This is a genomic window from Sulfitobacter sp. G21635-S1 (assembly GCF_027213915.1).
Lineage (GTDB): Bacteria > Pseudomonadota > Alphaproteobacteria > Rhodobacterales > Rhodobacteraceae > Sulfitobacter.
The window spans coordinates 1-53,174 of the sequence record NZ_JAPWGV010000034.1 but is presented as its reverse complement, the minus strand read 5'-3'; the positions used below and the strand labels follow the sequence as shown (position 1 = coordinate 53,174).

Here is a 53,174-nt window from a genome sequence, read left to right as displayed (position 1 = left end):
GCGAACATCCGGGAGGGCAGAGGCAAAATCCGCCGCGCCCCGCAGGGGTTTCGCCAAAATTGCCCATTTCTGCGTTAAGAGAGCTTGAAATAGCTGGCTATTCCTGCGCTCTCTTGCCTGGAACTGAGCAATTTTGGACTGAAACGGGTGGGCGACAATGAATGTCAACACGACCTAGGACCGAAGTGTGTCCGTGACGATCCCTTTGGGCCGCCCAAATCGTTTGACCAGTGACTTCAGAGCACGCGTTGCGGCTTGGCTATCGCGCGTGGACTGCAGAATTTTCTCCGGTACGATCCCGTCCTGATCAACCGCGCGCCAGAGCCGGAACATCCTTGAGCCCATCGCAGAAACACAAAATTAAGCAACACAAATTTTCTGGACTTACAACAACGAGCGACCCAACATGGGCATCGGCGGTTTAACACCCGCAGTGAGAACCGGAAACCTCTGCATGAATGCCATGGCTGAACCCCACTAAATACAGAGGGATTACCTCGTGGCTGAGCCAGACAGAGAAGCGATAACCGTTTTCCAGCAGGGAGTATTTTAGATGACCAAACTTACATTCAACGCGGCTGGGCTGAGCCTTGCCCTATGCCTGGGTGCCAGCACTGTGTTCGCGCAGGCGATTAACGGATCCGACCTGACCCTGTCGGGCGATATCACCCAGAATGGTTTCGGCCCGAACTTTTTTGGTGCCGGTAACAACACTTTTGACGGGCGCGCCTGCATCGGGCCTGCATGTGACGGCTCCGAACCCTTTGAACAGGGTCCGCTGCGGCTGAAATGGTCCGAGCCCGATATCCTGTTTGAAGACAGCTCCTCAACCTCTGGCATTTCCAGCAACGATTGGCGGTTGGTGATCAACGATTCCTCGACGACCAAATTCGCGGTGCAGGATATCGACGGGGGCACTTTCCCCTTCACCATCGAGGGCGGCGTGCCAAGCAATACGCTGGTGCTCGAAACCTCCGGAAAAATCGGCATGGGTACGGTCAACCCCCTGACCCAACTGCATATTGTCGATGGCGACAGCCCCACCCTGCGGCTCCAGCAGGATGGCAGCGAGGCCCTGCCTCAGCAAACCTGGGACGTTGGCGGCAACGAGACGACCTTCTATGTTCGCGACGTCAACAACAGCAACCAGATGCCGTTCAAAATCCTGCCCGGTGCCAACACCAATTCGTTCGTGATTGCGGACAACGGCAAAATCGGCCTTGGCACCACGCTCCCCGAAGAGCTTCTGCACATCCGCTCCAACGCCATCAACACCGACGCTTTTGCGCTCTTCGATGCCAATGGCGCAGGCTCTGACGCGGCTTTCCGTCTGCGCCAGAATGGCGTGACCCCAACCACCTGGGAGTTCCGCAACCAGCAGGACTCCGGCCGCCTGAATGTCGGCATCGCGGGCGGCAACACGCCGCTGAAAATCGACAATGCCGCCAACAACAACCTGATGCGACTGGGGCGGAACGGCAAGCCGGGTGAGGTGAACATCACCGGCACGCTGGTGGTGAACAACACGCAACTGAACGTGCCGGATTACGTCTTTGCAGACGATTACGCGCTGCGTCCGCTTTCCGAGGTACAGTCGTTCATCGACGCGAATTCTCATCTGCCGGATGTCCCATCGGCGGCGGACATTGCCGCGAAAGGTGTCGACATGACCGAAATGCAGATGATCCTGCTGAAAAAGGTCGAGGAGCTGACGCTTTATACGCTTGAGCAGGATGCGGTGATCGCGACCCTGAAGGAAAAAGCGGCGCAATCTGACGCGCAGGCAGCGGTCATCGCAGCGCTGGCAGAACGTCTGGCAGAGCTTGAGTCTACACGCTAAGCGCTAACAATTGAGGTGCTCCCCGGTGGATTCACAAACGAAGTGCAAATTCTCGATCAAGACAGTGAGTTGCATGGAGTATGAAGAATGGAAAGCCACTACAGTCACTTGAAGCTGGATGAACGACGCAAGCTTGCAAAGTGGCTTGAAGCCAAAATGCCGATTTCAGAGATCGCGGATCGTCTGGGCCGGTCTGACCCGCAACGAACCATATACGCCGCACACGGCCTAAAGGAGCAAGCAAAACGAGTTAGCAAGACCCGTAAGATGATGGTGCATAAGTCTGCCGCCAAAACCAAGACACCCCGCCAAAGGTCCCGGGCGACATAGCTCGCCAAGCTGTAAGGGACTTGCTTTGCGGAACCCATCCACTGCTCGGCAGGGTATTGCGAAGCAATGTCCCGAGAGGGAGGGCCAGCGGTCAAAACCGCGCAAACAGGCCGGACACAGGACATTCGCCAAGATGCAAGACTACATCCGGAAATCCATTGATGTGATCGTTCAACTCGGGCGGGCCGAGGGGAAGCGGCGGGTCACGGAGTTCTATCTGCCGGACTGACAGCGGAGCCCGGCAGAATGGCGAAAGCGCCGAAACCTTCATCCGAGTGGCGCATAAATCACCAGAAGCGTACGAACTGGCGATACAAAGCTCTGGGATAGCTGACAGAGATTAAGCTTTTCTGTATTAGATATGAATTTATTCGCGCTTTTGTTAAGAAGCAATCAATGTCATGTTTGGCAAACCGGTTGGGAGGCCGGTTTCGGCCATGGCTGGGATTGTACCGGCAGCCGAATTGTTTCGCCGCCGTCATTAGCCGGAACTCAGTCACACTCGGGAGGACATCATGACATTCACACGCCGTTCTGGCTTGGCCCTGTTGGCCAGTCTCACACTCATGCCTTTTGCAGCCCTGGCGCAATCGGACTATCCGAACCGTCCGATCACGCTTGTCGTGCCTTATGGGGCAGGCGGCACCACCGATATATCCGCGCGCCAGTTGGCGGCGATGGCCGAAAAAGTCCTTGGCCAGCCGATCGTGGTCGAAAACCAGCCCGGTGCCAGTGGCACGAACGCGATGCGCGCCGTCGCAGCTGCCGATCCCGATGGCTATACGGTGATCGCAACGACCTCGTCGCCATCCTTTGTCACCCCGGCCCTGCGCGACGTGGGCTATGACACGCTGACCGACTTCATCCCGATCCTGAACTATTCCGGCCCGTTCCACGGCGTCGTCGTCCCGGCGGACAGCCCCTATGCGACTCTGGATGCGCTGATCGATGGCGCCAAGTCCGGCGTTGTGACCTATGGCACGGCTGGCGCAATGGGCGGGGCACATCTGGCCTTCGCCTCGGTCGCAAAGGACACCGGCGCCAAGCTACAGCACGTGCCCTTCGATGGCGCGTCCAAGGCGACGGCAGCGGTTCTGGGCAGCCATGTGGACGCGGCGCTGGTCCCGGCCTATCGCGATCTGGTCCTGGACGGTCAGCTGCGCCTGCTGGGCGTGCTCGACGGCACGAATGATCCGGATTTCCCCGATGCACCGACACTGAAAGAGGCCGGACTCGCGGCGGAGTTTCCGTCCGTCGTGGGCATCATGGCACCCGACGGCACCGACCCTGCGATTATCGCCAAGCTAGAAGCGGTCTTCAGCCAAGTCGCCTCGACCGACGAATTCAAGACTTTCATGACCGATCTCAGCCAGCCGGTGCGGATCATGTCGGGCGCGGAGCTTGGCAAGACGATTGAAGAGAACCTGAATGCCTATCGCGAAATTGCCAAGGATCTGAGCAATTGAGCACGAATGGCCACGGCGGCGGGCTTGCCCGCCCCGGCTTCCGGTCGCTGACCGCGGGCCTTCTGCTCGCGGCGACGGCCTGCGGCCTGTACACCCTGAATAGCCAGATCGAGGTCTTCGGCTTCGGTGCGTCAGGCCCCGATGCCCGCAGTTTCCCCCGTGTGGCGCTGTGGATGCTGGCCGCCGTTGTCGCGCTGCGCCTGATCCTGAGTCTGCGCCAGGAAGACGACACGCTGAGCGCCTCACGCCTGCGCCGCGTAATCATCGTCGCGGCAAGCGCGGCCTTGGCACTCTGGGCGATGCCGCGGATCGGCTTCTTCGCAGGCGCGGCCGGTATGGGCATTGTCGTGGCGCTTATTCTAGGTGAACGAAAGCCGCTGTTGCTGGGCCTGCCGATTGTCGTGGCGGCCATTGTTGCCTATGGCGGGCATCAAGGGCTGAACATCCCCCTGCCCTAGCATTCCCCGACTGCAAAGGAGCGCACGTCGTGCTCGTCGACGCCTTTCTCGAACTTCTGAACCTCTGGGTACTGGTCGCAGCCCTGGTCGGGATCATTTCAGGGATCATCATCGGGGCGATTCCGGGACTGGGCCCGACCATGGCCATTGCGCTTTTGATTCCGGTCACATTCTCGATGGAGCCGATCCCGGCGATCATCCTGCTTTTGGGCGTCTATCAGGGTGCGATCTTTGGCGGATCTATCTCGGCCGTACTGCTGAACGTGCCGGGAACGCCATCGTCGGCGGCCACGGCCATCGACGGCTTTGCCATGGCGCGACGCGGCGAAGGCGGCCGGGCGTTGCGATTTGCCCTCTATGCAAGCATCTTTGGCAACATCTTCAGTTGTCTTGTCCTGATGGCGCTGGCGGAACCGCTGGCCCGCTTTGCACTGGATTTTGGCCCGGCGGAGATGGCGATGTTGATGCTGTTCGCGCTGCTGGTGATCGTGCTGTTCGGCGGCGGATCGAAGCTCGACGCGCTGATCATGGTGCTTGTCGGTGCTTGTGCCGGCATCGTAGGCCTGGACCCGATCAGCGGCACGCCGCGCTTTACCTTTGGGTCCTTTGCCTTTGAAAACGGTTTTCAGCTGATCCCGGTGCTGATCGGCCTGTTCGCCATGTCCGAGGTTCTGCTTCAGGCATTCGACCGCGAACCGCTGGTCGGTGATACCAAAGTGCCGCCGCTGCAATCGTCCGTCGTTCGGTTTGCCGAGCTGTGGCGGATGCGGGCGACGCTGTTGTTGTCGTCGGTCATCGGCACCTTTGTCGGCATCCTGCCGGGGATCGGTTCGACCGTGCCTGCCTTCATGAGTTACAACCTCGCCCGCGCGCGCTCTGACGCGGCGGAGCAGTTCGGCAATGGCGCGCCCGAGGGCATCGCGGCACCCGAAGCCGCGAACAATGCAGTCACCGGCGGCGCGCTGGTGCCGACGCTGGCCCTGGGCATCCCCGGCGATGCGGTCACGGCGGTGATCCTGGGGGCCTTCATGCTGCACGGGTTGGCGCCCGGGCCGTTCCTGTTCCGCGATCACGGGGTGGAGGTCTACGCCATTTTCGAAGCGCTGTTGCTGTCGTCGATCCCGACGGTGATCCTTGGATTGCTGTTCTTTCGCGTCGCGATCCACGTCACCCGCATCCAGCCACGCCACCTGTTGCCCGCAATCACGATCCTTGCCATCTTTGGCGCGTTTTCGGTGAACAACAGCCTGTTCGACGTTTGGGTGATGCTGGGCGCGGGTGTGCTGGGCTTCTTGTTTCAGCGTTCGGGTTTCCCCTTGCCACCGCTATTGATCGGACTGATCCTTGGCGCGCCGTTCGAGCAGAGCCTGCGGCAGGGGCTGCTGACCTCGGGCGGCGGCTATGGTATCTTTTTCGGGTCGCCGATCACCGTCGGGCTGGTCGTGCTGATCGGACTGTCGCTGGCCATCAGCCTGGCCCTGAGTCTGCGAAAGCCGCGCCCATGATCACCGATTGCCACATGCATTCCTTTGACAGGACCCCCGGCCCGCAGACCGGCGCCTATGTGCCGCCTGCCCGCGACATTCGCGACTATATGGCAGAGGCCGCACCAGTGGGTGTCGGGCGCGCTGTGGTCGTGCAAGCCTCGGTTGATGGTACGGACAACAGCCGCCTGGTGCAGGTGCTGGGCGCTGAGGGTCCGGTCGCCCTGCGTGGTGTTGCGATGATCGACGGCGATGCCGACCTGCCGGCACTGCATGCCGCCGGCATCCGCGCGACCCGCGTGCAGGACCGTGCGCGACTGGGCGACAGCGCGCTTGAGGCGCTGCCCCAGCTTGCCGAACGGGTGGCCGAGGTCGGCTGGCATATCGAACTGAACACTGAGCCGCGAAGTTTCGAGCACATCGCCGCCATGGTGCCCTTGCTCCCGGAGGGCGTGCGGCTGGTTCTTGATCACATCGGTCATGTCGATCCGGCAGAACCGCAGGCCCTGCTGCGGCTTCTGGGCACCGGGCGCGTCTGGGCAAAGCTCTCGCCGACGCGGGTCAGTACCGATATCGGGCGCTATGGCGACATTGCCGCGCTGATCGAACAGATCGGTTCGGCGTTTCCCGACCAGATCATCTGGGGCAGCGACTGGCCGCATGTTATGACCTGCGAACCGCTGCCCGAACTTCCGCCGATGCTGGCGCTGTGCCGCGAGGCACTGAGCACCGACACCTTTGCACGCTGCATGTGGGACAACCCCGAACGGCTTTATGGATTCTAAGCCGTTGCCAATTCAGGTGGCACCGGAAAACATCGGCGCACCCGCAATGTTCAGGATGTCGGGGAAATCAGCCTTCAGAATGCTGCCGCTATCGCTTTCGGTGATGTAGAGGGTCCGCCCCTGCGGTCCGCCAAAGGCACAATTGGTCGTTCCCAGCTCGCGCGGCGAGCGTACCACGGCGATGGGCCGGCCCAACACGTCATGTACCCAAACCAGCCCCATGCCGGTCTGGCACACCACGACGCCGCCATTTGAGGTGAGCGCCAGTCCGTCCGGCCCGGCGCGCCCGCCCGAGAACTGGATGAACAGCCCCGCCTTGTTCACCCGCCCCGAGGGCGACATCGGCAGCCGCCAGACCGCATTGGCCCGCGTCACGGCAAGGAACAGGACATGTTCGGCCAGATCCAGCACCAGCCCGTTCGGGCTGGGCACCCTGTCGATCAGGCAGGTCAGCACACCGGTCTCGGGCACCCATTTCCAGACGCGCCCCGAAGGGTCCTGCAACCCGGTCTGTCCCTGATCGGTGAAATAGAGCGCCCCGTCACTCGCGAAATGCAGGTCGTTGCAGCCCTTGAAACTTTCTGTATCCGCATCGCCAAGTGCCTTGGAGACCGCGCCCGTCTCCGGGTCCAGCAGCATGATGCCGTTCTGGTAATCCGCCAGAAAGATCCGCCCGTCGCGATGAATCTTCAGCCCGTTCGGCTGGCCGTCATATTCCGCGATCTGGGTGATTTCGCCCGCCGGGTCGGCGCGAAAGACACGGCCAAAGGGGATATCGACGAAGTACAGGTTGCCCGCGCGGTCGAACGACGGCCCCTCAAGGAAACTGTCCGCAGGCGCGCCGCGCCGGTTCTTCTCCGCCCAATAGGACGGCTGGCCGGTGCGCCGTAACGTCGCGGGCAATTCGGTGAAAACCTCGGCATCAATGACGATCGGTTCTGGGAAGGGATAGGTATGTGTCATCCGAACGTGAACTCCGGCAGGAACAGGGCGATGTCTGGCACGCCGATAAGAAGCAGCATGAAGGCGACGATGATGATGAAGAAGGGCAGGGTGCCCATGATCACGTCCTCGACCTTTACCTCTTTTGAAGACGAGGCCACGACAAACAGGATCACGCCAAGCGGCGGGGTCAGTTGGCCCAGTTCCACCAGGATCACCACGAAGACACCGAACCAGATCGGATCGACGTCCATTGCCAACAGCGCCGGAAAGATCACCGGCACGATGATCGCGATCATGCCAAGGCCCTCCATGAAGCAGCCGAGGATGGCAAAGACCGCCATGATGATCAGCAGGAAGGTCAGGCGCGAGACATTGGCCTCTTCCAGCATGCCGACGAGGTCCTCACCGATGCCGGACAGCGCGGTCGCATAGGCGAAGATCATCGAGGTGAAGACGATGAACAGGATGTTGCCGCTCATCGAGGCGGTGCGGGACAGTGCGTTCCTGAGCAGTCTCAGGCTGAGCTTGCGATAGAGCGCGGCGATCAGGATGGCGCCGACGGTGCCCACCGCCCCGGCTTCGGTCGGCGTGGCATAGCCGCCATAGATGCTGCCCAGAACGATGACGATCAGCATCAGGAAGGGCACGATGTCCAGAAGCGCGCGGCCGAGATCGCCGGCACTGGCCTTTGTCTCGGTCTTCGGCGCCAGTTTGGGGTTGATCAACACCCGCGCCATGATGAAACCCATGTAGCACAGCGCCAGGACGATCCCCGGAACCAGACCGGCGGCGAACAGCCGCGCAATCGAGGTTTCGGTAAAGGTGGCGTAGATGATCATGGTGATCGAGGGCGGAATGAGGATGCCCAGCGTGCCGCCGGCGGCCAGCGACCCGGCAACGAGGCGCTTGTTATAGCCGCGCGACGAGAGTTCCGGCAGGGCAACGGTGGACATGGCGGCGGCGGTGGGGGCTGACCCGCCCGAGATCGCCGCAAAGATGCCACTGCCCGCGATATTGGTGTGCAACAGACCGCCTGGCAGCCGGCGCATGAAGGGCGCGACCCCGTTGTAAAGACGTGTCGACAGGCCCGAGCCGAGCAGGATCTCGGCCATGAGGACAAACAGCGGAATTGCGGCGAGGGTAAAGCTGTTCGCGGCGCCCCAGCTGACAAGGCCAAGCGCCTTCCAGCCGCCAAAGCCCTTGAGCAGCCAGATGTAGGTCAGACCGGCGCCCGCTACGGCGAATTGCACCCACATACCACCCAGGATCAGGCCGATCAAAAGGCCGAAGGCAAGGATCGCTTCCATTTATTCTGTCCCGGATTTGCGAAAGGTCAGCAGCATTTGCTCGACCAGGAAAAACGCCAGCAGGGAAAATCCGAGTGGCAGCATGATTTGCGGTATCCACAAAGGTGTGCGCAGGACCGTCGGAGCGAATTTGCCACGCGAAAACGAGGACAGCGTCAGATCCTTGGTCTTCCACGCCAGGATCACGCAGATCACCAGCGCGATCAGCACGAAGGCACGGACCAGCCAACGGCGCGTGCCACCGGGCCAGCGTTGCAGCAGGAAATGCACCTGAAACATCGCATGACCACGCAAAGCCAGCGCCGCACCGAAAAAGGTTATGAAGACCACGCCATAGCCGGTCAGTTCCTCGGCAAAGCCAAGCGAATAGTTGAAGCCCCCGCGCAGAAGCGCCTCCAGGCAGACCAGAGAGACCAGCGCCACCAGAACCGTGGCGGTCAAAAGGCCGGTAAGGCGCGCCACCCCGTCAAAGAGGGGACCGGCCGAAACCGGCCCCGTTTTGCTGTCGAGCTGCATCTTATTTGCCGATTGCTTCGCGCACGGTGGCGAGGGCGTCGACGTACTCGGGTCCGTTTTCCGCGGCCCAGGCTTCCCAGAAGGGTGTCAGCTTTTCGCCCGCCATGGCCGCATCGCCCTCGGCCGCATCAACCAGCGTCATGCCGGCTTTTGACTGCGCCGCCTTCTGGACCTCTTCATCTTCGAGGAAGGCGGCCGTGGTCTTGGGGCCTTCCTCGGCCACGATTTCGCGCAGCTTGGCCTGCGTGTCCTCGGACAGCGCGTCAAAGGCGTCGGCATTGGCGATGATCATCGAGTTGCCGTAGTTGACCGCAAAGCGGTAGTTGTAGGGCAGGAATTCGTGCCAGTTCTTGGCCCCGCCCGCCGAAGCGGTCAGCACGCCCTCGATCACGCCGCGTTCCAGCGAGGTCGGCACTTCGGAGCCCGACAGGGTGATCGGTGCGCCGCCGAATTCCTCGATGAATTTGCCCTGTTCTGGCGAGGTCACGCGGATCTTGTGGCCTTGGAGGTCGGCAAGGCTGCCTATCTCGAACGTGGTAAAGATGGTTTGCTCAGGATAGCGATAGCTGCCCAGCAGCACGACGCCCTGCTCTGCAAAGGCCTCGACCAGTTTCGGTTCGATCGCGGCATAGGCCTTGGCCCATTCCTCGTCGTTCTCGATCAGCATCGGCAGGTTCAGCACCCGCGCCAGCGGAACCGAGCCCGAGAAAAAGAAGTCCGCCGCCATGTCGATGATGCCATCGCCCACGGCCTGGGTGATGTCAGCCGAGGCGATTTGCAGGGTTTTGCCCAGATGCAGGGTGATGGTCAGGTCGGTATCGGCAGCGACACGGTCCACGATGCGGTTCATCCCCTTGACCGCAGAGGTCGTCGAGACAGAAGAATAGGTGTAGGCCGTCCACTCGTCGGCATGGGCCAGTGTCGTGGACGCGGCGATCAGCGCCGCGGCGCCAAGGGTTTTGATGGTCATGATTTTCCTCCAGTGTTGATTGATATTGCCGGGTTTGTCCGCCCGGTATTTCGTTTACTTCCAAGGGGTTTCAGCCCAGATCTGCGCGGCGACGCCGTCCTGCTTTGCTGCCGTTTCGGCGAAATCGTCGCCGACCATGAAGGCGATCGGATTGCCTTGTTCGGCCATCATCGCCTGAAAGGCGGGGTTCGCGTTCACGGCCGTCAGAGCATCGCGCAACTGCTTGGTCGTGGCGTCGTCCATGCCCGCCGGGGCGACGATGCCGCGCAGCGATGACATCTGAACGTCAAAGCCCAGTTCCTTGGCCGTCGGCACGTCCGGGCGGAACGGCGAACGCTCGTTGGCCAGCACCGCAAGCACACGCAACTCGTCTGGGAAGTTCGATGTCTGGCCAAGTGCCATGGTTCCGGCGGCCACATGTCCCCCCATGATCGCGGTGCGGGCGTTGGACGCACCCTTGAACGGCACCAGCGTGAATTCCGCGCCCGAGGCGGCCGCCATCATGTTGGCGCCGAAATGGTCGTTGCCACCCAGGCTGGACAGCCCCAGGGTGATCGCACCCGGATCGGCCTTGGCGGCGTCCAGCAATTCGCCCAGCGTCTGGAACGGCGACGAGGCCGCGACCGTGATCGTATTCGGGTCCTCTACGAAATTCGCAAGATAGGTGAAACTGTCCGCATCGTAGTCGGCGGTGCGGTCCTTGGTCAGTGCCAGCGCGGCGGGCAGGTTGAAGGTGCCCAGCGTGTAACCATCCGGCGCAGCCCGCGCGACTTCGGTAAAGCCGATCTGGCCACCGGCGCCGGGCATGTTCTTGACCACGACCGATGCGCCGTCCCCCAGTTCCTGCTCCAGAAACTGTGCCACGGTACGGGCCATCACGTCGGTGCCACCGCCGGCGGAATAGCCGACGATCACCTCGATGGGTTTTTCCGGGTATTCGGCTAGCGCGACAGTGGCCGACAAGGCCAACACAAGTGCGGTTAGGGTTTTCTTCATGACGGTATCCTCCCAAGGTCATGTGAAAAAATCTGTTCGTCGATGTTGTAGGACCGCGCGGCGCTGCGCCAGAAAAGGGCATGCTGTTCTTCGGCGGTCAGCGGTGCGGCAATGCGTTTGAAGGTGTTCCACAGCGCGCCATATCCGACCTGTCCCTTGTCCACGGGAAAGTTGCTCTCGAACATCGCGCGGGCGGGGCCGAAGAGGTCGATGCAGGTCAGGATCCAGGGGCGCCAGTCTTTGGCCAGTCGTTCAGAGAGCGGCGGCAGGTCGTCGTCAGCATAGCGCCAGCCAAAGACGCCAAGACCAAAGCCGCCGATCTTGACCCGCGTATTGGGCAGGGCAGCAACCGGGGCCAGCGCGTCGCGCCAGGCATTGAAATTGTCGGGGTCAAAGCGGTCATGCGGTCCGACACCCAGCGGCCCGCCACAATGATCGACGATGACGGTCAGCTCCGGCACGGCCTCGGCCAGCGCGCGAACCTCGTCCAGCTGCGTCTGGTAGGCCCAGACATCAAGGCTCAGGCCCTCTGCGGCCACCGCTTGCGCCCCGGCGCGGAACGCATCGCTCCGCAAAAGGCCGTCAGGCGGCGGGTTGGGATTGGAACGCACTGCCGCATCGGCGTGCCAGGCGGTGGTGTTGCGGATGCCCTTGACCCGGCCCTGCCCCGCCTCGGCCAGCGCCTCCAGCACCGGGCGCACGGCGTCGCCCAGTTGCAGGTCGGCCATGGCGATGATGCCGACCGGGAAACGGTCGTGGTCACGGGTCCAGTCCAGCACGGTCTCGACCTCGCCCACCGGGCGCAGCGCCTCGGGGCCATGCGTGCGATAGCCTGTCCGGCATTGCACATAAAGGCTGGCCCGCACATCATGGCCCGCCCCAACGTCTGCCATCAGCTCCTCTGCCCGATACCGTCCCTCTGCCCGGTCCCATAGGTGATGATGGCAATCGAAGATGGGTTGCCCCGGCGCAAGAACATCTTCCTGCGTCAGGGCGAGCCAATCCTCGCGGATGCTATGGTGCGGGCTGGCGGTCATGATTTACTGCTGTCGATAAAACGCTTTTTCAGCGTCGGACCAATGATCACCGCGACGGTGAGCGCGACGAGGATCAGGCTCGTGGTGTTCTGAAACAGGATCATCGGGTCGCCGCGGCCGATCCGCAGGGCAAGGCGCAGGTTTTCCTCGGCAAAACCACCCAGGATCAGGCCCAGCACCACCGGCGGCAGCGGGAACTTGAGCCGGTCCATCACCCAGCCGATCGCGCCGAAGCCCAGCATCAGGTAGACGTCGAACATCCGGCCATGGATCGAATAGACCCCGATCAGCATCAGCACGATGATCACCGACCCCAGCAGCGGGCGCGGCAGGTTCAGCAGGCGCGCAAAGGAGTTGGTCGCCAGCGAGCCGCCGAGCAGCACCAGCAGGATCGCGCCAAAGAGGAACTGCCACATGAAGCCGAAGACGATGTCGGGGTTGTCGCGGAACAGCATCGGCCCGGGTTGCAGACCATGCACCAAGAGGCCCCCCAGCATCACCGCCGCCACGGCGGTGCCCGGGATGCCCAACGTCAGCGCCGGGATCAGCGCCGAGGCGGTGTCGGCATTGTTGGCCACCTCGGCGGCAGCGACGCCCTCGGGTTCGCCCTCGCCCCAGGTTTCCGGGTGCTTGGAGGTGCGGCGCGCTTCGTTGTAAGACATGAAGGCCGCCATCGAGCCGCCCGCGCCGGGCAGGATGCCGATCCAGATGCCGATGAAGGAGCCGCGGATCCAGGTCTTCCAGTAGTTCATGCGCGGCAGCGCCTTCCAGATCGACTCGGTGCCGAGCTTGGAACTGTTGATGCCATCGGTCTTGAGCGGCGTTTCCAGCAGGTCGATCACCGGTGGCAGCGCGTAAAGGCCAACCAGCAGGATCACGATGTTGATGCCGTCCAGCATTTCCAACTGGCCAAAGGTAAACCGATCGTTGCCATAGATCGGGTCCGAGCCGATGACCGAAACGAAGACCCCGAAACAGGCCGAGATCAGACCCTTGATCGGGTTGCCGCCCAGCAGGAAGATGATCGAGGCAAGGCCGAAGACCGCGACCCAGAACACCTCGGACGGGCCGAACAGCAATGTTACCTTGGACAACGGCGGCGCCAGAAGCATCAGCGCAAAGGCCGAGGCGATGCCGCCGATGGCGGAGGAGACCACCGCGACCTGCAGCGCGAAGCCACCCTCGCCCTTCTGCGCCATCGGGTAGCCGTCAAAGGTGGTGGCGACGGCGGCGGGGGTGCCGGGAATGCGCAGCAGCACAGCGGGGATCGCGCCACCGTACATTGCGCCGTTGTAGATGCCCGCCATCAGGCCAAGCGCGACCAGCGGCTCCAGTCCGAAGGTAAAGGGCACGAGGACGGAGATCGCCATGGTGGCCGAGAGGCCCGGCATGGCACCTACGACGATGCCTGCGATGACGCCGATTACGACAGCGGCAAAGTTCGTCCAGGCAAAGACATCCGGAAGGGCGTGAAGAAGATCAGCATACATGGTTCAGCGCCCCCAAAAACGGCCGGTGGGGAAGTCCTGAGACATCCCGAAATCGAAGATTGCCCAGATCGTGCCAACAACGATCACTGTCGCGATCAGCAGGCCGACGGGGCTGCGGTAGCCGAAAACCCACGCAACCAGCGGGATGGTAACGGCGGTGCTGACGTAGAAACCGATGAAATCGCAGGCCAGCGCATAGGCGACGATCAGCAGGAAAGCCCCGATGACCCGTTTGGGCGATTTGGTCATTTGCTGAGCCTCGTCGCCCATACTGGCCTTGCGCTGGTCAGAAACCAGAAGGGCCACCGACAGGACGATCAGCCCCACCAGCATGGCGGCGGGCAGCAGCGCGGAAATGGCGCGCAGGTCATAGGTCGGAACGAGGAACCCGACGGCAACCACGATGATGCCAAGCGCGGTCAAGGTCTCGGGCCGGGTCAGGCGGGAATTGCGACTCTCGGGCATGGTTTTGCTCTCGATGTAAGGGATGATGGGCGTGAGGGGGGTGTCCCCTCACGCATGTGGCCTCAGTTCCAGGGGGTTGTTTCCCACACGCTGTTGGCGAGGTCGTAGAGGTCCGAGGTCAGCTGTTTGAAATCTTCGCCGGTCACGACTTCGACCGGGTTGGCGGTTGCGGCCATCGCGTCCATGAACTCCTGATCGCTGGACATCTGGGTAAAGGCATCAATCAGTTTGGCCTGCACATCCTCGGGCAGTCCTGCCGGCGCGATAAAGCCGCGCATGGCACCGTTTACCAGATCGAGGCCCTGTTCCTGGAAGGTTGGCAGATCCGGCGCAAAGGGCGAACGCTCCCTGGTCGCAACGCCCAGCACGTTCAGCTGGTCCTGGAATTCGGCCACTTCGGAAATGTTCAGGATGCCCATGGCCACATGCCCGCCCAGCAATGCTGTCCGTGCAGGGGCGGACCCCTTGAACGGCACGATCGTGAACTCGGTTTCCGTGGTATTTTGCAGCTTGATCAGCGCGAAATGGTCGTCACCGCCCAGGCTCGACATGCCGACCGTAATCGCGCCGGGATTGGCCCTGGCCTCTTCCAGCAGCTTGTCGAGCGTATCGAGGCCGCTGCCCTTTGACGTCACGATGACGTTGGGGTCGTTCACCACATTGGCGAGGTAGGTGAAGCTGTCGCGGTCGTACTCCGCCTCGCGGTCGATGGTGCGGGCCATCATGCCCGGCAGGTTGAAGGTGCCCAGCGTGTAGCCGTCAGGCGCGGCATGGGCCGCTTCGGTCACGCCGATCTGGCCCGAGGCGCCGGGCATGTTCTTGACCACGAGGCTCGCACCTTCGCCCAGATATTTTTCGATAAAGGGGGCCGCCGTGCGCGCCATGACGTCGGTGCCGCCGCCTGCGGAATAGCCCACGATCACCTCGATGGGCTTTTCCGGGTATTCGGCCAGTGCAGCGCCTGCCGCGAGGCACATCGCGCTCGCTATGGCGGTTTTCTTGAAGATGTCGAGCATGTTACTCCTCCGTTTCATGCATGTGTTTCAGTCTGTTGGCAGTGCGCAGCCGCGATCCTTCAGGGCGCGGTCGACCCAGCTGCGGTCATTCGTGCCGGCCTCGATTGCGGCCATCTGCTTGATTTCGGCGTCGGATTTCGCCTGTGTCGCCTTCAGGATCGTCTCGGCCTGGTCGATGGGTACGCAGAGCACACCGTCGCTGTCGCCGATGATGATGTCGCCGGGATGGATCACCATGCCGTCAATGGCGATGGGCACGTTCAACTCGCCGGGGCCGTCCTTGTAAGGGCCGCGATGGGTGACACCCGCCGCCCATGTGGGCAGATTGGTTTCGCGGAAGTTGTCCAGATCGCGGATTGCGCCGTCGATGACGAACCCGACGACCCCCTTCTTGATCGCATAGGCCAACATCAGCTCGCCCATCAACGCGTTGTCCAGCGCGCCGCCTGCGTCCACGACAATGACGTCGCCGGGTACGGCGCGGTCGATGGCCGCGTGCAGCATCAGGTTGTCACCTGGGCGGGCCTTTACCGTCAACGCCACGCCTGCCATGCCACCCGAGCTGTGCATCGGGCGCAACCGCGATCCGGCGGCGGTCATGCGTGACATGCTGTCGGACACATTGGCCACCGGCAGCTTGGCAAATTCGGCGACGAGGTCCGCCGGTGCGGTGCGGTCGCGATTGAGAATACGGAATCCCGTGGTCATTGCTGCTTCTCCATATTGGCCGGCTCGGCCTGCGTGGCGGCCAGCAATTTTCGGTTGATGATACGTTCTGGGGCGACGGGTTGGCCGTCGAGGACCTGGAAAATGCCGCGCACAGCATCGACGCCTACGCGCGCACCTGCTTCGCGGGTGACGCCGCCGATGTGCGGAGTCAGCACGATTTCGGGCAGTGCAAAGAAGGGATGGTCCGCCGCGGGTGGTTCGACCGCGAATGTATCAAGGCCGGCCCCGGCCAGATGTCCGGACCGGATCGCTGCCACCAGCGCGGCTTCGTCGATCAGCCCGCCGCGTGCCGTGTTGATGACGTAGCCGTTGGCGGGCATACGCGCGAACGCGTCAGAGTTCAGGATACCGCGTGTCTGGTCCGTCAGCGGGCAATGCAGGGAAAGGATATTGGTCTGTGCCAACATGTCCTCGAAGCTGGCATAGCGGGTCACGCCCAGTTCGTCGAAAATGCTGTCCGGTGCATAGGGGTCAAAACCCGCAAGCGTCAGCCCCAGCCCCTTGGCGATGCGGCCTGTCGCCTGTGCAATCGCTCCCATGCCCATCAGACCAAGTGTCGACCCTGCAATCTCGCGCCCCGAGAACCCCGGCTTTTCCCAACGACCGGCCCGCAGCCCCGCATCCAGAGGCAGGACCCGCTTGACCGTCGCCAGCAGCAAGGCAATGGCGTGCTCGGCCACCGAGACTGCGTTTGCACCGGTGGCGACCAGAACCGGGATGCCACGGTCGGCCGCAGCCTGGATGTCGATGTTGTCGACACCGACTCCATGTTTCGAGATCACCTTGATCTGTGGTGCCGCGTCCATCACGGCGGCGTCCAGGCGGCCCATGCGAGACACGATGCCCTCGGCGCCGGTCTGCTGTAGATATTTTGAAATCACCGCACTGTCGGCATAGGCCGGTGTGTGCACCGTCCTATACCCGCGATCGGTCACCAGTCTGGCAGCGGCCGGATCGAGTTCGGGCCCCGTTACGAGGATTGTTTTGCTCATCGCGCGCGTCTCCATTGCGCTCCGAAGCGTCGGAGCACGTCTTTTCGTCTCGTTTCTGTCGATTGGCCCACAGCGGTCTCCCAACCGGACGGGGGCATCCTCCTTGGGTGGTGACACTATTACGAAGAATGTCTTCACAAAAGCGCGTAATTCTGGTTATTAGATTTAGCAAAACTGGATTTGATTATGGACACCCGTCAGCTTAAGACCCTTTTGGCCATTCATTCGCATGGCACTTTTGCGCAGGCTGCGGACGTTGTCGGCCTGACGCCTTCGGCGGTCAGCCAACAGGTTCATGCCCTGGAGGATGAACTTCAGGTGACCATCTTTGACCGCAGCACCCGTCCGCCACGCATCACGCCCGAGGGTCTTCAGGTTGTTGAAATGGCAAGGGATATCTTGCGCCGTGAAGATGATACAAAGGCCAGCCTGCGCGGCGATCAGATCGCTGGAACGTTGATGCTGGGGTCAGTCCGGTCAAGTGCGCTGAACCTGCTTCCGCGGGCGCTGGTGCAAATGCGTCTGCGGTATCCGGATCTCAAACCGAACCTGCGGGTATCGCTCTCGTCCACACTAATTGCGGATGTGGCGGCGGGGAGGCTCGACGCGGCCATCGTCGCCGAACATGTCGGATTTCCGAACGCCCTGCGCTGGAGCCCCTTCCTGCGCGAACCGCTCTGGCTGATCGCACCTCCGGGGACGAAGTCCCACGATCCAATCCAGTTGCTGAACACCCGCCCCTATATCCGCTTTCGAAGCGCTGTGCCGCTGGCCAATCTGATCGACACTGAACTGTCCCGCCTGGGCGTCGTGACGCACGATGTCGCCGAGATCGACACTATTGGGTCCATCGTCACCGGGGTGCGGCAAGGTCTGGGAATCTCGGTGGTGCCGCATGTGGCGCTTCAGGAACCCGAGGATCTGGGCCTGACCCGCCTGCCCTTCGGCAACCCGCAGGTGGTCCGCCAGATCGGCATTGTCGAGCGCACCGCAACGCCGCGCGCAGAAATCATCGCGCTGCTGCATGCCGTCCTGGCGGACCTCTGCGGAGACTACGGTGTGGACCGTCGGCCCCGATCCTGACCGCGCAATATCCGCCTGATGCAACACTGGCCGGATGAGGCAGTAATCAAACACGGTTCGCATGGTCGATACGTGACAAGAATAAATCAAACGCCCAATAACTCCTCGATGAAATCCTCCTGCCGGTCGAGCGCAGCTACCCATTTCTTCGGCACGGCGGCTTCCCGTTCGAGCGTCTCCGGCTCTGGTTGCCCGTGCAGGGTGATATAGCGCTTGAGCCCTGCCCCGTTCTCTGCACTTTTGCGGCCCTCCGGTCCGTAAATTCCGATCAAGCGAAGCCAGCGACTGCGCGATCATCGCAACGCGGCCGCCATGCGTCGCCAGGCGAGGCAGATTTCACCGGGCGGTCCGGGTCAATGCCGGGCCGCAATAGATGCACCGCATCGCGCAACCCCGCTTCCCGCTCCGGCCTTCCGGTCCAGAGAACCCGACACGAGCCACCGCAGCGCGCCGCGCGCGCCTATTCCGCAACACGGCGTGGGGGAGGTCAACTCGGCTTAACACAAGATGCAAGTGGTTCAGCACCGCGCTCGACAAAAACACAACATCTTCAGGGGTTGCAGCACGCACGGAGGTGACCCGGGCTGGCATCCGAGGTAAAGTGTCGAGGTCGTTGGTGTGATCCGATCGGGTAGATGTCTCGCCTAACGCCACACTCACGCGGCGCTTTCTGCCAGACTACGGCCATATAACCGCCCTGCCCTGTTGTTCTGCGCTGAGTCCAATAAGTTTGCCTTAATGGTCTTTTATATCGGGTCTGTCGTAGAACTATTAAATCATGGAGGTCATCGCCAGATGTCGACAGATCCCAAGAAACCTGCGTCTTCCGATAGCGCCGCGACCCCCTCGCCTGAGAGAATCGGGAATGGACGCCGGTGTCGCTGTAGCTGATATCCATTACCTACATCGGCCCCGCCGGTGCCTAATGAAATTGGCCAGTAGCCGCTGTCACGCCAAGTGACAACACCAATCAAGACGACCTTCCTCAGGCCTTCAGCTGTTTGCCGAAGCCCGGACAAACGCGCGCCGGTCGTTATGGATGTTCGGCGAAATACCACAAAACGTTTCTCGGTGCAGCGATCGCTGCGCGGCCTGGTATCAGCTCGGACACAACGCGCATGGAAGGCAGGAAACCTCGTTTGGGGGACGGTCAACGTTGTTGCAATCTCGTCGGCAGACCACGACGGCGCGACCCGAGCCAGGCCGCCGGAACGCAAGTGGTCCCGAGAGTGGTTATTGCGACGGAGTGGCGATAGCGTTCGGCCCCTAGGCTCGCTTGATCAGCTTCTGTTTGGGCGGGTCGGGCCTACGACGGGCGGCTGCAAGATTGCCGAACAAAGGTGGCGTCAGAGCTGTGATAAACGGTCGCAAGTCGTCTGATATCAATTGCGCCAGCAAGGTTCTGGCAAGCGCGATCACACGGCGCTGTTGGTCGCCGGCGCGGGGGTAAAGCTAGATATGAACCTGCACAACGCACCCGAGGTGGCGCGCCCCTCCTTCGCTTCCGATCTCACAGTGGAACTTCTTCCTCGGGGCATCCGGGTCAACGTTGTGAGCCCCTGGCCTTTCGCAAAGCTACGACCGCACTGTCCCGCGAAATTGCCAATTGGCAATAATCCGTTTTCTTCAATAGATGCAGGTGGTTACCAATCTAGATCGGATTGGCTTCGGCAAACTTGCGAAAGAACGCCAGGAACGCTCTGTCGGGGTCCGCCGCCGGCTCCTTATCCTGCGCCCAGCTGCGCCACTCTCCTTCGACGTGATAGATGTCATAACCCGGATGCCGCAGCTTGGCGGTTTCATAGGTCTGCGTCTTGAGCGCTGCGCCCTGTCGGTCAAGCCATGCGGGCCGGGGTTTTGGCGCGGCGGCCGGGGCCGGTTCGACCTCTTCGGTCCGCCCCTCGGCACGGGCGCGGCGGCCCGGCGAGGCAAATTGCAACGCTCGCTCGACCTTGCCCGTGGCCTCGCCATCCTTGCGCCACCAGCGCAGCTCCACATGGGTGACACTGCGCCCCGTCTTGATCGGCGCAACCTCGACCATATAGTCGGACAGCGCCGATACCTCCTCCACCGCCGGATCAATCGCGCGCATCCGCAGGTTCGACCAGGAGGTCAACTTGCCCTTCGGCACCCCCAACACCCCGCGCAACGCGTCCAGGCTGAATTTCTCCGAGGAGCGCCAGCGCAGGTTCCCGCGTTTTTGCACCATTTCATAAAGCGTCAGCGCGTATTTGGAGCTGAGCGCAAACATGACCTCGCGCTGAAGCCGGGCAAAAATCGTCGAGTTAGAGATGATCTTGCGCAGGCGTGGCGGAATCTCATATTCCAGCAATCCGTCCGAGCGCGCCATCTCAAGGTTGCCGCCCAACAGCTGCACCCGCTCGATGGCGGGCTTGCCCTCCCAGACCGCCTCCACCTTCACGATGGCGGCCATCAGGCGTTCGATGCTTTCGCCGACCCGGTCGTTGGAATTATGCGACCCACGCAGCTCCGACTTTGCGATTACATGCAACACCGGCTTGTCGATCGCCTCCCAGGCGTTCTCAAGAAGCTGGTTATAGATGCGCCGATCCGTCAGGGTCAGCGGCGTCACCTCGATCAGGTCGACAAGCTCGCCTGGTTTGACCAGCGATTCCCGGCTTGGCCGGGCGTCGACGGTGCGGTAAGGTTTGGTTGGCTTGGCCATGCTGCGCGATTCCGTACCTCTTTTTCTTACATTTGTATCGGCAGGAATGTAATTTGACAAGAAGCGGGATCCAGGGACACCACCCGAAATGTAAGCCAATCGGCAGGTCGGCAAGACACAGCCGAATCACATGTGCCTGCAAATCAAGGGTTTTAGAGGCCCCCGATTCGCCGCCGAAGGCGACACCCGAAACGTAAGATTTAGCCCACCAATATGTAACGTGAACCCACCCGATCCGTAAGGCCAGCAATCCCGGAATGTAATCCAAACCATCCCGATATGTAGTCTGTTAAAGGGGAATCCGCATGATTTTCAGGGTGATCATGGCCCCGAACATAAGAATCCTAGAATCAAGAATAGGGTTGGTTTCTTCAATTTGGTGATTCTGGTTTGGCGCATTTGGCGGCGTCTACCTTCCAAATCTTACCTTTGGGGCGCGCTGAAGGGTTTCAGCGACCTGATCTCCGAACTTGCGGGTTTGCCTCATACACTTCCGGTGCTGGCGGCACATTAGGCCAAGGTTCGGTTTATTCGGCACAGAAGCGAAATATTCGCACTTGAGCAGAAGCGCCTGAAGGTGCATGTTCCTTGCAAAGAATAACAAAGAGCATCGCATATACCATGCAGGATTTTCCGGTCTCCCTCGAAGAAATAGACAACCTTGCCCGCCGCGCCGACACGGTGATCCGGCGCTTGCGTGAACGGGTCTTTGCCCCTGGCGCGCAAAAGGCCCTTTCGGTGCGGTTCAATGTCCGCACCGCGGCGGAGATGGCCGGGCGCACGGAAAAGGCGGTGCGTGACGCAGAAGGTGATGGCAGGCTGCCGACGCCGGAAAAAGACCCTAACACAGGCCGCAGAACCGGTTACAGCCTGGAGGAAGTGAACCGGATGCGGGAGGTGTTCGGCACCCTGCCCCGCCGCGCGGCGGAAGATCCGGCAACCGTCCTTGCCGTGCAGAACTTCAAGGGCGGCGTGGGCAAGTCAACCGTTGTGGTGCATCTGGCGCAATACCTCGCGCTGCGCGGTTACCGCGTCTGCGTGATTGATTGTGACAGTCAGGGGTCCACCACCTCGATCTTCGGGCTGAACCCGGATGTGGATGTGGATGAGGATGAAGACACGCTTTATCCCTTCTTCCGCCACGGCGGGCCAACCAGCCTGCATTACGCACTGCGTGCCACCTATTGGCCGGGCATCGCGATGATCCCCGCGAACCTTGGCCTTTATGATGCGGAATATGAATTTGCGGCCCGCATGGTGCGCGAGCAAAGCTTTGTCCTGGACCGGCTTCGCCACGGGATAGAGACGATTTCGGATCAGTTCGATGTGATCCTGCTGGACCCGCCGCCAGCGCTTGGGATGATCTCGCTTTCCGTGCTGCGGGCGGCCAATGCGCTGCTGATTCCGGCGCCACCCAACAACATTGATTTCGGCTCTACCGCGCATTTCCTCAAGATGATGGGCGCCACCCTGAATGAGCTGGCAGAACACGGCGGTGCGCGTGGCTATCATTTTGTTAAGATTCTTGCGACCAAGATGAACGATCAGAAAAGCGCACATCAGGCGATCAAGCGGGTGATGGAGGCGGTGTTCCCCCATGACCTGATGCAATCGGTGCTGAAAGACAGCGCCGAGATCGACAATGCCACCGCCAATCTGATGACCGTCTACGAGATGACCGGTGCTGCGACCCGGACAGACACGCACAAGCGGTGCAGGGTCTATCTGGACGCGGTGGGCCGGGAGGTTGAAACCCTGATCCGCAAGACATGGCCCAGCCATCACGCGGCATTGAGGAAGGAAGGCATATTGTGAGCAAGCGGCATGATGCAGTTTTTGACGACGTATTGAAGGACCTGGGCGATGACACGCCGGCCCGCGACCGATCCGGTGCGCGGTTTCTCAAACGGTCGAACACGATGGCAGAGCAGGCCGGCGGCCAGCGCCAGGAAAAGGTGCTGCGCCTGGTGGACCCGGCCAGATGCGTGATGTGGGAAGGTCATAACCGGGCCTATGACCTGCTGACCGAGGACAATTGCCGCGATCTGATCGACGGTATTCTCAGCCAGGGACAGCAGGAATTCCCGGCAATTGTGCGCCGCCGTGCGGAAGGGCAGGGGGCAGAATACGAAGTGATCTGCGGCGCGCGTCGGCACTTCGCGGTGTGCTGGCTGCGGGCCAACAATTATCCCAAGTTCGAGTATCTGATCGAGGAACGGGATCTGACGGATGAGGAGGCCTTTCGTCTTGCCGATATCGAGAACCGGGACCGGGAGGATATTTCGGATCTGGAGCGCGCGCGCGATTATGCAAAGGCGGTAGAGGCCTATTATGGCGGCCGGCAGAATGTGATGGCGGAACGGTTGCAGGTGTCTGCGGGCTGGTTGTCGCGTTACCTGCAACTGGCCAAGCTGGACGACCGGATTGTCAGGGCCTTCCCCAGCATCCGCGAGGTCAAGGAATTGCATGCCCGTCAGCTGAAACCGCTGATGGCCACGGCAGAGCAAAGCGACGCGGTGCTGAGGGAAGCCGATGCGATTGCGGCTGAAGAGGCCAATGTGCCAACAGCAAAGGTGATGGCGCGTTTGCGGGCAGCCGCGCTTCCCAGGAAGGAACGCCAGGCCGCCGACGAGATCTATCGGAAGCATCCGGAAGGGCAGGGGGTGCAGGTGCGCCGCAAGGGTCGGCGTATCCAGCTTGAGTTCGACAAGGATCTGAAGGGAGACAACCTGCGCGTGGCTTTGATGGCCTTCATGAAGGCGCATGAAGCCGGAAAATCCTGATTGCCAATTGGCAATATCCGCGTAAACGGTTTGTTTTCAGTAGCTTAATCTCACTCCAGCCCCTCAGCATGTCAGGCGGTTCGGGCAATTGCCGAAGACGATCCGGCAGCGGCTTATCGGACACAACTGGGGGCCGAAAGGTGGGGCGGTTGTGAGCCATATTTTGATGAAAAGCGCCGCCGTCAAATGGACTTGTCGCATGAAACGCCGACCCGCTGATTTGCGAGGCGACCTGGGTATTCTACCGCAACTGCCCGCCCGGGTCACTTGGGGCGGTTCGGAAAGCCCTGAAACTGTGGCGTATTTATCCGGGGCTGCGTTGGGCCATCTGGATATTGAGCCGTGAAGCGAGGAGACGCCCCATGGGGTTGTCGGGCGCGGGGCAAGGGGTGGCGTCTACGACACGCGTCGCTGCCACAGGGCCGTCATCGAGCGCGACGCGGGTCCAATCATCCCGATCCGCAAGAACGGGCGGCTATGGAAGGATGACTGCCCCGCGGCACGCGCCCGGAACGACACCTTGATGGCAATATTCTTTCCGGCTTCCATGTCATGGAACTCCTTCCTGATGTGCGGGCTACTTGTAAAATCCGTCCCGCAGCCTGATGCCATGCTCCAGCCAGGCTTTCATGGCGCAAAGCATCCCCGTCCATCCTTCGCAATTGCCGAAGCAGGAAGTCAGGCCGGCCTCGGTCTCGGGCCAGCCGAATTCGCTGATCCGCACCAGCGTGCGTCCATCTTCCAGCGGGCTGAACTCCATGGTGACCGTTGTCCAGGTGGCAGTTGCCTTGGCCGTCTCCCATTGCAGCACGATCTTTTTGTTGGTGACGACCTCCTGCACCAGGACGGGGAAGGCGCCGGGAAAATCGTGGAAGTCCCAGGTCACCTCGGCGCCGGTTTCCAACCGGCCCCGCGCCCCGCCCGTGGTGAAGTAATTCGACAGGCGCTCAGGGGCGACCACCGCCTCGAACACGTCCTCGACCGGTTTGGCGATGCGCCCGGCCACGGTGAACTTCAACTCCATGGTGCGAATCCTCTTTGCTTTCCGCCATTAATGTTATAAAAATATAACATGTCAATGGAAGATAAATTTGACGCCTTGTTCAAGGCGCTTGGCCATCGGGTGCGACGTCAGATACTCGACCTGATCAAGGATGGTCCGAAGACCACCGGTGCCCTTTGCGAGACGCTGACAGATATCGACCGCTGCACGGTGATGCAGCACCTCTCCGTGTTGGAGAAAGCCGGGCTGGTGGTTGTCGAACGGCGCGGCCGGGAACGCTGGAACCACCTCGACGCCCTTCCGATCCACGACGTTCAGAAACGCTGGATCGGCCCATACGCTGCGCATGCGGTCGGGATGCTTGAGGAGCTGGAGGCGCTGGCAAAAATCGACGCATCACCGCAGGAGACTGCCGAAAAGAGCAATGCCTGAAACAGGGTGGCAGCTCCGATCTGCCCCCCCCCTTGCATGCGCCATTCCTCGTCCTCGTTTTTCCAGGGCGCTTGCCGACCCGACCCGCCGGGCAATCATTGCGCGTCTGGCGAAAGGCGAGACTTCGGTCAGGGAAATTGCCCGGCCCTTTGCCATGAGCCAGCCGGCTGTTTCGCACCACCTTTGGGTTCTTGAAGAATCCGGCCTCATCACGCGGCGCATAGACGGCACCCGTCGCCCATGCCGCCTTGCAGATGGCGCTCTTGAAGAAATCGAGGGATGGCTGTCGATGCTGCGTCGCGGACCGGAAGCCAACTTTGACCGCCTGGATGCGGTGCCGTAAAGCCCTGTCCGCGGCTTTCTACTTTCAATCCAGAGCTGACCCACATTGGTTCTGGGGCGACATCACATATGAACTGAAAGCTGTTTGAGATCCGGTGTCCGTATTTCCACTGCCAAGATCGCCAATAACTTGACGATGCCATCATGTTTCACAGCAAACGTTCAACCAGGTCGAAATCAGCTGCGAAATGGTCTTTGATGATATCGACCGTCCTTTGGTCATCCAATGCCAATTTGCGCAACGCCGTGGAGGCGGGTGATTGGTTGAGTTTAGGCAAGTTCAACCCTTCGGGTTGGAAGTCGTATTCATCGCAAAGTGCTTTGAAGTCTTCATCAAGGTGCGTGAAGCGGATGACGTGATCGGGCATCTGAACCTTGCCATCAACTGAAATGTAGTCAGTCAGCGTAAAGCACTTTCTCATGAACGCCTCGAACTCGCCAATGTCCCATCGCGGAGGTGTTTTTTCCCAAATGCCGTCTTTTTCCACCATCCAGCGACGGGGAGAAAAGTAAAGTGAAATTGCTCTCTCTATCGGGTCGCGTACTGGCACAGCGACTTTGTAGTCATTGAATGTGGAGCCAAGCGCAGTCTTGTAGTCAGACAAAAGTGCATGCTTACGCTTTGTAAATTCACCTGAAAGGCCAAACCTGTGGACAGAATCCTGGTACTTGTGCGCCGTCATCCGGTCGTCAGAGAAAGGCAGCAACGCAGTGGTCACGGAATTTCCGCCGGTCTTCTGGACATGGATGTAGATCAGTTTCCTAGAGACAAATATCAATGCAAAACTCCTTTGAGTGTTCGTCGGGCCTGGGATCAGCGCCTGGTGGGGTCGCCTACAATTGCCTGATGTCCCGAACCTTTCGCGCCGCTGCCATTATTGTTTGTTTCTAGGCCCAAGCGTTATTTCCCCGTAGCTTCCAGCGATAGTTCGCAGTCCGTTTTATATGCTTCATATTTTTCTGACTGCCAAACCTGCGCCAAGGTCATGCCTGGGCTTAAGGTTGTTGGAATGTCGAGCAGAGGGTCATCCGTTTGGCGCGCCAACGCTGCCAATAACTTTTCGTTGGATGGTTGATAGTCACTCTTGGTTTTCGCCAGCTGCACGTCTGAAAGAAGCCGAAGCTTAACTGCCTCTTCTGGCGGCGTATTGCGTGCGATGATCCTGCGGGCGTGGTAGGCGTCCCCGGAATAACGCCTCCCCGCTTCAAGAATATAAGCGATCTGATGCCCGCTCAGCCTGACTTGTTGGGGGTCAATCTGGGGCAAGTCGGGCAAATCGGGCAGCTGTGCCGCGGTCAGGAAGCTGCCTAGCAAGTCGTCACGCGCTTCATCGAAAAAAACGATCTGGCAGGACCCGAAATGTTGCATCCAGACTTCATAGTCCCTGAACCAGTCTGGCGCGCGGTATCGGAGCGTCGTCGGGTCTTCTAACGTAGCCAGAAAGTCGGACATGCTGCCGCAAAAACTTCCGGTTTTGATCCATTGGCTATAAAGTGAAGTAATCCAGTGATCTTGCCTTCGAATGAACAAGACGACGGTCACTTCAACGTCTTGAGGCAGCATTTCCTTTAGGGTTTTCGCGTGAAAATGGCGAAAGTCTTCGGCGGATAGCACGACCGTTTCATTGTCGGGCTGCCAATTCGCCAACAACCGGTCCACTAGATTTTGCGGGTCAAGAACTGTCGGGTCAATCCTTGGAAAAGCACGTTTGAAATCATAGGTCCGTTCCTTGGACAGGCAGGCCGCAAGCAATTTGGCATTCCCCGCAATGCGTTTCACTTCGTCCAGAACAGGCACAAATATGCCTCGTGACCGGACGTAGTCTGCATCAAGTCGCAGGCGTTTTTGGATATATGTGGAACCTGTTTTGGCCGATCCAATATGAAGGACAATGCGCTTCATTCAGCCGTCAACTTTTTTGCCTACGGCATTGCGTACAAATTGCATTTTGTGCAGGTCCTCTTGAGCCATCGTCAGGTCCGCCATGGTGGGAAACGACACCCCGACCAAAATAGAATTGATCGAGGCAACTTTGTCAATCAACGCCCTGATCGCTGCAAGGTCATTAAGGTTTTGCATCACGGGGCGGATCGAAACGCCTGCGTGGGTGTGCACAACAAAGCAGGCTCCACTGAGGTAACCGCCAAAACACAGACGAAAATTGTAGTTGTTGGGGAGCGTAAAAATATCTGGCTGATGCTTCATCAACGCTTGCTGGAACGAAGGCTGATCCATCACTTTTCCGGGGTGGTCAGCGGATGTTAGGCGGTCTTTGTAGTCGGCAAGCCAACTGTCCATGACATCGCGCTGGCTGCCGTTCAGGAACACCACACCAGAATTGAGTTTCCAGCGCCTGCTCCATTCTTCCTTGACCGCGGCGTCCATACTGCAAACGCTCTGGCGGTACGGCGGCTGGCACGCGGCTATGTCAAAGGGCCCAAAATCAAATACTCTTGCCAGATCACCCAAGATAAAAGTGTCTGTGTCCAGAAACACTGTCTTCTCAAAAGGTGACGCTGCGATGGCCTCCAACTTTTGAAGTTTGGGATGGTCGCGCGGCACATCGGTCACAATCACTTCAGAGAATGGTGACCAGGAAGGCTCCGCCAATCTGTCCGCCAACACGCGTGAATTCGAGTGTAAGACAATTGGTTCTTTGCTGTGTTGCCTCAAACTGAATGCGGATATCATCGCCTCAGCGTGGTACAGTGGTGTCTCTATGTCTTCATCAAATGCACTGTAAATAAACACTCTTTTGCCTTGCTGACCGATATGATTTTGCACATGCTATGTTATAAGACCATGCGGGAAAGGACCACCAGAATCGGCACCTGAGCATTCACCATGAAGTGCCCAAATTTCCTGGACGGCATCGTCAAGTTGCAACGCATCTCACCTGGCGGTAGGTGTCCTTGTAACCAAGTCCAAGCAATCTGGCGCTGTTCAGGCGGGCCGAGCGTCACCTTATCCGCGCCGAGAGAGACCATGCCACTTTGAAAAGGCTGCACGGCTATCGGCAAGGCCTCTGATCCCTGCGATCTGCAAATGCGACATTACAAAGGTTGGAGGTGATCAGCACAATCAACCAGGTGTCCTGGGTGAGATCGCCTTTGTTCACGGTTTTACCCGGCTGGCTGCGTGATATTATGGACGCATTGCGATGCCTGTGGCCCACATGGGCTAATGAACTTTCCCAATCACAGGTTTTCGAGAATGAGCACTTCGATACGTATGCGTTCCTGCGACGCGAGGGTGGCGCGGTTTTCGCATTTTGCCCGCAGGATCCTGATTGCGCTGCGCACCAGATGTCCGGGGTCCTGATGGATCACGGCGTCCAGTTCGCCATTTTTCAGGGCCAGCTCCGTTGAGGGTGTGCGTTCGTGGGCTATCGTCACACGATCCCGGATGACACCGGCGCGGCGCCCTTTTTCCAGCGGGATGCGGGCCTCCACTCCCATGAAGTAGATGCCCAGGATGTCGCTGTGGGTTCGGATTGCGTTGTGCAGGATGTTTTCCGTCCGGTCCGGATCCCCGTAGGTTTCAAGGGTCGGAAGCACCTTCAGGTTCGGATATTCCGCATTGATGATCCCATCGAAGCCAAGCCTGCGTTCGAGGCTGTCGCGCGCCTGGGTGGTTTCGGTCAGGACAAGAACGGACCCTTCCTTGTTCCCGATGAAACGGGCCATCAAGCGGCCTGCGGTCGCCCCTGCTGCCCTGTTGTCAATGCCGACAAAGCCATGTTCCCCATCGTCCTGCTGGTCGGCGACGAGCGGTATCGTCTGGATGCCACGTTCTCTCATCCTCAGCAGGGCGTCGCGGATCTGCGGGGTTTCGGGTGCCATGATGGCGACGCCGTCGACATCCTCTGCGGACAGGTTCGAGAGGTTGCGCGCAGCCTCATGCGGATCCTGATCGTCAATTCGAATGACATCCGCCTCGATCATCTCAGCACGGCTGGCGCTGTCGAATTCCGCTATTCGGTCTATGATCTCCATCAGGAATTCATCGCCTGATCGGGGCAGGGCGAATACGAACCTGTATCCTCTCTGCCGCGCCAGGGTCGCGGCGACCTGGTTGCGTTGAAACCCGATTCTTTCAATGGCGTCATTGACAGTTTTGACCGTCTTTTCCCGTACGCCGGACCGGCCATTGAGCACCCTGTCCACGGTCGCCAGACTCACGCCTGCAGCGTTGGCCAGGTCCTTTATCGTTGGTCTCATTCTGTCAAAGCTCTGATTTCATAGGATAACCACCCCATCTTTGACAATTTTGGAGGAAATCACAAGCTAAATGAGGTGCGCACCTCAAATAGTTCTTGCCTTGAGGTGCGCACCTCATTTACGCTCGGGCGAGTTAAGTCGCGGCAGGAGGGCCGTGGCGATGAAACTGGGAGGATTTCGACATGAAGACGAAACACCTGACGACAGCTGTCCTGTCGTCACTTATCGCAAGCTCTGCCGCGACTTCGGCCCTGGCCGAGGATCTGACGCTGTGTTGGGCTGCCTGGGACCCGGCCAATGCCCTGGTCGAGTTGTCCAAGAATTTCGAGGCGGAATCAGGTCACACCATGAATTTTGAATTCGTGCCCTGGACCTCATTTGCGGACCGGATGCTCAACGAGCTGAATTCAGGGGGGCAATTGTGCGACCTGATGATCGGCGACAGCCAGTGGATCGGCGGCGGTGCCGAGAACGGTCATTACGTTAAGTTGAATGATTTCTTCGAGGCCAATGGCATCGACATGGCCGATTTCATTCCGGCAACTGTCACCGGCTATGCGGAATGGCCCAAGAACACGCCGAATTATTATGCCTTGCCGGCCTTTGGGGACGTCGTCGGCTGGACCTATCGCAAGGATTGGTTCGAACGCCCGGAACTGCAGGAGGCGTTCAAGGCCAAATATGGCCGCGCGCTTGGCGTGCCGACGTCACTGGAAGAGCTGAAGGAGATTGCGCAGTTCTTTCAGGGCCGGGACATTGACGGCACCACGGTTTACGGTGCCGCGATCTATACCGAGCGTGGCTCGGAAGGGATCACCATGGGGGTGACCAACGCGCTTTATAACTACGGGTTCATGTACGAGAATCCGGACAAGCCCTATGACCTGGAGGGCTATGTGAATTCCGATGGCGCTGTTGCAGCGCTGGAATTCTACAAGGATCTTTATGACACCGCGACGCCGCCGGGCTCGTCCAACTGGTACATGGGCGAGAATATCGATGCCTATAAATCAGGCCAGGTGGCGCTTCAGATGAATTTTGCCTTCATCTGGCCAGGTGTTGAAGCCGATCCGAACGTGGGCGGCGGAAAGTCGGGCTATTTCCCCAATCCGGCAGGGCCTGCGGGCCAGTTTGCGCAACTGGGCGGGCAGGGTATTTCTGTCGTGGCCTATTCGGACAAACAGGATGCGGCGCTGGAATATATCCAGTGGTTCGCGCAGCCTGAAATCCAGGCAAAGTGGTGGGAACTGGGCGGTTACTCGGCGCTGCGCGCTGTGGTCGAAGATCCGGGGTTCGCCGAAAGCCAGCCCTACGCGCAGACCTTTCTCGACAGCATGGCAATCGTGAAAGATTTCTGGGCGGAACCGGCCTATGCGGATCTGCTGCTGGCGATGCAGGAACGTGTCCACAATTACGTGGTGGCTGGTGACGGCACTGCGAAGGAAGCGCTTGACGGTCTGGTGCGTGACTGGACCGAAGTGTTCGAGGACGAAGGCAAAATATAGGGCTCCTCCCCGTCGGTTCCCTTTGGGGGGCTGACCGCACCTGGCGGCCCGGCGGGCCGTCAGGATGCCTATGCCGAGGATATCTGGACGCCCGACTTATCCGCGCGTCAAAGGACAGGATCAATGACAGACACTTCCATCGACAAGCTCGCCCGAGCCACGCCCAAGACCGTGGCCCGCCGCATAAAGGGTCTGTCCGATCGCAGCATCGCATGGCTTTTCGTGGCTCCGACGATCTTTCTGCTGCTGGCCGTAAATATCTTTCCGTTGATCTGGACGATCAGGCTCAGCTTTACCGATTTCCGCGTGAACCGCCCGAACCGCGATGTCGAATGGGTCGGTCTGCGCAATTATGAACGGATCCTGACCGATCCGGACATCTGGGCCACGATGCAGGCAACGGCGCATTTTCTGTTCTGGACCATCGTGTTCCAGGTTCTGATCGGCTTTTTCCTGGCATTCCTGATCAACAAGAAATTCAAGGGCAACGACCTCTGGACCACGATCATCGTCTTTCCGATGATGCTGTCGCCCGCGGTGGTCGGCAACTTCTGGACCTTCCTTTACCAACCGCAAATCGGATTGTTCAACTACGTGGTCGCGTTCTTCACCGGAGTCGACCCGGCGAGCTTTTCGATGATCGGCAGCGTGAATCTTGCGCCCTGGGCCATCGTTATCGCGGATACCTGGATGTGGTCCCCCTTTGTGATGCTGATCTGTCTGGCCGGACTGCGGTCCATTCCTGACAGCATTTATGAGGCAGCGGAATGCGACCGGGCCAGCAAGTGGCGGCAGTTCTGGACAATCACGGTGCCGATGGTGCTGCCCTTCCTGATGCTGGCCGTGCTGTTCCGCGGGATCGAGAATTTCAAGATGTTCGACCTGGTGGTGCAGCTGACCGGAGGCGGCCCGGGGAATACCACGACGCTCACGTCGATCGACCTGAAGCGGGAAGCCTTCGAAAGATGGCGCACGGGCTATTCCTCGGCCTATGCGGTGATCCTGTTCGTCACCGTCTTCGGCCTCGCCTCCATCTACGTCAAGGCATTGAACAAGGTGAAAGAACGATGAGCTATTCGATCACGGAACCTGGCAAGGGCATCAAGTGGATCGCCGGTGTATTGGTCGTCTGCTATGCGCTGATTACCATCGCGCCGCTGCTGTGGATCATCGCGACGGGTTTCAAATCGGGGCCGGATTCCATCGCATATCCGCCCAAGGTGGTATTCGAGCCGACGCTCGAAGGCTATGTGAACCTGTTCACGGACCGCACCCGCGCGACCAGCGACATGCTGGAAGCCGCAGGCCCGCCCGAAACCTGGTACGAGCAGATCGCGCGGGATCAGGGCACGGTCATCACCGGTGCGTCGCGCTACGGCGAGCGGTTCCTGAACTCCATCATCATCGGTTTCGGGTCGACGGCGCTTTGCATGATCCTTGGCACAGCCGCCGCCTATGCGTTCAGCCGCTTCCGGGTGCCGCTCAAGGATGACCTTCTGTTCTTCATCTTGTCCACGCGGATGATGCCGCCAATTGCCGTGGCGATCCCGATCTTTCTGATGTTTCGGAACCTCGGCCTGAACGATACGCACCTCGGAATGATCCTGCTCTATACAGCCGTGAACCTGTCTCTGTCGGTCTGGCTTCTCAAGGGTTTCATCGACGAGATCCCCGTGGAATACGAGGAAGCGGCGCTGATCGACGGCTACACGCGGTTCCAGGCATTCTACAAGGTGGTGCTGCCGCAGGCGGCAACGGGCATCGCATCGACCGCGATATTCTGCCTGATCTTTGCGTGGAATGAATATGCCTTTGCGGTGCTGCTGACATCGGGCACGGCGCAGACGGCACCACCGTTCATCCCGACCATCATCGGCACCTCCGGCAAGGACTGGCCCGCTGTTGCAGCGGGGGCGACGATATTCCTCGTCCCGGTCATGATTTTCACGATCCTGCTGCGCAAGCACCTGCTGCGCGGGATCACATTCGGAGCCGTTCGCAAATGAGCAATTCACCTTTCGACCCCGACGAGAGCCTGACCGAAGCCCAGATGGAGCGTGAGCGCAAAGGCACCCCGAAGCCGGAAGTGACCGATACGCGCGGGCAACCGGACGAAGGGTATCGCGCGCATCCCGCCGCGCGGATATTCCTCCGCGGCCCCTGGGAAATGCTGGCGACGATCCTGATCGCGGCAGGGGTGGTGATGCTGATGCAGCCATTCTTCCTGGGGCTCTACACCTATTCGTTCATCGTCACGCTGACAGGCACGGTGATGTTCATCATCGTCAGCCATTTTCCGGAGTAGTCGCATGGCACAGATACGGATTGAGAACCTGCGCAAGGATTTCGGCAGCTTCAATGCGGTGAAGTCCTCGACCTTCACGATCGAGGACGGCGAGTTCTTCATGCTTCTCGGGCCTTCGGGTTGCGGCAAGACCACGACCCTTCGCATGATGGCAGGGTTGGAATTGCCCACTTCGGGGCGCATTTTCATCGACGGCGAAGAGGTTGGCCAGAAACCGGCGAGCCAGCGGGACATTGCCTTTGTTTTCCAGATGTTCGCGCTCTACCCGCATATGAACGTGCGGGGCAACATCAGCTATCCGCTGAAAAGCCAGGGGATGCCGAGAGCAAGGATCAAGGCCAAGGTCGAGGAGGTTGCCGAAATCCTTGGCGTTACCGATATTCTGGACCGGCCCGTGGGCGGCCTGTCGGGCGGGGACCGTCAGCGGGTGGCCCTGGGGCGGGCCATCGTGCGCGACCCCAAGGCGTTTCTCATGGATGAGCCGCTTGGCGCACTGGATGCCGAATTTCGCGAACGCATGTCGGAGGAATTGCGCGCCTTGCACGACAGGATGAAGGCGACAACTGTCTATGTGACCCATGATCAGCTTGAGGCGATGCAAATGGGCGACAAGATCGTGGTCATGAACCATGGGGTGGTTGAGCAGTTCGGGGTGCCGCAGGACATCTACGACTGGCCCGCGACCAGGTTCGTGGCACAGTTCATCGGTTCGCCGCCGATGAATTTTCTCGATTTCGAAGGCGTGATCGGTGCCGGTGGCGATGAGGTCCGATTGAACGATGTCGAGGTGAAGGTTCCCCCGAGCATTGAGGGGGCCAAGGGGAAACTGACGCTGGGCGTTCGGCCCGAACATGTGACCCTGGATGATGACGCGCCGTACCGGGGACGGGTGATGGCGACGGAATATCTCGGGACCACCCAGATCGTGACGCTGGACACGGCCAACGGGCCCCTCAAGGCCCGCGTCGCCAGCGCGGCGCGGGTGGACGTGGGGACGACGACAGGCCTGCGGTTCGACGCGCGGACCATCACGCTGTTCGACCAGCAGGAAGGTCGCGCGCTGCGGTCGCAAGCCAATGCAGGAGTGCTGGACCATGGCTGAGGTCACCTTGACGGGAATTACCAAACGATATGGGAATGATGTCGCGCTGAGTGATGTCACGATGACGGTGCCCGATGGCTCATTCGTGGTGCTGCTTGGTCCCACGGGCGCGGGAAAGACGACGACACTGCGGATGGTTTCCGGGCTTGATACGCCTGATCTCGGGACGGTCATGATCGGCGGGCGCGACATGGCCGGGCTGATGCCGGCCCAGCGTGACGTGGCGATGGTGTTTCAGCAATACTCGCTCTACCCGCATCTGACGGTCCGGCAGAATCTGGAATTCCCCCTGAAATCCCCGATCTTGAAGACATCGCAGAAAGAGATCGACCGCAAGGTCGGTGAGGTGGGCGAGATGCTGCAAATCTCCCACAAGCTGGACAACAAGGCGACCGCGCTTTCGGGCGGGGAAATGCAGCGGGTTTCCATCGGGCGTGCATTGGTGCGCGATCCTGCGGTGTTCCTCATGGATGAACCGCTCAGCTCGCTGGATGCCAAGCTGCGCGCCGATCTGAGGGTCGAATTGAAGTCCATTCAGGCCGATTCCGGCGCCACGCTGCTTTATGTGACCCATGACCAGATCGAGGCGATGACGATGGCCACACATGTGGGTGTGCTGGACAAGGGGCGCCTGGTGCAGTTCGGCCCGCCGCGCGAAATCTACGAACAGCCGGTCAGCATCTACGCGGCAAGCAGGCTGGGCCAGCCGCGGATCAACGTGCTGCCCGCAGAGGTATTCGGCGGGGCGCCGGAAGGGGCAAAGACGATCGGGCTGAGACCGGAACAGATCCGCCAGGGCGATGGCGAGGAAAGCCGCGTCGAGCGGGTCGAGCGACTGGGCGACCAGACACGACTGCACCTGCGTTTCAAATCGCACGATATCGTCACCGTGACCGATGCGCACACAGAGCTGAAACCGGGAGATCGGGTCAAGATTCGGCCCGAGAAACCTTTTTACTTTGACGCGTCCGGCGCTCGTCTGGCCTGAGGGAGGATACCATGGCTCAATTCATCAACGAAAAGGAAGCAACCGTCACCGAGGCGATCGACGGGCTTCTGCAGGCTTCTGGTGGCGAACTGGCCCGTCTCGACGGTTATCCGCACATCCGCGTGGTGGTGCGGGCGGATTGGGACAAATCAAAAGTGGCGCTGGTGTCCGGGGGCGGGTCGGGCCATGAGCCTGCCCATGCCGGGTTCGTTGGCAAGGGGATGCTGACGGCTGCGGTATGCGGGGATGTTTTTGCATCCCCCTCCGTGGATGCCGTGCTGGCGGGCATACTGGCGGTGACCGGCCCGGCCGGATGCCTGCTGATCGTCAAGAACTACACCGGCGACCGGCTGAACTTTGGCCTCGCGGCGGAACGGGCGCGGGCTTTCGGGCTCAAGGTCAACATGGTGATCGTCGATGACGACATTGCGCTGCCCGATCTTCCGCAGCCGCGGGGCGTCGCCGGCACGCTTTTCGTGCACAAGATTGCGGGCGCCCTGGCCGAAAGCGGTGAACCGCTGGACAAGATCACCTCGGCAGCCGAGCGGGTCATTGCCGGAACCAGCACCATCGGCATGTCCCTGGACACATGTACCGTGCCGGGTTCACCCAAGGAAAACCGCATCGGCGCGGGAAAGGCAGAGTTGGGACTGGGAATTCACGGGGAGGCCGGGGTTCAGCAGATCGCGTATCAGAACGCGCGGCAGGCGGTTGCTGCCGTCACCGAAAAGCTGGCAAAGGTCATGAAATCCAAGCCCCATGTCGTCTTGTTGAACAACCTTGGCGGTGCCTCGGTGCTTGAAATGTCGATCCTGGCCAATGACCTGACGCAATCGGATATTGGCAAGAACCTCAAGCTGATCGTGGGGCCTGCATCGCTGATGACCTCGCTCGACATGCGGGGCTTTTCAGTCTCTGTTTATGCATATTCGGCAGAAGACCAGGCATTGCTTGCCGCGCCTTGCAGCCCGTCGGCGTGGCCCGGCTGCAAGGCGATCAAACCCGTTTCCGTGGTGGAATTGCCCGACGGTCTGCGCCCGATCCAGCCGATCCCGTCACAGCACAAGGACACGGCCGCCTTCCTGACCAAATGCTGTAAGGTTCTGATCTCGGCGGAGGCAGACCTGAACGCGCTCGACGCGAAATCCGGGGACGGCGATACCGGTTCGACACTGGCAGGCGCGGCGCGGGCACTGATCGACGCGCTGGACCGGATGCCGTTGGCGGACCATACGCAGCTTTTCCGGGCCATCGGTCAGGAACTGAGCCAGACGATGGGCGGGTCCTCCGGCGTATTGCTGGCAATCTTCTTTACCGCTGCGGGGGACGCAGCTTCGAGCGGGCTTGGCATGATCGCGTCACTCAAGGAGGGTCTGGCCCGCATGCAGAAGATCGGGGGCGCACAGATCGGCGACCGCACCATGGTCGATGCGCTGAAGCCCGCGCTGGACGAGTTGGAAGCCAAGGGCCTTGCCGATGCGGCCCTCGCCGCGCGGAGCGGTGCGGCTCATACCGCGACAATCACGAAGGCAAAGGCGGGGCGGGCCTCCTATATCAGTGCCGAACAATTGGACGGTCACGTGGATCCGGGGGCAGAGGCGGTTGCGCGGCTTTTTGAACAGCTCGCGACCTGACATCGTGCTTTCCTTGCCTGGTTCCGATCAGGACGTGACGGAGATTGAAGCCGAAGGCGGTCTGGGCGATTGACGCGGCCCTGTATTGGGCCAAGTCTGGGCGAAACCGATTGCAGGAGCTTTCAATGACCACGGACAGCACAACCCTTCCACTGCCGGATGGCGCTTTGGAGCGGATCACCAAAGCCGTCGATGCGGGGTTCGAGGCCCAGGTCGGGTTTCTGGCGGATTTCGTCGCAATCCCGAGCCTGAGGTTCGAGGAAGGTGCCGCCCAGGATTTCATGGCGCAGGCGCTGCGGCAACGGGGCTACAAGGTGGATGACTGGACGATCCGGCTGGAAGACCTTGAGCACCTGCCGGGGTTCGGGCCGATCCACGGTGATTTTTCACGCGCGCGCAGTGTGGTCGGCAGCCATCACAGTGCCCGGACAAAAGGGCGTTCGCTGATCCTGCAGGGGCATCTGGACGTGGTGCCGACCGGGCCGGTCGAGATGTGGAAGTATCACCCCTTCGACCCGGTGATCGAGAACGGCTGGATGAACGGCCGAGGGGCAGGAGACATGAAGGCCGGCACGGTCGCCGCCCTTTACGCGCTGGATGCGGTCAAGGCCGCCGGGTTCGAGCCTGCGGCGACCGTGCATTTCCAGTCGGTAATCGAGGAGGAAAGCACGGGACTTGGCGCGCTTTCGACCCTGCAGCGGGGCTACCGCGCCGATGTCGCGGTTCTGCCGGAGCCATCGAGCCTGACGATCAACCGCGCTCAGGTGGGGGCACTTTGGTTTCGGCTACGGGTGCGGGGCAAGCCGGTGCATGTGTCGGTCGCGGGCGAAGGGTCGAACGCGATCATGGCGGGCTATGATATTCTTGCCGCCTTGAAAGAAATGGAGGCGGAGTGGAACGCGCGCGCGGCGCAGGACCCGGTCTATCATGACGTGCCGCATCCGCTGAACTTCAATGCGGGCAAGATCGAGGGCGGGGACTGGGCATCAAGCGTGCCGGCCTGGTGCGACATCGACTGCCGGATGGGCGTGCTGCCGGGGCAGGATCTGGAGGCTGCCAAGGCCGAGATCGAGGCCCGCGTGTCGGGAGCGGCGCGCGACCATCCTTTCCTGTCCAACAACCCGCCCGAGGTGATCTGGAACGGTTTCCAGGCCGAAGGATACGTGCTGGGGTCCGACGCCGACCCGGCGCTGGCGGTGATGCGCGCGGCCCACGCGCAGGTCATGGGTGCGGGCGCGCAGATCGCCGAGCACAAGATGACGGCGCTGACGGACACGCGGTTTTATGGTCTCTACTATGACATTCCGGCCTTTTGCATCGGGCCTACAGCACAGAACATTCACGGCTTCGATGAACGGGTCGAACTGGAATCGATCCGCAAGCTGACGGTGGTTCTGGCGCTGTTCATCGCGCAATGGTGCGGTTTGAACCCTTTAAGGGACTAGGTTGATCCGGGATCTGGTCGCGGAATCCACGGCTTCCGCCGAATAGAGCATCGGCACGTAATCCCCCGCAGCCCAGAGTGGCGCCAGATCGGCGTAGTGGGGGCTGTCCGGCAGGGCGGACTGGCCGGGCGTGTTGATCCAGACGCTGTTGTCCCATGCGCCCACGTCCACAACCATGCGGACCGAGGCGCCGATGGTCACCCGGTAGTCCGCCGCTTCGTAGTGGCCCAGCATCACGGTGCCACCCGCCCCGCCGGTCGGCAGGGGGCCGATATCCTGCTTGCCGCCGATCGGGGTCAGCGCGTGAATGAAATAGCCCTGGTGCAGGTCGCCCCATTGCCATCTGGTGGTGTCCTTGCCGTAGGTTTCGCAGGCTTCATCCCAGGCGGTCTGCAGCGTGCCGGCCAGAAGCGCATCGCGGTCCGGTGCTGCCCGGGCAGCAAGGCCTGGAAGATCGCCGCGCAGCAGGCGCAGGACGGTAGGCACGCTGCCCGGAACAAGAACGGCGCGCAGGGCGGGATCCTCCGCCACCCGATCCAGCAGGGCGGGGCGCAGGTGCCGGGACAACCAGATCTCATAAAGAAGCGCGGCGGCGGAAGAAGCCCGCGCATAGCCGTCCCAGGCCTGCAGCAATCCTCGGGCCGGGGAGAGGGCGCTGGCGGGCAGCATCGCGCAAAGCTCTTCGGCCAGGGCCGAATAGGTATCGGTTTGCAATGCGCAATTGTCGGCCACGTTTCGGGCACCACCCCTGGCGATCACATCGGCGATGCGGTCGGCGCGGCCGTCCTCGAACCATTCAAAGCCGACGGGCCGGGCATCGTGATCCCAGGTGTCCGGCAGGTTCATCTCGTTCGCGGAATGGACAAAGCCGCGCTTGGGGTTGGTAATGGCGGGCAGGTCCTCGGCGGTCATGTATCCCTGCCATTCAAAGCGGCCATCGCCCGGCACCGGGGTCAGGCCGCGCCAGCCGGAGCGGCGCGGGACATAGGCCGCCGCCTGCCAGCAGATATCGCCGGTGGTATCGGCATAGACCATGTTGACCGAGGGCGCGCCCCATGTGGCAAGTGCCTTGCGGAAGTTTGGCGCGCTGGTGCTGCGCATGGATTTGAGAGACCCCATATAGGGCGACGTGCCCGGATCGGTAAAGACAGTGCGGACAGCGACGCCGACATTGTCCCGCGCATGGACCAATGGGCCGTGACGGGTAAAGCCCAGGGTTAGAGACTGTTCCGGCGCATCTTTCACCGCAAATTTCTCTTCCACCCAGGTGATCGCCTCGGTCCCGGTGCCAAAGCGGTAGGCGTTGCCGTCCTCGGTCAGGTCGTAAACCATGACGTCCTCCTGATCAGCGCAGAAGATCGTGAGGCTGAAGGCCGCGGTGCCGTTGTGGCCGGCCATGATGCCGGGAGAAGAGGGCTCTCCCGCACCGATTATGTCGAGGCCTGGCGCGGTGAGATGGACCATGTAGCGCAGGGAGGGTGCGGCATGGGCGCGGTGCGGGTCGCTTGCCATGATGGCGCGACCGGTGTCCGTCTGGCCCGGCGCAATGGCCCAGTTGTTAGAGCCTTCGGGTGGTGTTGCGCGCTGCACGGTCTTTCGCGCGTCGACACTGGACCATAGCGGTGCCTCTTCCAGCGTTGCGTCGAGCCGGGCGCGCTGGAAGGTCACGGGTGCCGTGGCAAGCTCGTAGACCGCCAGCGCATCTGAAGGCAGGCGCTTGTCGGTTGTGACGTCCCATTCGCTGTCCGGCACGGGAGGGGACAGGGGCACACGCAAGAGATCGGTTTCCGGGTCGGCAAGGGTATGGACCTGCAGACGCGCCAGTTCCGACGCCGCGTTGCGGGCGAGACAATGGGTGCGGATGCGCACCACATCCTCGGGCAGCCAATGGGCCGGTTCAGTCCCTAACTCGGCGAATTCGGGCGGCAGGGGCAGGTCACCCGCAAGCACCAGATCGACAGCGGCATTGATGCCTGCGGCGAAAGCCGTGCAGATTTCCCGGGAATCTTCGCCATAGGCGGCCCATTCCCGATCCATCTCTCCGCGATAGAGAAACAACCGCGCGGCGCGGTCCTGCATCAGATAGCCGGGCCCGAAGTCGGCGGCCAGCAGGCCCAACCCGCGCTTGCGCCAGAGGTCAATCTGCCAGAGCCGGTCGCGCGCGGCGTTGAACCCCTGGAGGAAAAAAGCGTCTTGCTGGGTCTCCGCGCGGATATGCGCCATGCCCCATGTGTCGATTGAGATGCTGGCAGGGGCCGAGAGGCCGGGCAGTTTGATCGTTGTCATGGGATGTCTCCTGGGGAAGATCAGTACTTGCTGAGGGCGCGGGCGGCCTGCTGGCCAAGCGGTGCGGTGCGGGCGCGGAACTCTTCGGGGGTCCACTCGGCAAGCGAGCCTGCGATGTGAATGGCGGCGACCGGTGCGCCCTTGCTGTCGAGGATCGCAAAACCCATGGCGATTTCGCCTGACAGGATCTGGTTCAGTGCAAGCGCATAGCCCTGTGCGCGGGTCTGTTCGACAGCCTGCATGATTTCGTCAATTTCGGTCATCGTGTTCGGGGTGAAGGGCCGCCTGTCCGAGCGGGCGACAAGATCGCGGGCGGTGTCTTCGGGCAGGCGGGCCAGGATGGCCAACCCGCCGGAGGTGCAGAATGTCGGCACGCTGTGGCCGACGATAGAGGCGTTGAAGGTCTGACGCTTGGTCTGGAGACGCACGGCATAGACCATACGGAGGTCATCGAAGAGCGACAGGTCGATCCGTTCGCGCACCGTGGTGCGCAGTTCCTGCAGGACCGGTGTGGCCTGCCGTACCAGCGGATTCAGACGCAGAAAATCGAGCGTGTGATCCAGGATGCTGACGCCGGGGACATAGCCGTGCCCGTTTGCGTCGCGGCTGATGTAGCCAAGGGCGCGCATGGTATGGACCATCCGCTGGGCCGCGCTGCGGTCGAGCCCGGCACGTGATGCGACTTCAGAGAGGGTCAGGGGCCCTTCGGTCTGGTGAAAGGCCGACAGCACCGCCATCGCCTTTTCCACGGATCGGACGAAAAGCGGGCTGGCGCGTTCCTCTTCCAGATTGGCGGAGCGGCCGGTTTCGGCGCGTATCGTATTCCTGAACATTATCGCTTTCCTGACACAGCGGCATTGACGCCAGGTAAGGCGGCGGCATACGATTTCTATACGATGTAGTTGTATTGTCTTGCAATACTTCTGTGGGCGACGGACAAGCGGGCCGAGGTCGGACCGCCGTCAGCACCAGTCGGGGGAAACAAGATGTCAAAGCGCGTGGCGCTGGCCGGATTTCTACATGAAACAAACACTTTCGCGCCTACGAAAGCGCGCATGGCGGACTTTGTGCAGGGGGGTGGTTACATGCCCCTGGCCCGTGGGAAGGCCGTTCTGAGCCAGGGGCGCGACATCAACCTTGGAATTGGCGGCGCGGTCCAGTTTGGCGAATCGGCGGGCTGGGAGATGGTGCCAATCCTCTGGGCGGGTGCCATACCGTCGGCCCATGTTTCAAAAGATGCCTATGAAAGCATCAGTGACGAGATAGTTTCGGGCATTGCGGGGGCCGGCGCGCTGGACGGTGTCTTTATCGACCTGCATGGCGCGATGGTGGCGGAACACGAGGACGATGGCGAGGGCCGGCTGCTCAAGCGCCTGCGCAAGGTGGTGGGGCCGCATGTCCCGATTGCCGCGGCTCTCGACCTGCATGGAAACATCACCCAGGATATGGTGGATGCGGCCGACGTGCTGGTGGGGTTTCGTACCTATCCCCATGTGGACATGGCCGAGACGGGGCACCGGGCCGCGGCGCAACTGGATGCGCTGATGGCGCGGGGGGCGCCCTTTGCCGCGGCGTTCCGGCGGCTGCCCTTCCTGGTGCCGATCGCCTGGCAGAGCACAAGGGCGCAACCGGGGCAGCGGATTTACGAACTGGTCGCGGAACAGGAGGGTGGCGGCGTGGCCAGCACGTCGTTCTTCTTCGGCTTTCCGGCGGCGGATTTTCCCGGCTGTGGTCCGACCGTGATATGCTATGGTGAAACGCAAGCCGATGCAGATCGCGCGGCGGATGCCATAGAGCAGGCCGTTCTGGCGGCGGAGCCGGAGCTGGCGGGAGAGACCTTTGAGCCTGAGGCGGGTGTAAACGAGGCGATGCGCATTGCCCGTGGCGCAAGCCGTCCGGTGGTGATTGCGGATACGCAGGACAATCCCGGCGCGGGGGGCGACAGCAACACCACGGGGATGTTGCGCGCGCTGGTCGCACGGGGGGCGCAACGGGCGGCCCTGGGCAATATGGTCGATCCGCGCGCAGCAGCGGCAGCACACGAAGCGGGGCAGGGGGCCGAAATAGAAATCGCACTTGGCGGTTTCTCGGGCATAGCGGGCGACACGCCGTTCGAGGGGCGCTTTACGGTCGAGGCCCTGTCTGACGGCAAACTGGTGGCGAAGGGACCGTTCTATGGCGGCGCGCCCCTGGACATGGGTCCTTCCGCCTGCCTGCGTATCGGCGACGTGCGCGTGGTGGTCACCACGAACAAGGCGCAGATGGCCGATCGCGAGATGTATCGCTTTGTCGGGATCGAACCGGAGAAACAGGCGATACTTGTCAACAAGAGCTCGGTGCATTTTCGGGCCGATTTCGACGGCATCGCAGAAACGATCCTGACCTGCACGGCCCCCGGCCCGATGCCGGTCAGCCCGGCAAGCCTGCCGTTCAAGAACCTCGCCCCCGGCATGAGGCTGGAGCCTCTGGGGCGGGTTTTCGAGGCACCGACTGCCGCCTGACCTGCGGCGGCACAGACAGATGAAAGGAGCGACGACATAGCCAAGGAAGATCAAGAAACGAAAACAGGGGCAAAAGCCTCGCGATGACACCAACCAACGGGAGTTACCAATGAAACTGCTGAATTTCACAAAATCGGGAACCGGATTCCGCATGTCCCTGTTCTCTGCGGCGCTGGCGGGTCTTGCCATGATGTCCGGGGCCGTGGACGCGCAAACGCTGCGCGCGGTCAAGCACTCTGACCTTCGGGTGCTGGACCCGATCCTGACCACCGCTTACATGAGCCGGAACCACGGCTACATGATCTTTGACACGCTCTATGCGCTGGATTCCGATCTGGTGCCGCAGCCGCAGATGGTCGACAGCCACGAAGTGTCCGAAGACGGGCTGACATATACTTTTACCCTGCGCGACGGATTGAAGTTTCATGACGGCGCAGATGTCACCGGAGAGGATGTTGCGGCGTCGATCAAGCGCTGGGGCGAACGCGACGGAATGGGACAGGTGCTGATGTCCTTTGTCGAAAGCATGTCGCAGGGCGACAGCCCCAATCAGTTCGTCATCAACCTGAAGGAACCCTACGGCCTGGTCATCGACAGCCTGGCGAAACCTTCGTCGAACGTGCCGTTCATCATGCCCAAGCGGCTGGCGGAAACGCCCTCTACAGAGCCTATTCCGGAGCAGATCGGCTCTGGCCCGTTCAAATGGGTGGCGGATGAATACCAGCCCGGCGTCATCGCGGTTTATGAAAAGTTCGAGGACTACGTGCCGCGTGACGAACCGGCAAGCTGGGCATCGGGCGGCAAGGTCGTCAAGGTGGATCGCGTCGAATGGGTCGTGATGGCTGATGATCAGACCGCGTTGAACGCGCTTCAGGCGGGCGAGATCGACTATTGGGAAAGCCCGCCTTCTGACCTTTTGCCGATCCTCGATGCCAACCCCGATGTGACGGTCAAGAACCTCAACGCGCTTGGCTTTCAGACGATCATGCGGCCCAATACTTTGAATGCGCCGATGGACGATCCGAAAATCCGCAAGGCCGCCATTGCCGCAGTGAACCAGAAAGACGTTCTGGATGCGCTCGTGGGCAACCCGGACCTCTACAAGATATGTGGCGCGATGTTTGTTTGCGATACGCCGCTGGCCAGCGATGTCGGCTCCGAGACGCTGACGCAAGGCAACGGTATGGACCAGGCCAAGGCGCTGCTGGAAGAGGCGGGTTATGACGGCACGCCCATCGTCGTCATGCACCCGACAGATGTGAGCACTCTGCGTTCGCAGCCTGTCGTGGTGGCGCAGGCGATGCGGGACGCGGGCTTTACCGTCGATCTGCAGGCGATGGACTGGCAGACCCTGGTCGGCAAGCGCGCGTCGCAGGCCTCCATCGCGGATGGCGGCTGGCACATGTTCATGACCAACTGGGTGGGCGCGGATGTGTTCAACCCCCTGGTGAACAACATGGTCAACGGCAAGGGCCCCGATGGCGGCTGGTTCGGCTGGCCGGATGTGCCGAAGCTGGAAGAGCTGCGTACGGCCTATGCCACAGCCGCGACGCTGGAAGAACAGAAGGGTCTGGCCGAGGAAATTCAGGCCCTGGCCTATGAGGAGGGCATCTATGCCCCGATCGGCCAGTACTTCGTTCCGACGGCATGGTCCAACAACCTTGAGGGTGTGCTGGACGCGCCCGCGCCGCTGTTCTGGAACATCAGCAAGAACTGATGCGACACCGGCCTCGCGTTATATGCGCGGGGCCGGACACCTCATTCGAATGCATTCCGAAAGGACTTCCGATGGTTGTCTACATCGTGCAGCGCATCCTGGCCGCGATCCCGGTGATGGCCTTTGTCGCGCTCTTCGTCTTTCTGCTGTTGCGACTGACCCCGGGCGACCCGGCGGCGATCATCGCGGGGGATACCGCGACGCCTGCACAGCTTGAGGCGATCCGCGACTCGTTGGGGCTGAACGATCCGCTGCTGGTGCAGTTCTTCAGCTGGATCGGTGACCTGCTGCGCGGCGATTTCGGCACCTCGATCCTGTCCGGCAAGCCGGTGCTGAACCTGATCGCGGACCGGATGGAGCCGACCATCAGCCTGGCGCTGACCACCATCATCCTGTCGGTGCTGATCGCCGTGCCGCTGGGTGTCATTGCCGCGTGGAAGCAGGGCACATTGATCGACCGTTTCGTGATGCTGTTGTCGGTGCTGGGCTTTTCTGTTCCGGTCTTTGTCATCGGCTACCTGATGATCTCGCTTTTCTCCATGCAACTCGGCTGGTTCCCCGTGCAGGGGTTCAAACCCATCGGCGATGGTGTCGGACCATTCCTGCACCGGATTGCCCTGCCGACAGTGACGCTGACCTTGCTCTATATCGCATTGATCGCACGGATCACGCGTACCTCGATGCTGGAGATCCTGGGTGACGATTACGTGCGCACCGCGCGGGCCAAGGGGCTGCCCGAACGCAAGGTGCTCATGCGCCACGCGCTGCGCAATTGTTCCGTGCCGATCATCACGGTGATCGGCATCGGCTTTGCACTGATCATCTCGGGGGTGGTGGTGACGGAATCGGTGTTCAACCTGCCGGGCCTGGGGCGGCTGACGGTCGATGCCGTGCTGAGCCGCGATTACCCGGTGATCCAGGCGGTGATCCTGCTCGCCTCTCTCATCTATGTCGTGATCAACCTGCTGATCGACATTGCCTACGTCCTGCTTGACCCGAGGATCCGATACACATGACCGATCAATCCGCGTCCTCTGTCGTTCCCGCCCGCGTCACCGCGCTGGCCCGCGCGCGGGAGATTGTCTTTTCCGGCCCGCTGGTCACCATCGCCGCCGGTATTCTGCTGATCATCGTTCTGTCGGCGCTGCTGGCGCAATGGATTGTGCCGCACGACCCTGTGCGCCTGTCGCCGGGGGTGCGCCTGAAACCGCCAAGCGAGGAATTCTGGCTTGGCACGGACGCCTATGGCCGCGACCTGTTCTCGCGCATCATCTATGGCGGGCGGATTTCGCTTGTCGTGGGGGTGGCGGCGGCGATCTTTGCCGTGGTGCTGGGCCTGCTGCTGGGTCTGCTGGCGGGTTACATCCGCTGGATCGACGCGATGCTGATGCGGATGGTGGACGGGCTCATGGCTATCCCGTCGATCCTGCTCGCCATTGCCATCGTGTCGCTTTGGGGCGCGAGCCTGTGGACCGTGCTGGTTGCGATCACCATCCCGGAGGTGCCGCGCGTGGTGCGGCTGGTCCGGTCGCTGGTGTTGTCGGCGCGCGAAGAACCCTATGTCGAGGCGGCGATTGCCGCCGGGACCCCGACCTGGATCATCATGCGCCGCCACCTGGTGCCAAACACCATCGCGCCGCTGATCATCCAGGGCACCTATATCTGTGCCAGCGCCATCCTGACCGAGGCGATCCTGAGCTTTCTTGGCGCGGGGATAAACCCCGAGACGCCGAGCTGGGGAAATATCATGGCCGAGGGGCGGATCTATTTCCAGATCAACCCGGGCATCGTGCTCTGGCCCGGCCTGGTGGTGTCGATCACCATCCTGTCCATCAACCTTCTGGGTGACGCGGTGCGCGACGCACTTGATCCGCGCATGGCGAAACGGGGTATCGAAAGATGAGCCTTCTTGAAATTTCCGACCTGCGGATCGCACTGAACGGCGACAGGGACAGCCAGGTGGTCAAGGGGCTGGACCTGAGCATCGAGGCGGGCCAGACCACCTGCCTTGTCGGGGAAAGCGGCTCGGGCAAGTCATTGACCGCACTTGCGACCATGGGTCTGCTGCCGCCAGTGCTGAAACCCATTGCAGGGTCGATCAAGCTGAAGGGGGAGGAGTTGCTGGGGGCGAAACAGTCGCGGTTGCGCGCGCTCAGGGCCACCTCCATGTCCATGATCTTTCAGGAACCGATGACGGCGCTGAACCCGGTCGCCCGTGTCGGCCAGCAGATTGAGGAAGTGCTGGAATTCCATTCGGACCTGTCGCAATCCGCCCGAAAGACCCGGGTGAAGGAAATGATGGAACAGGTGCATCTGCCGGACGTGGACAAGATGTACCGCAGCTTTCCGCATCAATTGTCGGGTGGGCAGCGCCAGCGGATCATGATTGCGATGGCGCTGGTCATGCGGCCACAGCTTCTGATCGCCGATGAACCCACGACCGCACTGGACGTGACGACACAGGCGCAGATCCTCAGTCTGATCCGCGAGTTGCGAGAAGAACAGGGCGCGGCGGTGTTGTTCATCACGCATGACATGGGTGTCGTGTCCGAGATCGCGGATGATGTTACCGTGCTCAAGCTGGGCGAGGTGATGGAGACGCAGAAGCTGGACGACCTCCTGCGCCGTCCCAAGACAGAATACACCCGCGACCTCTTGCGCTCTGTTCCCAGCCAGGTGCCCCGCATGGCGCGGCCCAGGACGTCGGACAACGTGGTGCTGGAGGCGAAGGACCTGTGCAAGACCTATGGCGGTGGCGGGCTGTTCCGCAAGGGCCGCGAGGTCAAGGCGGCTCAGGATGTTTCCTTCAGCCTGCCCAAGGGCCGGACGCTTGGCATCGTGGGTGAAAGCGGATCGGGCAAGACCACGGTTGCACGCTGCATCATGCGGCTGATCGACCCGACATCGGGGGCGATCCGCGTGGGCGGCACGGATATCGCGCAGCTGACGCAAAAGGAACTGAAGCCCGAGCGCAAGAACATCCAGATCGTGTTTCAGGACCCGATGCGCTCGCTGAACCCGCGCATCGAGATCGGCCAGTCGATCATCGAAGGGCCGCTGAATTTCGGTGTGCCGAAGGACAAGGCGCTGGCGCGCGCGCGTGAGTTGCTGGAACTGGTGGGCCTGCCCGCCAGCGCGGTGAACCGCTTTCCACACCAGTTTTCCGGCGGCCAGCGCCAGCGCATCGCGATTGCCCGTGCGCTGGCGATGGACCCCGACGTTCTGGTCGCGGACGAGGCGGTGTCAGCGCTGGATGTTTCGGTTCAGGCGCAGGTGCTGGACCTGCTGGCGGAACTTCAGGAAAGGCTGGGGCTGGGCATATTGTTCATCACCCATGACCTCGGCGTGGCAGCGCAGATCTGCGACGATGTTCTGGTGATGCAATACGGCAAGGTTGTCGAATACGGCCCCGCCGCACAGGTGCTGGGATCGCCTCAGCAGGATTACACCAAGGCGCTGATCAAGGCCGCTCCCGGGCGGCATTGGGATTTCGCGAACTTCCGCCCCTTTGCAGAGGCGGCTGAATAACACAATGGAGACCACCACATGAATGTCATGCCCATCATTGCCGACAGCACGGAAGAGCTGGAGGCGATCTTCAAGGATCTGCACGCCCATCCCGAGATCGGCTTTACCGAGCACCGCACCGCCGGTGTTGTCGCCGAAAAGCTCAAGGCCTATGGCGTTGACGAGATTCACACAGGCATCGCGGGGACTGGTGTTGTCGGTATCATCAGGGGCAACCGCGAGGGCGCCCGCCGGATCGGGCTGCGCGCAGACATGGATGCGCTGCCGATCAACGAGGAAACCAACCTTGCCTATGCCTCGACCAATCCGGGTGTGATGCACGCCTGCGGGCATGACGCGCATACCACCATGCTGCTGGGCGCGGCGCGGCATCTGGCCGCCACCCGCGATTTCGCCGGCACCGCCGTGCTGATCTTTCAACCTGCCGAAGAGGGATTGGGCGGTGCGCGGGGGATGTTGGCGGACGGGCTGTTCGAGCGCTTTCCCTGTGACGAGATTTACGGGATGCACAACATGCCGAATGGCGAGGCCGGCAAAGTCGGTATCTGCAAGGGGGCCGCGATGGCGGGGGCATCGTTTTTCGACATCACCATCCAGGGCAAGGGCAGCCACGCGGCAATGCCGCACCAGTCGCGCGATCCGCTGGTGATTGCCTCCGACCTGGTGGGCAGTCTGCAGACAATCCTGTCACGCAATATTGCGCCACTGGACACCTGTGTGTTGTCGGTGACGCAGATCCATTCCGGATCGGCATATAACGTGGTGCCCGACTCCGCATCGCTGGCGGGGACCATCCGCTATTTCAAGGACGAAGTCTGTCAACTGGCCGAGACCCGCATGCGCGAGCTCTGCGCCGGATTTGCCACCGCTTACGGCGTCACCATCAACATTGATCTGCGCAACATCTTTGACGTCCTGATGAACGATGCTGACCTGTCGGATGCCTATATGGAAGCGGCAGCGGACATCGTGGGGCGCGAGAACATCAGCGGCACCGATGAACCCGCCACCGGGTCAGAGGATTTCGCCGATATGCTCAAGGTCGTGCCCGGCGCCTATTGCCGGATCGGTCACTCCGGCACGACCGGGCTGCACAACCCCAGTTTCTTCCTCGATCCTGAAGTTCTGCCCGTCGGCGCTTCAGTGATGGCGCGTATCGTCGAACGCCGTCTGGCCAACTGAAAGGACATGTGATGAACCCTCTCGAACTTCCCTTTGACACGGATGAGATGCTGACCGGGCTGAAACCCTGGATCGAATGTGAAAGCCCCACTTTTGACGCGGCAGCCGTCAACCGCATGATGGACATTGCAGCCTACGAGATGGCCGCGCTTGGCGCGACGGTCGAGCGCATTCCCGGGCGGATGGGTTTTGGCGGTTCGGTCCGGGCACGGTTTCCGCATCCCGACATGGGCAAACCCGGGATCCTGATTTCAGGGCATATGGATACGGTGCATCCCATCGGCACGCTGGATGTCCTGCCGTTCAAACGCGATGGAGATATCTGCTACGGCCCCGGCTTGATGGACATGAAGGGCGGTAACTATATCGCGCTCGACGCGATCCGAAAGCTGATCGCCGCCGGTCTTCAGACGCCCTTGCCCGTGACGGTCCTGTTCACCCCGGATGAAGAGGTCGGCACCCCGTCCACCCGTGATTTGATCGAGGCCGAGGCCGCGCGCAATGCATATGTCCTGGTGCCCGAACCGGGCCATGACGATGGCGGCGTGACGATCGGCCGCTATGCCATCGCGCGTTTCAACCTCATGACCAAGGGTCAGCCCAGCCACGCGGGTGCGCGTCTCTCCGATGGCAAGTCCGCCATCGCCGCAATGGCCCGCAAGATCGGCGAGATCGAGGATATGACCGGACCGGACTGCACCTTCAGCGTGGGGGTGATCCATGCGGGTCAATGGGTGAACTGTGTCTCCTCCTCCTGCGCGGCAGAGGCGCTGAGCATGGCCAAGAAACAGGAAGACCTTGATGCCGGGGTCGAACGCATGTTGGCGCTTCAGGGGGATATGAACGGTGTCGAATTCATCGTCGAACGCGGCGTGACGCGCCCGGTCTGGCGGCCCGACACGCCCGGCACTGCCAAGATTTTCGACATCGCCAAGGACATTGCCAAAGAGCTTGGCTTTGAGATGCAGGGCCGCAGTCAGGGCGGCGGGTCCGATGGCAATTTCACCGGCGCCATGGGTATTCCAACGCTGGATTCACTGGGGGTTCTGGGCGCGGGGCTGCATACGCTGAAAGAACATATTCAGGTGGATAGCCTGACCACGCGGGCAAAGCTGATGGCGGGGCTGTTGATGCGGCTGGCTTGAAATGGATCAAAAGGCGATGCCAGGGTAAACCGGTGCGATTGTCGGCAACTTGAACTGTGAATGGGCAGAACGGATGCCGGGCCCGCCGGTCAAATACAAATGCCACCGGTTCCCACGGCGAGTCATTTCGCACGCCGTTTGACGACGACGCGGCGCTTTCGGTTCTGGCCGTCGGCGCCGCGACGAGTTGGAGCCACAGGCAGAGGTCATCGGGCATTGGACCCCGGATCCGGCTGGAACCGTCATCCTCTTGCGTAAGGAGACAGCCTGACCAGCGGATCACAGCGCATCCCACTGTGAAGCGATGAACCCAATCCGGCTGGCAAATTCACCGCAGCTGCATCAAAAGTCAGATTGAACCGCAAAACATCCTCAACCAGTAGAGACCAACATGAAACCAACCCCTCCGCTTACCCGCTTTATCGGCGAGGCCGAACGCACGCTGCAAGCGGTTCTGAAACACCAGTTGGATCGCGCCGGACTGCGCTTTGAAGAATGGGTGACCCTGACAATAGTGTCCGGGGCCACCGCGCCGGATAAGGCCGTGCTGCTCCGGCAGATCGCCGCGGCCAAGGTGGTTGCGCTGGGCGATGAAGCGGACCTGTTGCATGCGATAATCCAGCGCGGTCACATCGAAGGCGACAGCGCTCTTGCCCTTTCTGCTGAGGGCCGTGCGGTGTTTGAACCCCTGCGCGACGCAGTTCGCGGCATTACCAGTGGCCTTTTCGCCGAGCTTCCGGCAGATGATCTCGACACAACCCGGCGGGTGCTGGAAGCGGTGACGCAGCGGGCCAATCGGTTTTTGGCGGAAACCTGATATCTGAAACCAGCAAGATGCCAATCCCTGTGCAGTGGCGCGGACGCCACCGCATTGCGCTTGAAACGATGGGTGAGGTACGGGTGCCGAGCGTTATCTTTCGGCATTAGTTCTTCAAGGTTCAAGCTGTGCCCGGATGGAATCGGAACTGGCCAGATAATCCAAAACCGCACGCACGCGCGCCGTGTGCCGCAGGTCGGCGTGGGTGAGGAGCCACAGATCAACGGCGATCTCATCTATATCATCCTCAAGGCGCGTCAGCCTGGCGTCGCGCCCGGCCAGGTAAGCAGGCAGAACCGCGACGCCAATGCCGGCCTGTACCGCGGCATAGATGCCCAGCACGGAATTCATCCGACAGACAACCATCTTGTCGTTGGCGTGATTTTTCATCCATGCGTGCAACTGAGGATAGGGCATCGCCGGGCTTGGTCCGATCCATGCCAAAGGCTGATCAGGGTCCGTCACCGCACCCTTTGCCTGCAGATCATGCCGCCCATATACAGCTTGCCGTATGACGCCCAGTTTGCGCCCGACCAGATGCTCTGCCGGGGCCGCTGCGGGTCTGATGGCGATATCGGCCTCGCGCAGGCTCAGGTCGGATATTTCGTTCGATACACTGATCTCAAGCACGATTTCGGGTGCCAGTCTCCGGAACTCTGACAGCACCGGGGTCAGCAATGCGTGTAAAAGAGTGTCTGTGGTGGCAATCCGCACCACGCCGGAGGGGCGCAGATCACCACCCGACAAACGTCGCTCAGTCTCATTTGTCAGATCGGCAATCTGGCGCGCTATGGCAACGATCTCTTCTCCGGCGGCTGTCGGCCGGTAGCCTGACCTGAAACGCTCGAACAGACGGACGCCCAGTTTGGCTTCGATGACATTGATCCGGCGAAATACAGTTGGATGGCTGAGACCTGCCAGCCGCGCGGCCTTGTTCAATGATCCGGCGTCGGCGATTTGCAGCACGATCCGGTAGTCACCCCAGTCAAGCTCGTTGTTCATCCGTGCAATATTACCTTGCAGATTCGTCAGCTGTGAAAACAGGATTGAACAATAGATGATCCTGAGACATTGGCAAACAGCAGGTGACCAAAGATGCATGTGCACATCATCCATGCCCATCCGGAACCATCATCCTACAACGGGGCCCTGACCAAGGCGGCACAGCAGGCGCTGCAACAACGCGGCGATACCGTCACGATATCCGATCTTTACCAATCGGGTTTCGATCCGGTCGAGAAGCCCGCCAATTATCCCGATCGCGCGGACATGGCGCATTTTGCCGCGCTGAACGAGCAACGGCACGCGTGGCAAAACGGCACATTGCCGGGCGTGATAGAGACTGAAATTGCCAATCTCGAACAGGCCGATCTGGTTGTCTTTCAGTTTCCCCTGTGGTGGCACGGCCCGCCTGCAATCCTCAAGGGATGGTTTGACCGGGTGTTCGTCAGCGGGGGCCTCTACTCCAGCAGCAAGCGCTATGACAGCGGTCATTTCCGGGGCAAGCGCGCGGTGCTTTCTGTCACCACCGGCGCGCCGCGCCAGGCCTTCGGGCCCGGCAGCCGTTGTCGCGTTTAGTTCCCGATTTCAATTGAAGCAGTAAGCTGAAACTGAAGCGCTGGAAATTCACTTTAGCGCTTCAC

At 61.1% G+C, this 53,174-nt stretch carries 50 protein-coding genes and 3 pseudogenes; 30 read left to right on the top strand and 23 right to left on the bottom strand.

Annotated elements, in window-relative coordinates:
* Positions 1-174 precede the first annotated feature (174 nt).
* Entirely contained in the window at positions 175-333 is a 159-nt protein-coding gene (locus O4H53_RS24095) for a DDE-type integrase/transposase/recombinase (RefSeq protein ID WP_269367524.1), read from the bottom strand.
* A 220-nt stretch (positions 334-553) separates the two neighbouring features.
* On the opposite strand from O4H53_RS24095, the gene O4H53_RS24090 reads away from it, so the two are divergent.
* The 7 genes and pseudogenes from O4H53_RS24090 to O4H53_RS24065 all read left to right on the top strand — a co-directional run bounded on the left by O4H53_RS24090 (position 554) and on the right by O4H53_RS24065 (position 6,363).
* Positions 554-1,840 carry a hypothetical protein gene (locus O4H53_RS24090; RefSeq protein WP_269367523.1) on the top strand — a complete coding sequence of 429 codons (1,287 nt, stop codon included), beginning with the start codon at positions 554-556 and terminating at the stop codon, positions 1,838-1,840.
* 87 nt (positions 1,841-1,927) lie between these two features.
* Positions 1,928-2,056, top strand: a pseudogene (locus O4H53_RS24085) (helix-turn-helix domain-containing protein); the annotation flags it as partial.
* Between the two features lie 235 nt (positions 2,057-2,291).
* Positions 2,292-2,399, top strand: a pseudogene (locus O4H53_RS27225) (type II secretion system protein E); the annotation flags it as partial.
* A 286-nt stretch (positions 2,400-2,685) separates the two neighbouring features.
* Complete coding sequence (locus O4H53_RS24080) at positions 2,686-3,636, top strand: Bug family tripartite tricarboxylate transporter substrate binding protein (RefSeq protein ID WP_269367522.1); 951 nt, start codon at positions 2,686-2,688, stop codon at positions 3,634-3,636.
* A complete protein-coding gene (locus tag O4H53_RS24075) occupies positions 3,633-4,094 on the top strand; it encodes a tripartite tricarboxylate transporter TctB family protein (RefSeq protein ID WP_269367521.1) in 462 nt (153 codons plus the stop codon). The genes O4H53_RS24080 and O4H53_RS24075 overlap by 4 nt, the downstream gene beginning before the upstream one ends.
* 29 nt (positions 4,095-4,123) lie before the next feature.
* Entirely contained in the window at positions 4,124-5,599 is a 1,476-nt protein-coding gene (locus tag O4H53_RS24070) for a tripartite tricarboxylate transporter permease (RefSeq protein WP_269367520.1), read from the top strand.
* A 14-nt stretch (positions 5,600-5,613) separates the two neighbouring features.
* Positions 5,614-6,363 carry an amidohydrolase family protein gene (locus O4H53_RS24065; RefSeq protein ID WP_269367519.1) on the top strand — a complete coding sequence of 250 codons (750 nt, stop codon included), beginning with the start codon at positions 5,614-5,616 and terminating at the stop codon, positions 6,361-6,363.
* 12 nt (positions 6,364-6,375) lie between these two features.
* Here O4H53_RS24065 and O4H53_RS24060 read toward each other — a convergent pair whose 3' ends face one another.
* From O4H53_RS24060 to O4H53_RS24010, 11 genes are all read right to left on the bottom strand, one after another.
* The gene (locus O4H53_RS24060) at positions 6,376-7,326 is read right to left on the bottom strand and encodes an SMP-30/gluconolactonase/LRE family protein (RefSeq protein ID WP_269367518.1); all 951 of its coding nucleotides are present in this window, start codon (positions 7,324-7,326) and stop codon (positions 6,376-6,378) included.
* Positions 7,323-8,615, bottom strand: coding sequence for a TRAP transporter large permease (locus O4H53_RS24055; RefSeq protein ID WP_269367517.1), 1,293 nt, complete (start codon positions 8,613-8,615; stop codon positions 7,323-7,325). Before O4H53_RS24055 ends, O4H53_RS24060 begins: the two co-directional genes overlap by 4 nt.
* A complete protein-coding gene (locus O4H53_RS24050; protein ID WP_269367516.1) occupies positions 8,616-9,131 on the bottom strand; it encodes a TRAP transporter small permease in 516 nt (171 codons plus the stop codon).
* 1 nt (position 9,132) lies between these two features.
* On the bottom strand, positions 9,133-10,101 hold the full coding sequence (gene dctP, locus O4H53_RS24045; RefSeq protein ID WP_269367515.1) for a TRAP transporter substrate-binding protein DctP: 969 nt from the start codon (positions 10,099-10,101) through the stop codon (positions 9,133-9,135).
* A gap of 54 nt (positions 10,102-10,155) precedes the next feature.
* Complete coding sequence (locus O4H53_RS24040; protein WP_269367514.1) at positions 10,156-11,097, bottom strand: tripartite tricarboxylate transporter substrate binding protein; 942 nt, start codon at positions 11,095-11,097, stop codon at positions 10,156-10,158.
* Entirely contained in the window at positions 11,094-12,134 is a 1,041-nt protein-coding gene (locus O4H53_RS24035) for an amidohydrolase family protein (protein ID WP_269367513.1), read from the bottom strand. Before O4H53_RS24035 ends, O4H53_RS24040 begins: the two co-directional genes overlap by 4 nt.
* Positions 12,131-13,624: a tripartite tricarboxylate transporter permease gene (locus O4H53_RS24030; RefSeq protein WP_269367512.1), complete on the bottom strand. Its 1,494-nt coding sequence runs from the start codon at positions 13,622-13,624 to the stop codon at positions 12,131-12,133. Before O4H53_RS24030 ends, O4H53_RS24035 begins: the two co-directional genes overlap by 4 nt.
* A 3-nt stretch (positions 13,625-13,627) precedes the next feature.
* Positions 13,628-14,089, bottom strand: a complete 462-nt coding sequence (locus O4H53_RS24025) for a tripartite tricarboxylate transporter TctB family protein (RefSeq protein ID WP_269367511.1) — start codon at positions 14,087-14,089, stop codon at positions 13,628-13,630.
* Between the two features lie 62 nt (positions 14,090-14,151).
* Positions 14,152-15,105 (bottom strand): Bug family tripartite tricarboxylate transporter substrate binding protein, encoded by a 954-nt coding sequence (locus O4H53_RS24020; protein ID WP_269367510.1) that lies wholly within the window; start codon positions 15,103-15,105, stop codon positions 14,152-14,154.
* 27 nt (positions 15,106-15,132) lie between these two features.
* On the bottom strand, positions 15,133-15,813 hold the full coding sequence (locus tag O4H53_RS24015; protein ID WP_269367509.1) for an RraA family protein: 681 nt from the start codon (positions 15,811-15,813) through the stop codon (positions 15,133-15,135).
* Positions 15,810-16,826 (bottom strand): hydroxyacid dehydrogenase, encoded by a 1,017-nt coding sequence (locus O4H53_RS24010; protein WP_269367508.1) that lies wholly within the window; start codon positions 16,824-16,826, stop codon positions 15,810-15,812. The genes O4H53_RS24015 and O4H53_RS24010 overlap by 4 nt, the downstream gene beginning before the upstream one ends.
* A gap of 186 nt (positions 16,827-17,012) precedes the next feature.
* On the opposite strand from O4H53_RS24010, the gene O4H53_RS24005 reads away from it, so the two are divergent.
* Positions 17,013-17,909: a LysR family transcriptional regulator gene (locus tag O4H53_RS24005; RefSeq protein ID WP_269367507.1), complete on the top strand. Its 897-nt coding sequence runs from the start codon at positions 17,013-17,015 to the stop codon at positions 17,907-17,909.
* An 86-nt stretch (positions 17,910-17,995) separates the two neighbouring features.
* On the opposite strand, the gene O4H53_RS24000 is transcribed toward O4H53_RS24005, so the two are convergent.
* The 3 genes from O4H53_RS24000 to O4H53_RS23990 all read right to left on the bottom strand — a co-directional run bounded on the left by O4H53_RS24000 (position 17,996) and on the right by O4H53_RS23990 (position 20,595).
* Positions 17,996-18,181 carry a hypothetical protein gene (locus tag O4H53_RS24000; protein ID WP_269367506.1) on the bottom strand — a complete coding sequence of 62 codons (186 nt, stop codon included), beginning with the start codon at positions 18,179-18,181 and terminating at the stop codon, positions 17,996-17,998.
* 64 nt (positions 18,182-18,245) lie between these two features.
* On the bottom strand, positions 18,246-18,500 hold the full coding sequence (locus O4H53_RS23995) for a hypothetical protein (protein WP_443069634.1): 255 nt from the start codon (positions 18,498-18,500) through the stop codon (positions 18,246-18,248).
* A gap of 1,060 nt (positions 18,501-19,560) precedes the next feature.
* Entirely contained in the window at positions 19,561-20,595 is a 1,035-nt protein-coding gene (locus O4H53_RS23990; RefSeq protein WP_269367505.1) for a replication initiation protein, read from the bottom strand.
* Positions 20,596-21,183: 588 nt separating this feature from the next.
* On the opposite strand from O4H53_RS23990, the gene O4H53_RS23985 reads away from it, so the two are divergent.
* From O4H53_RS23985 to O4H53_RS23975, 3 genes and pseudogenes are all read left to right on the top strand, one after another.
* Positions 21,184-22,410 carry an AAA family ATPase gene (locus O4H53_RS23985; protein ID WP_269367504.1) on the top strand — a complete coding sequence of 409 codons (1,227 nt, stop codon included), beginning with the start codon at positions 21,184-21,186 and terminating at the stop codon, positions 22,408-22,410.
* Positions 22,407-23,378 carry a ParB/RepB/Spo0J family partition protein gene (locus O4H53_RS23980; RefSeq protein ID WP_269367503.1) on the top strand — a complete coding sequence of 324 codons (972 nt, stop codon included), beginning with the start codon at positions 22,407-22,409 and terminating at the stop codon, positions 23,376-23,378. The genes O4H53_RS23985 and O4H53_RS23980 overlap by 4 nt, the downstream gene beginning before the upstream one ends.
* 391 nt (positions 23,379-23,769) lie before the next feature.
* A pseudogene (locus O4H53_RS23975) lies at positions 23,770-23,907 on the top strand (IS5/IS1182 family transposase); the annotation flags it as partial.
* A gap of 48 nt (positions 23,908-23,955) precedes the next feature.
* Here O4H53_RS23975 and O4H53_RS23970 read toward each other — a convergent pair.
* Positions 23,956-24,402, bottom strand: coding sequence for an SRPBCC domain-containing protein (locus O4H53_RS23970; RefSeq protein WP_269367502.1), 447 nt, complete (start codon positions 24,400-24,402; stop codon positions 23,956-23,958).
* Between the two features lie 54 nt (positions 24,403-24,456).
* Between O4H53_RS23970 and O4H53_RS23965 the strand changes: the two genes are divergently transcribed.
* Positions 24,457-24,813, top strand: a complete 357-nt coding sequence (locus O4H53_RS23965) for an ArsR/SmtB family transcription factor (protein WP_269367501.1) — start codon at positions 24,457-24,459, stop codon at positions 24,811-24,813.
* Positions 24,728-25,156: an ArsR/SmtB family transcription factor gene (locus O4H53_RS23960; RefSeq protein ID WP_331284249.1), complete on the top strand. Its 429-nt coding sequence runs from the start codon at positions 24,728-24,730 to the stop codon at positions 25,154-25,156. The genes O4H53_RS23965 and O4H53_RS23960 overlap by 86 nt, the downstream gene beginning before the upstream one ends.
* Before the next feature lie 148 nt (positions 25,157-25,304).
* On the opposite strand, the gene O4H53_RS23955 is transcribed toward O4H53_RS23960, so the two are convergent.
* From O4H53_RS23955 to O4H53_RS23940, 4 genes are all read right to left on the bottom strand, one after another.
* Complete coding sequence (locus tag O4H53_RS23955; protein ID WP_269367499.1) at positions 25,305-25,934, bottom strand: sulfotransferase family 2 domain-containing protein; 630 nt, start codon at positions 25,932-25,934, stop codon at positions 25,305-25,307.
* A 122-nt stretch (positions 25,935-26,056) separates the two neighbouring features.
* Positions 26,057-27,058, bottom strand: a complete 1,002-nt coding sequence (locus O4H53_RS23950; RefSeq protein WP_269367498.1) for a hypothetical protein — start codon at positions 27,056-27,058, stop codon at positions 26,057-26,059.
* Positions 27,059-27,940 (bottom strand): hypothetical protein, encoded by an 882-nt coding sequence (locus tag O4H53_RS23945; protein WP_269367497.1) that lies wholly within the window; start codon positions 27,938-27,940, stop codon positions 27,059-27,061.
* Between the two features lie 413 nt (positions 27,941-28,353).
* Complete coding sequence (locus tag O4H53_RS23940; protein WP_114276639.1) at positions 28,354-29,376, bottom strand: LacI family DNA-binding transcriptional regulator; 1,023 nt, start codon at positions 29,374-29,376, stop codon at positions 28,354-28,356.
* 182 nt (positions 29,377-29,558) lie between these two features.
* Here O4H53_RS23940 and O4H53_RS23935 point away from each other — a divergent pair, with 182 nt between their 5' ends.
* The 8 genes from O4H53_RS23935 to O4H53_RS23900 all read left to right on the top strand — a co-directional run bounded on the left by O4H53_RS23935 (position 29,559) and on the right by O4H53_RS23900 (position 38,355).
* Positions 29,559-30,881, top strand: a complete 1,323-nt coding sequence (locus O4H53_RS23935; protein WP_269367496.1) for an ABC transporter substrate-binding protein — start codon at positions 29,559-29,561, stop codon at positions 30,879-30,881.
* A 123-nt stretch (positions 30,882-31,004) separates the two neighbouring features.
* A complete protein-coding gene (locus O4H53_RS23930; RefSeq protein ID WP_269367495.1) occupies positions 31,005-31,952 on the top strand; it encodes a carbohydrate ABC transporter permease in 948 nt (315 codons plus the stop codon).
* On the top strand, positions 31,949-32,887 hold the full coding sequence (locus O4H53_RS23925) for a carbohydrate ABC transporter permease (RefSeq protein ID WP_269367494.1): 939 nt from the start codon (positions 31,949-31,951) through the stop codon (positions 32,885-32,887). The genes O4H53_RS23930 and O4H53_RS23925 overlap by 4 nt, the downstream gene beginning before the upstream one ends.
* Positions 32,884-33,186 (top strand): hypothetical protein, encoded by a 303-nt coding sequence (locus tag O4H53_RS23920; RefSeq protein WP_269367493.1) that lies wholly within the window; start codon positions 32,884-32,886, stop codon positions 33,184-33,186. The genes O4H53_RS23925 and O4H53_RS23920 overlap by 4 nt, the downstream gene beginning before the upstream one ends.
* Positions 33,187-33,190: 4 nt before the next feature.
* The gene (locus O4H53_RS23915; RefSeq protein ID WP_269367492.1) at positions 33,191-34,288 is read left to right on the top strand and encodes an ABC transporter ATP-binding protein; all 1,098 of its coding nucleotides are present in this window, start codon (positions 33,191-33,193) and stop codon (positions 34,286-34,288) included.
* Complete coding sequence (locus O4H53_RS23910; RefSeq protein ID WP_269367491.1) at positions 34,281-35,276, top strand: ABC transporter ATP-binding protein; 996 nt, start codon at positions 34,281-34,283, stop codon at positions 35,274-35,276. The genes O4H53_RS23915 and O4H53_RS23910 overlap by 8 nt, the downstream gene beginning before the upstream one ends.
* Before the next feature lie 11 nt (positions 35,277-35,287).
* Entirely contained in the window at positions 35,288-36,910 is a 1,623-nt protein-coding gene (locus O4H53_RS23905; protein ID WP_269367490.1) for a dihydroxyacetone kinase subunit DhaK, read from the top strand.
* 125 nt (positions 36,911-37,035) lie between these two features.
* A complete protein-coding gene (locus tag O4H53_RS23900) occupies positions 37,036-38,355 on the top strand; it encodes an ArgE/DapE family deacylase (RefSeq protein WP_269367489.1) in 1,320 nt (439 codons plus the stop codon).
* Here the strand turns inward: O4H53_RS23900 and O4H53_RS23895 are convergent.
* Positions 38,344-40,641 carry a penicillin acylase family protein gene (locus tag O4H53_RS23895; RefSeq protein ID WP_269367488.1) on the bottom strand — a complete coding sequence of 766 codons (2,298 nt, stop codon included), beginning with the start codon at positions 40,639-40,641 and terminating at the stop codon, positions 38,344-38,346. The genes O4H53_RS23900 and O4H53_RS23895 overlap by 12 nt on opposite strands.
* 20 nt (positions 40,642-40,661) lie before the next feature.
* Complete coding sequence (locus O4H53_RS23890) at positions 40,662-41,474, bottom strand: IclR family transcriptional regulator (RefSeq protein ID WP_269367487.1); 813 nt, start codon at positions 41,472-41,474, stop codon at positions 40,662-40,664.
* A 153-nt stretch (positions 41,475-41,627) separates the two neighbouring features.
* On the opposite strand from O4H53_RS23890, the gene O4H53_RS23885 reads away from it, so the two are divergent.
* The 8 genes from O4H53_RS23885 (at position 41,628) to O4H53_RS23850 (ending at position 51,531) form a co-directional block, all read left to right on the top strand.
* Positions 41,628-43,142 carry a M81 family metallopeptidase gene (locus O4H53_RS23885; protein WP_269367486.1) on the top strand — a complete coding sequence of 505 codons (1,515 nt, stop codon included), beginning with the start codon at positions 41,628-41,630 and terminating at the stop codon, positions 43,140-43,142.
* 109 nt (positions 43,143-43,251) lie between these two features.
* Positions 43,252-44,859 carry an ABC transporter substrate-binding protein gene (locus O4H53_RS23880; RefSeq protein WP_269367485.1) on the top strand — a complete coding sequence of 536 codons (1,608 nt, stop codon included), beginning with the start codon at positions 43,252-43,254 and terminating at the stop codon, positions 44,857-44,859.
* A 71-nt stretch (positions 44,860-44,930) separates the two neighbouring features.
* Positions 44,931-45,875, top strand: a complete 945-nt coding sequence (locus O4H53_RS23875) for an ABC transporter permease (protein WP_269367484.1) — start codon at positions 44,931-44,933, stop codon at positions 45,873-45,875.
* Positions 45,872-46,762, top strand: coding sequence for an ABC transporter permease (locus O4H53_RS23870; protein WP_269367483.1), 891 nt, complete (start codon positions 45,872-45,874; stop codon positions 46,760-46,762). Before O4H53_RS23875 ends, O4H53_RS23870 begins: the two co-directional genes overlap by 4 nt.
* A complete protein-coding gene (locus O4H53_RS23865; protein WP_269367482.1) occupies positions 46,759-48,387 on the top strand; it encodes an ABC transporter ATP-binding protein in 1,629 nt (542 codons plus the stop codon). The genes O4H53_RS23870 and O4H53_RS23865 overlap by 4 nt, the downstream gene beginning before the upstream one ends.
* 18 nt (positions 48,388-48,405) lie before the next feature.
* Positions 48,406-49,569: a M20 aminoacylase family protein gene (locus O4H53_RS23860; RefSeq protein WP_269367481.1), complete on the top strand. Its 1,164-nt coding sequence runs from the start codon at positions 48,406-48,408 to the stop codon at positions 49,567-49,569.
* Between the two features lie 11 nt (positions 49,570-49,580).
* Positions 49,581-50,714, top strand: coding sequence for a M20/M25/M40 family metallo-hydrolase (locus tag O4H53_RS23855; RefSeq protein WP_269367480.1), 1,134 nt, complete (start codon positions 49,581-49,583; stop codon positions 50,712-50,714).
* Between the two features lie 391 nt (positions 50,715-51,105).
* Entirely contained in the window at positions 51,106-51,531 is a 426-nt protein-coding gene (locus tag O4H53_RS23850; protein ID WP_269367479.1) for a hypothetical protein, read from the top strand.
* Positions 51,532-51,645: 114 nt separating this feature from the next.
* Here the strand turns inward: O4H53_RS23850 and O4H53_RS23845 are convergent, their stop codons facing one another.
* On the bottom strand, positions 51,646-52,533 hold the full coding sequence (locus tag O4H53_RS23845) for a LysR family transcriptional regulator (protein WP_269367478.1): 888 nt from the start codon (positions 52,531-52,533) through the stop codon (positions 51,646-51,648).
* A 93-nt stretch (positions 52,534-52,626) separates the two neighbouring features.
* Here O4H53_RS23845 and O4H53_RS23840 point away from each other — a divergent pair, with 93 nt between their 5' ends.
* The gene (locus O4H53_RS23840) at positions 52,627-53,109 is read left to right on the top strand and encodes an NAD(P)H-dependent oxidoreductase (RefSeq protein WP_269367477.1); all 483 of its coding nucleotides are present in this window, start codon (positions 52,627-52,629) and stop codon (positions 53,107-53,109) included.
* Positions 53,110-53,174 lie beyond the last annotated feature (65 nt).

Coding starts and splice junctions, on each gene's coding strand:
- O4H53_RS24095 (WP_269367524.1), bottom strand. CDS start 333: ATGTTCCGGCTCTGGCGCGCGGTTGATCAGGACGGGATCGTACCGGAG.
- O4H53_RS24090 (WP_269367523.1), top strand. CDS start 554: ATGACCAAACTTACATTCAACGCGGCTGGGCTGAGCCTTGCCCTATGC.
- O4H53_RS24080 (WP_269367522.1), top strand. CDS start 2,686: ATGACATTCACACGCCGTTCTGGCTTGGCCCTGTTGGCCAGTCTCACA.
- O4H53_RS24065 (WP_269367519.1), top strand. CDS start 5,614: ATGCATTCCTTTGACAGGACCCCCGGCCCGCAGACCGGCGCCTATGTG.
- O4H53_RS24060 (WP_269367518.1), bottom strand. CDS start 7,326: ATGACACATACCTATCCCTTCCCAGAACCGATCGTCATTGATGCCGAG.
- O4H53_RS24055 (WP_269367517.1), bottom strand. CDS start 8,615: ATGGAAGCGATCCTTGCCTTCGGCCTTTTGATCGGCCTGATCCTGGGT.
- O4H53_RS24050 (WP_269367516.1), bottom strand. CDS start 9,131: ATGCAGCTCGACAGCAAAACGGGGCCGGTTTCGGCCGGTCCCCTCTTT.
- dctP (WP_269367515.1), bottom strand. CDS start 10,101: ATGACCATCAAAACCCTTGGCGCCGCGGCGCTGATCGCCGCGTCCACG.
- O4H53_RS24040 (WP_269367514.1), bottom strand. CDS start 11,097: ATGAAGAAAACCCTAACCGCACTTGTGTTGGCCTTGTCGGCCACTGTC.
- O4H53_RS24035 (WP_269367513.1), bottom strand. CDS start 12,134: ATGACCGCCAGCCCGCACCATAGCATCCGCGAGGATTGGCTCGCCCTG.
- O4H53_RS24030 (WP_269367512.1), bottom strand. CDS start 13,624: ATGTATGCTGATCTTCTTCACGCCCTTCCGGATGTCTTTGCCTGGACG.
- O4H53_RS24025 (WP_269367511.1), bottom strand. CDS start 14,089: ATGCCCGAGAGTCGCAATTCCCGCCTGACCCGGCCCGAGACCTTGACC.
- O4H53_RS24020 (WP_269367510.1), bottom strand. CDS start 15,105: ATGCTCGACATCTTCAAGAAAACCGCCATAGCGAGCGCGATGTGCCTC.
- O4H53_RS24015 (WP_269367509.1), bottom strand. CDS start 15,813: ATGACCACGGGATTCCGTATTCTCAATCGCGACCGCACCGCACCGGCG.
- O4H53_RS24010 (WP_269367508.1), bottom strand. CDS start 16,826: ATGAGCAAAACAATCCTCGTAACGGGGCCCGAACTCGATCCGGCCGCT.
- O4H53_RS24005 (WP_269367507.1), top strand. CDS start 17,013: ATGGACACCCGTCAGCTTAAGACCCTTTTGGCCATTCATTCGCATGGC.
- O4H53_RS23995 (WP_443069634.1), bottom strand. CDS start 18,500: ATGCCAGCCCGGGTCACCTCCGTGCGTGCTGCAACCCCTGAAGATGTT.
- O4H53_RS23990 (WP_269367505.1), bottom strand. CDS start 20,595: ATGGCCAAGCCAACCAAACCTTACCGCACCGTCGACGCCCGGCCAAGC.
- O4H53_RS23970 (WP_269367502.1), bottom strand. CDS start 24,402: ATGGAGTTGAAGTTCACCGTGGCCGGGCGCATCGCCAAACCGGTCGAG.
- O4H53_RS23965 (WP_269367501.1), top strand. CDS start 24,457: ATGGAAGATAAATTTGACGCCTTGTTCAAGGCGCTTGGCCATCGGGTG.
- O4H53_RS23960 (WP_331284249.1), top strand. CDS start 24,728: ATGCGGTCGGGATGCTTGAGGAGCTGGAGGCGCTGGCAAAAATCGACG.
- O4H53_RS23950 (WP_269367498.1), bottom strand. CDS start 27,058: ATGAAGCGCATTGTCCTTCATATTGGATCGGCCAAAACAGGTTCCACA.
- O4H53_RS23940 (WP_114276639.1), bottom strand. CDS start 29,376: ATGAGACCAACGATAAAGGACCTGGCCAACGCTGCAGGCGTGAGTCTG.
- O4H53_RS23935 (WP_269367496.1), top strand. CDS start 29,559: ATGAAGACGAAACACCTGACGACAGCTGTCCTGTCGTCACTTATCGCA.
- O4H53_RS23930 (WP_269367495.1), top strand. CDS start 31,005: ATGACAGACACTTCCATCGACAAGCTCGCCCGAGCCACGCCCAAGACC.
- O4H53_RS23925 (WP_269367494.1), top strand. CDS start 31,949: ATGAGCTATTCGATCACGGAACCTGGCAAGGGCATCAAGTGGATCGCC.
- O4H53_RS23920 (WP_269367493.1), top strand. CDS start 32,884: ATGAGCAATTCACCTTTCGACCCCGACGAGAGCCTGACCGAAGCCCAG.
- O4H53_RS23915 (WP_269367492.1), top strand. CDS start 33,191: ATGGCACAGATACGGATTGAGAACCTGCGCAAGGATTTCGGCAGCTTC.
- O4H53_RS23910 (WP_269367491.1), top strand. CDS start 34,281: ATGGCTGAGGTCACCTTGACGGGAATTACCAAACGATATGGGAATGAT.
- O4H53_RS23905 (WP_269367490.1), top strand. CDS start 35,288: ATGGCTCAATTCATCAACGAAAAGGAAGCAACCGTCACCGAGGCGATC.
- O4H53_RS23900 (WP_269367489.1), top strand. CDS start 37,036: ATGACCACGGACAGCACAACCCTTCCACTGCCGGATGGCGCTTTGGAG.
- O4H53_RS23895 (WP_269367488.1), bottom strand. CDS start 40,641: ATGACAACGATCAAACTGCCCGGCCTCTCGGCCCCTGCCAGCATCTCA.
- O4H53_RS23890 (WP_269367487.1), bottom strand. CDS start 41,474: ATGTTCAGGAATACGATACGCGCCGAAACCGGCCGCTCCGCCAATCTG.
- O4H53_RS23885 (WP_269367486.1), top strand. CDS start 41,628: ATGTCAAAGCGCGTGGCGCTGGCCGGATTTCTACATGAAACAAACACT.
- O4H53_RS23880 (WP_269367485.1), top strand. CDS start 43,252: ATGAAACTGCTGAATTTCACAAAATCGGGAACCGGATTCCGCATGTCC.
- O4H53_RS23875 (WP_269367484.1), top strand. CDS start 44,931: ATGGTTGTCTACATCGTGCAGCGCATCCTGGCCGCGATCCCGGTGATG.
- O4H53_RS23870 (WP_269367483.1), top strand. CDS start 45,872: ATGACCGATCAATCCGCGTCCTCTGTCGTTCCCGCCCGCGTCACCGCG.
- O4H53_RS23865 (WP_269367482.1), top strand. CDS start 46,759: ATGAGCCTTCTTGAAATTTCCGACCTGCGGATCGCACTGAACGGCGAC.
- O4H53_RS23860 (WP_269367481.1), top strand. CDS start 48,406: ATGAATGTCATGCCCATCATTGCCGACAGCACGGAAGAGCTGGAGGCG.
- O4H53_RS23855 (WP_269367480.1), top strand. CDS start 49,581: ATGAACCCTCTCGAACTTCCCTTTGACACGGATGAGATGCTGACCGGG.
- O4H53_RS23850 (WP_269367479.1), top strand. CDS start 51,106: ATGAAACCAACCCCTCCGCTTACCCGCTTTATCGGCGAGGCCGAACGC.
- O4H53_RS23845 (WP_269367478.1), bottom strand. CDS start 52,533: ATGAACAACGAGCTTGACTGGGGTGACTACCGGATCGTGCTGCAAATC.
- O4H53_RS23840 (WP_269367477.1), top strand. CDS start 52,627: ATGCATGTGCACATCATCCATGCCCATCCGGAACCATCATCCTACAAC.